The sequence below is a fragment of the Clostridium sp. M62/1 genome (assembly GCF_020736365.1).
GTDB classification, from domain to species: Bacteria; Bacillota; Clostridia; order Lachnospirales; family Lachnospiraceae; genus Otoolea; species Otoolea saccharolyticum_A.
This window is the reverse complement of sequence record NZ_CP085988.1, coordinates 1-53183: the sequence shown is the minus strand read 5'-3', so window position 1 is coordinate 53183 and position 53183 is coordinate 1. Positions and strand designations below refer to the sequence as shown.

Annotated in this window: 74 protein-coding genes and 1 pseudogene; 1 reads left to right on the top strand and 74 read right to left on the bottom strand. The window is 55.8% G+C overall.

Going from position 1 to position 53183, the window contains the following annotated elements:
* Positions 1–35: 35 nt before the first annotated feature.
* The 45 genes from LK436_RS00365 to LK436_RS00150 form a co-directional block, all read right to left on the bottom strand.
* Complete coding sequence (locus tag LK436_RS00365) at positions 36–443, bottom strand: hypothetical protein (protein WP_005933302.1); 408 nt, start codon at positions 441–443, stop codon at positions 36–38.
* Between the two features lie 77 nt (positions 444–520).
* Positions 521–1030, bottom strand: a complete 510-nt coding sequence (locus LK436_RS00360) for a phage major tail tube protein (protein WP_008398618.1) — start codon at positions 1028–1030, stop codon at positions 521–523.
* A gap of 14 nt (positions 1031–1044) precedes the next feature.
* Complete coding sequence (locus LK436_RS00355; protein ID WP_008398620.1) at positions 1045–2514, bottom strand: phage tail sheath family protein; 1470 nt, start codon at positions 2512–2514, stop codon at positions 1045–1047.
* A gap of 13 nt (positions 2515–2527) precedes the next feature.
* Positions 2528–3157, bottom strand: coding sequence for a hypothetical protein (locus LK436_RS00350; protein WP_004220658.1), 630 nt, complete (start codon positions 3155–3157; stop codon positions 2528–2530).
* Positions 3158–3172: 15 nt separating this feature from the next.
* On the bottom strand, positions 3173–3499 hold the full coding sequence (locus LK436_RS00345; protein ID WP_008398621.1) for a hypothetical protein: 327 nt from the start codon (positions 3497–3499) through the stop codon (positions 3173–3175).
* Positions 3500–3503: 4 nt separating this feature from the next.
* A complete protein-coding gene (locus LK436_RS00340) occupies positions 3504–3830 on the bottom strand; it encodes a hypothetical protein (RefSeq protein WP_008398622.1) in 327 nt (108 codons plus the stop codon).
* 13 nt (positions 3831–3843) lie between these two features.
* On the bottom strand, positions 3844–4248 hold the full coding sequence (locus LK436_RS00335; protein WP_004220650.1) for a hypothetical protein: 405 nt from the start codon (positions 4246–4248) through the stop codon (positions 3844–3846).
* 27 nt (positions 4249–4275) lie between these two features.
* Positions 4276–5352: a major capsid protein gene (locus tag LK436_RS00330; protein WP_008398624.1), complete on the bottom strand. Its 1077-nt coding sequence runs from the start codon at positions 5350–5352 to the stop codon at positions 4276–4278.
* A gap of 20 nt (positions 5353–5372) precedes the next feature.
* On the bottom strand, positions 5373–5780 hold the full coding sequence (locus tag LK436_RS00325; RefSeq protein WP_008398626.1) for a head decoration protein: 408 nt from the start codon (positions 5778–5780) through the stop codon (positions 5373–5375).
* Positions 5780–7030: a head maturation protease, ClpP-related gene (locus tag LK436_RS00320; protein ID WP_005933278.1), complete on the bottom strand. Its 1251-nt coding sequence runs from the start codon at positions 7028–7030 to the stop codon at positions 5780–5782. Before LK436_RS00320 ends, LK436_RS00325 begins: the two co-directional genes overlap by 1 nt.
* Before the next feature lie 4 nt (positions 7031–7034).
* Entirely contained in the window at positions 7035–8729 is a 1695-nt protein-coding gene (locus tag LK436_RS00315) for a phage portal protein (RefSeq protein WP_008398629.1), read from the bottom strand.
* Positions 8730–8837: 108 nt separating this feature from the next.
* Positions 8838–9104 carry a hypothetical protein gene (locus LK436_RS00310; protein WP_004220635.1) on the bottom strand — a complete coding sequence of 89 codons (267 nt, stop codon included), beginning with the start codon at positions 9102–9104 and terminating at the stop codon, positions 8838–8840.
* A gap of 12 nt (positions 9105–9116) precedes the next feature.
* Positions 9117–11039: a phage terminase large subunit family protein gene (locus LK436_RS00305; protein WP_008398630.1), complete on the bottom strand. Its 1923-nt coding sequence runs from the start codon at positions 11037–11039 to the stop codon at positions 9117–9119.
* Positions 11023–11601: a protoporphyrinogen oxidase gene (locus LK436_RS00300; RefSeq protein WP_005933262.1), complete on the bottom strand. Its 579-nt coding sequence runs from the start codon at positions 11599–11601 to the stop codon at positions 11023–11025. The genes LK436_RS00305 and LK436_RS00300 overlap by 17 nt, the downstream gene beginning before the upstream one ends.
* Positions 11602–11924: 323 nt before the next feature.
* The gene (locus LK436_RS00295; RefSeq protein WP_227910137.1) at positions 11925–12617 is read right to left on the bottom strand and encodes a hypothetical protein; all 693 of its coding nucleotides are present in this window, start codon (positions 12615–12617) and stop codon (positions 11925–11927) included.
* Positions 12618–12900: 283 nt separating this feature from the next.
* On the bottom strand, positions 12901–13404 hold the full coding sequence (locus LK436_RS00290) for a DUF1492 domain-containing protein (protein WP_004220615.1): 504 nt from the start codon (positions 13402–13404) through the stop codon (positions 12901–12903).
* Between the two features lie 23 nt (positions 13405–13427).
* The gene (locus tag LK436_RS00285; protein ID WP_008398632.1) at positions 13428–14765 is read right to left on the bottom strand and encodes a site-specific DNA-methyltransferase; all 1338 of its coding nucleotides are present in this window, start codon (positions 14763–14765) and stop codon (positions 13428–13430) included.
* 180 nt (positions 14766–14945) lie between these two features.
* Positions 14946–15530 (bottom strand): hypothetical protein, encoded by a 585-nt coding sequence (locus LK436_RS00280; RefSeq protein WP_008398633.1) that lies wholly within the window; start codon positions 15528–15530, stop codon positions 14946–14948.
* Entirely contained in the window at positions 15520–15882 is a 363-nt protein-coding gene (locus LK436_RS00275; RefSeq protein WP_008398634.1) for a hypothetical protein, read from the bottom strand. Before LK436_RS00275 ends, LK436_RS00280 begins: the two co-directional genes overlap by 11 nt.
* Positions 15866–16507: a hypothetical protein gene (locus LK436_RS00270; RefSeq protein ID WP_008398635.1), complete on the bottom strand. Its 642-nt coding sequence runs from the start codon at positions 16505–16507 to the stop codon at positions 15866–15868. Before LK436_RS00270 ends, LK436_RS00275 begins: the two co-directional genes overlap by 17 nt.
* Before the next feature lie 14 nt (positions 16508–16521).
* Positions 16522–16671: a hypothetical protein gene (locus LK436_RS00265; protein ID WP_227910121.1), complete on the bottom strand. Its 150-nt coding sequence runs from the start codon at positions 16669–16671 to the stop codon at positions 16522–16524.
* Positions 16672–16744: 73 nt separating this feature from the next.
* A complete protein-coding gene (locus LK436_RS00260) occupies positions 16745–17488 on the bottom strand; it encodes a hypothetical protein (protein WP_004220600.1) in 744 nt (247 codons plus the stop codon).
* 13 nt (positions 17489–17501) lie between these two features.
* On the bottom strand, positions 17502–18104 hold the full coding sequence (locus LK436_RS00255; RefSeq protein WP_004220598.1) for a hypothetical protein: 603 nt from the start codon (positions 18102–18104) through the stop codon (positions 17502–17504).
* Positions 18105–18108: 4 nt separating this feature from the next.
* The gene (locus LK436_RS00250) at positions 18109–18396 is read right to left on the bottom strand and encodes a hypothetical protein (RefSeq protein WP_004220597.1); all 288 of its coding nucleotides are present in this window, start codon (positions 18394–18396) and stop codon (positions 18109–18111) included.
* 54 nt (positions 18397–18450) lie between these two features.
* The gene (locus LK436_RS00245) at positions 18451–18927 is read right to left on the bottom strand and encodes a DNA N-6-adenine-methyltransferase (protein ID WP_005933228.1); all 477 of its coding nucleotides are present in this window, start codon (positions 18925–18927) and stop codon (positions 18451–18453) included.
* Complete coding sequence (locus LK436_RS00240) at positions 18902–19129, bottom strand: hypothetical protein (protein WP_004220593.1); 228 nt, start codon at positions 19127–19129, stop codon at positions 18902–18904. The genes LK436_RS00245 and LK436_RS00240 overlap by 26 nt, the downstream gene beginning before the upstream one ends.
* The gene (locus LK436_RS00235) at positions 19126–19734 is read right to left on the bottom strand and encodes a Holliday junction resolvase RecU (RefSeq protein ID WP_004220590.1); all 609 of its coding nucleotides are present in this window, start codon (positions 19732–19734) and stop codon (positions 19126–19128) included. Before LK436_RS00235 ends, LK436_RS00240 begins: the two co-directional genes overlap by 4 nt.
* A complete protein-coding gene (locus LK436_RS00230; protein WP_004220587.1) occupies positions 19731–20270 on the bottom strand; it encodes a DUF4406 domain-containing protein in 540 nt (179 codons plus the stop codon). The genes LK436_RS00235 and LK436_RS00230 overlap by 4 nt, the downstream gene beginning before the upstream one ends.
* Entirely contained in the window at positions 20267–20776 is a 510-nt protein-coding gene (locus LK436_RS00225) for a type II toxin-antitoxin system PemK/MazF family toxin (RefSeq protein ID WP_008398640.1), read from the bottom strand. Before LK436_RS00225 ends, LK436_RS00230 begins: the two co-directional genes overlap by 4 nt.
* Complete coding sequence (locus LK436_RS00220) at positions 20773–21663, bottom strand: DNA-methyltransferase (protein ID WP_004220574.1); 891 nt, start codon at positions 21661–21663, stop codon at positions 20773–20775. Before LK436_RS00220 ends, LK436_RS00225 begins: the two co-directional genes overlap by 4 nt.
* Complete coding sequence (locus LK436_RS00215) at positions 21660–22343, bottom strand: replicative helicase loader/inhibitor (protein WP_008398642.1); 684 nt, start codon at positions 22341–22343, stop codon at positions 21660–21662. Before LK436_RS00215 ends, LK436_RS00220 begins: the two co-directional genes overlap by 4 nt.
* Complete coding sequence (locus LK436_RS00210) at positions 22340–23206, bottom strand: hypothetical protein (protein WP_008398644.1); 867 nt, start codon at positions 23204–23206, stop codon at positions 22340–22342. Before LK436_RS00210 ends, LK436_RS00215 begins: the two co-directional genes overlap by 4 nt.
* Positions 23207–23292: 86 nt before the next feature.
* Positions 23293–23694, bottom strand: coding sequence for a single-stranded DNA-binding protein (locus tag LK436_RS00205; RefSeq protein ID WP_004220570.1), 402 nt, complete (start codon positions 23692–23694; stop codon positions 23293–23295).
* Complete coding sequence (locus tag LK436_RS00200; RefSeq protein ID WP_008398645.1) at positions 23687–24517, bottom strand: ERF family protein; 831 nt, start codon at positions 24515–24517, stop codon at positions 23687–23689. The genes LK436_RS00205 and LK436_RS00200 overlap by 8 nt, the downstream gene beginning before the upstream one ends.
* A gap of 11 nt (positions 24518–24528) precedes the next feature.
* On the bottom strand, positions 24529–25185 hold the full coding sequence (locus LK436_RS00195) for a host-nuclease inhibitor Gam family protein (RefSeq protein ID WP_008398647.1): 657 nt from the start codon (positions 25183–25185) through the stop codon (positions 24529–24531).
* The gene (locus LK436_RS00190; RefSeq protein ID WP_004220566.1) at positions 25157–25408 is read right to left on the bottom strand and encodes a hypothetical protein; all 252 of its coding nucleotides are present in this window, start codon (positions 25406–25408) and stop codon (positions 25157–25159) included. Before LK436_RS00190 ends, LK436_RS00195 begins: the two co-directional genes overlap by 29 nt.
* Entirely contained in the window at positions 25405–26160 is a 756-nt protein-coding gene (locus tag LK436_RS00185) for a spore cortex-lytic protein (RefSeq protein ID WP_008398649.1), read from the bottom strand. Before LK436_RS00185 ends, LK436_RS00190 begins: the two co-directional genes overlap by 4 nt.
* A gap of 5 nt (positions 26161–26165) precedes the next feature.
* Positions 26166–26900: a PolC-type DNA polymerase III gene (locus LK436_RS00180; RefSeq protein WP_008398652.1), complete on the bottom strand. Its 735-nt coding sequence runs from the start codon at positions 26898–26900 to the stop codon at positions 26166–26168.
* Complete coding sequence (locus LK436_RS00175) at positions 26893–28155, bottom strand: SUMF1/EgtB/PvdO family nonheme iron enzyme (RefSeq protein ID WP_227910118.1); 1263 nt, start codon at positions 28153–28155, stop codon at positions 26893–26895. Before LK436_RS00175 ends, LK436_RS00180 begins: the two co-directional genes overlap by 8 nt.
* 186 nt (positions 28156–28341) lie before the next feature.
* Positions 28342–29157 (bottom strand): hypothetical protein, encoded by an 816-nt coding sequence (locus tag LK436_RS00170; protein WP_008398655.1) that lies wholly within the window; start codon positions 29155–29157, stop codon positions 28342–28344.
* Between the two features lie 19 nt (positions 29158–29176).
* On the bottom strand, positions 29177–29497 hold the full coding sequence (locus tag LK436_RS00165) for a helix-turn-helix domain-containing protein (RefSeq protein WP_005933190.1): 321 nt from the start codon (positions 29495–29497) through the stop codon (positions 29177–29179).
* A 64-nt stretch (positions 29498–29561) separates the two neighbouring features.
* Positions 29562–30605 (bottom strand): IS30 family transposase, encoded by a 1044-nt coding sequence (locus LK436_RS00160; RefSeq protein WP_044931628.1) that lies wholly within the window; start codon positions 30603–30605, stop codon positions 29562–29564.
* A 64-nt stretch (positions 30606–30669) separates the two neighbouring features.
* On the bottom strand, positions 30670–30930 hold the full coding sequence (locus tag LK436_RS00155; RefSeq protein WP_004220730.1) for a helix-turn-helix domain-containing protein: 261 nt from the start codon (positions 30928–30930) through the stop codon (positions 30670–30672).
* An 80-nt stretch (positions 30931–31010) separates the two neighbouring features.
* The gene (locus LK436_RS18335; protein WP_004220727.1) at positions 31011–31136 is read right to left on the bottom strand and encodes a hypothetical protein; all 126 of its coding nucleotides are present in this window, start codon (positions 31134–31136) and stop codon (positions 31011–31013) included.
* A gap of 159 nt (positions 31137–31295) precedes the next feature.
* Positions 31296–31544 carry a helix-turn-helix transcriptional regulator gene (locus LK436_RS00150; protein ID WP_330368535.1) on the bottom strand — a complete coding sequence of 83 codons (249 nt, stop codon included), beginning with the start codon at positions 31542–31544 and terminating at the stop codon, positions 31296–31298.
* Between the two features lie 126 nt (positions 31545–31670).
* Here LK436_RS00150 and LK436_RS00145 point away from each other — a divergent pair, with 126 nt between their 5' ends.
* Positions 31671–32309, top strand: coding sequence for a hypothetical protein (locus tag LK436_RS00145; protein ID WP_008398587.1), 639 nt, complete (start codon positions 31671–31673; stop codon positions 32307–32309).
* A 65-nt stretch (positions 32310–32374) separates the two neighbouring features.
* On the opposite strand, the gene LK436_RS00140 is transcribed toward LK436_RS00145, so the two are convergent.
* From LK436_RS00140 to LK436_RS00005, 29 genes and pseudogenes are all read right to left on the bottom strand, one after another.
* Positions 32375–32902 (bottom strand): hypothetical protein, encoded by a 528-nt coding sequence (locus LK436_RS00140; RefSeq protein WP_005933351.1) that lies wholly within the window; start codon positions 32900–32902, stop codon positions 32375–32377.
* A 156-nt stretch (positions 32903–33058) separates the two neighbouring features.
* Positions 33059–34093, bottom strand: a complete 1035-nt coding sequence (locus LK436_RS00135) for an SPOR domain-containing protein (protein ID WP_347476094.1) — start codon at positions 34091–34093, stop codon at positions 33059–33061.
* Positions 34094–34144: 51 nt separating this feature from the next.
* Positions 34145–34642 (bottom strand): annotated as a pseudogene (locus LK436_RS18470) (phage tail tip lysozyme); the annotation flags it as partial.
* A gap of 11 nt (positions 34643–34653) precedes the next feature.
* Positions 34654–35034 carry a hypothetical protein gene (locus LK436_RS00130; protein ID WP_008398591.1) on the bottom strand — a complete coding sequence of 127 codons (381 nt, stop codon included), beginning with the start codon at positions 35032–35034 and terminating at the stop codon, positions 34654–34656.
* Positions 35035–35046: 12 nt separating this feature from the next.
* The gene (locus tag LK436_RS00125) at positions 35047–35403 is read right to left on the bottom strand and encodes a hypothetical protein (RefSeq protein ID WP_008398592.1); all 357 of its coding nucleotides are present in this window, start codon (positions 35401–35403) and stop codon (positions 35047–35049) included.
* Positions 35382–36527, bottom strand: coding sequence for a reverse transcriptase domain-containing protein (locus LK436_RS00120; RefSeq protein WP_227910136.1), 1146 nt, complete (start codon positions 36525–36527; stop codon positions 35382–35384). The genes LK436_RS00125 and LK436_RS00120 overlap by 22 nt, the downstream gene beginning before the upstream one ends.
* Before the next feature lie 427 nt (positions 36528–36954).
* Positions 36955–37299, bottom strand: a complete 345-nt coding sequence (gene avd / locus LK436_RS00115; protein ID WP_004220709.1) for a diversity-generating retroelement protein Avd — start codon at positions 37297–37299, stop codon at positions 36955–36957.
* A 238-nt stretch (positions 37300–37537) separates the two neighbouring features.
* A complete protein-coding gene (gene avd / locus LK436_RS00110; RefSeq protein WP_004220709.1) occupies positions 37538–37882 on the bottom strand; it encodes a diversity-generating retroelement protein Avd in 345 nt (114 codons plus the stop codon).
* A gap of 71 nt (positions 37883–37953) precedes the next feature.
* Positions 37954–39051, bottom strand: a complete 1098-nt coding sequence (locus LK436_RS00105; RefSeq protein WP_008398603.1) for an SUMF1/EgtB/PvdO family nonheme iron enzyme — start codon at positions 39049–39051, stop codon at positions 37954–37956.
* Positions 39052–39071: 20 nt separating this feature from the next.
* The gene (locus LK436_RS00100; RefSeq protein ID WP_008398604.1) at positions 39072–39440 is read right to left on the bottom strand and encodes a hypothetical protein; all 369 of its coding nucleotides are present in this window, start codon (positions 39438–39440) and stop codon (positions 39072–39074) included.
* 3 nt (positions 39441–39443) lie between these two features.
* Positions 39444–39869 carry a hypothetical protein gene (locus LK436_RS00095; RefSeq protein WP_008398605.1) on the bottom strand — a complete coding sequence of 142 codons (426 nt, stop codon included), beginning with the start codon at positions 39867–39869 and terminating at the stop codon, positions 39444–39446.
* Between the two features lie 20 nt (positions 39870–39889).
* Positions 39890–40201 carry a hypothetical protein gene (locus LK436_RS00090; protein WP_004220698.1) on the bottom strand — a complete coding sequence of 104 codons (312 nt, stop codon included), beginning with the start codon at positions 40199–40201 and terminating at the stop codon, positions 39890–39892.
* Positions 40202–40220: 19 nt separating this feature from the next.
* Complete coding sequence (locus LK436_RS00085; RefSeq protein ID WP_004220696.1) at positions 40221–41126, bottom strand: phage tail protein; 906 nt, start codon at positions 41124–41126, stop codon at positions 40221–40223.
* 14 nt (positions 41127–41140) lie between these two features.
* The gene (locus LK436_RS00080; protein WP_008398607.1) at positions 41141–42487 is read right to left on the bottom strand and encodes a baseplate J/gp47 family protein; all 1347 of its coding nucleotides are present in this window, start codon (positions 42485–42487) and stop codon (positions 41141–41143) included.
* Entirely contained in the window at positions 42484–42765 is a 282-nt protein-coding gene (locus tag LK436_RS00075) for a hypothetical protein (RefSeq protein WP_008398609.1), read from the bottom strand. Before LK436_RS00075 ends, LK436_RS00080 begins: the two co-directional genes overlap by 4 nt.
* 12 nt (positions 42766–42777) lie before the next feature.
* Positions 42778–43464 (bottom strand): hypothetical protein, encoded by a 687-nt coding sequence (locus LK436_RS00070; protein WP_227910134.1) that lies wholly within the window; start codon positions 43462–43464, stop codon positions 42778–42780.
* Positions 43465–43476: 12 nt separating this feature from the next.
* Positions 43477–43827, bottom strand: a complete 351-nt coding sequence (locus tag LK436_RS00065) for a hypothetical protein (RefSeq protein WP_008398612.1) — start codon at positions 43825–43827, stop codon at positions 43477–43479.
* The gene (locus LK436_RS00060) at positions 43827–44744 is read right to left on the bottom strand and encodes a phage late control D family protein (RefSeq protein ID WP_008398613.1); all 918 of its coding nucleotides are present in this window, start codon (positions 44742–44744) and stop codon (positions 43827–43829) included. The genes LK436_RS00065 and LK436_RS00060 overlap by 1 nt, the downstream gene beginning before the upstream one ends.
* Positions 44741–44989: a tail protein X gene (locus LK436_RS00055; protein ID WP_005933311.1), complete on the bottom strand. Its 249-nt coding sequence runs from the start codon at positions 44987–44989 to the stop codon at positions 44741–44743. Before LK436_RS00055 ends, LK436_RS00060 begins: the two co-directional genes overlap by 4 nt.
* On the bottom strand, positions 44982–48773 hold the full coding sequence (locus LK436_RS00050) for a phage tail tape measure protein (protein ID WP_008398616.1): 3792 nt from the start codon (positions 48771–48773) through the stop codon (positions 44982–44984). Before LK436_RS00050 ends, LK436_RS00055 begins: the two co-directional genes overlap by 8 nt.
* A 117-nt stretch (positions 48774–48890) precedes the next feature.
* Positions 48891–49298 (bottom strand): hypothetical protein, encoded by a 408-nt coding sequence (locus LK436_RS00045; RefSeq protein WP_005933302.1) that lies wholly within the window; start codon positions 49296–49298, stop codon positions 48891–48893.
* Positions 49299–49442: 144 nt separating this feature from the next.
* Positions 49443–49886: a phage major tail tube protein gene (locus tag LK436_RS00040; protein WP_227910133.1), complete on the bottom strand. Its 444-nt coding sequence runs from the start codon at positions 49884–49886 to the stop codon at positions 49443–49445.
* Between the two features lie 14 nt (positions 49887–49900).
* A complete protein-coding gene (locus tag LK436_RS00035; RefSeq protein ID WP_227910132.1) occupies positions 49901–50125 on the bottom strand; it encodes a hypothetical protein in 225 nt (74 codons plus the stop codon).
* Complete coding sequence (locus LK436_RS00030) at positions 50112–50690, bottom strand: hypothetical protein (protein ID WP_227910130.1); 579 nt, start codon at positions 50688–50690, stop codon at positions 50112–50114. The genes LK436_RS00035 and LK436_RS00030 overlap by 14 nt, the downstream gene beginning before the upstream one ends.
* Positions 50684–51229, bottom strand: coding sequence for a hypothetical protein (locus tag LK436_RS00025; protein WP_227910128.1), 546 nt, complete (start codon positions 51227–51229; stop codon positions 50684–50686). The genes LK436_RS00030 and LK436_RS00025 overlap by 7 nt, the downstream gene beginning before the upstream one ends.
* Positions 51230–51383: 154 nt before the next feature.
* Entirely contained in the window at positions 51384–51617 is a 234-nt protein-coding gene (locus tag LK436_RS00020) for a hypothetical protein (RefSeq protein WP_227910126.1), read from the bottom strand.
* Between the two features lie 413 nt (positions 51618–52030).
* Positions 52031–52252 (bottom strand): hypothetical protein, encoded by a 222-nt coding sequence (locus tag LK436_RS00015; RefSeq protein WP_227910125.1) that lies wholly within the window; start codon positions 52250–52252, stop codon positions 52031–52033.
* Between the two features lie 109 nt (positions 52253–52361).
* Positions 52362–52688 carry a hypothetical protein gene (locus LK436_RS00010; protein WP_008398622.1) on the bottom strand — a complete coding sequence of 109 codons (327 nt, stop codon included), beginning with the start codon at positions 52686–52688 and terminating at the stop codon, positions 52362–52364.
* A 13-nt stretch (positions 52689–52701) separates the two neighbouring features.
* The gene (locus LK436_RS00005) at positions 52702–53040 is read right to left on the bottom strand and encodes a Rho termination factor N-terminal domain-containing protein (protein WP_227910123.1); all 339 of its coding nucleotides are present in this window, start codon (positions 53038–53040) and stop codon (positions 52702–52704) included.
* Positions 53041–53183 lie beyond the last annotated feature (143 nt).

The window sequence follows — 53183 nt, the reverse complement described above, 5'->3', positions numbered from 1 at the left end:
CTCGGCCGCTTCTGCATACTCTATGATGAAGTCAGTTACTCGCTTTTTTTCGAGCTCTGTCGTGCTGGTGTGGTAGACTCTGGCGTAGTCGCGGTAGGCTCTGCGGAGTCGTTTTCCTGTGGTTCCGGCTCCGATTTCAGCATAAAATTTCGGCCGAGGGCCATTACCTCCACAACGTCCGCGCCCTTCATGCGCTCCAGATCGGAAAAGTCATAAGTCGGATTCACGGCCACGATCGCAGCATAGCCGAGGTAGAGGTGGAGGCCGAAGTCGAACTCTGCCGCTGCGGACACGGACAGATTCTTCATACCTGCGGCCGCTTTTCTCTTTGCCTCAGCAGTTGCGAAAAGCACGCCGTCGATCTCGTTCGTGTCGTACTTCATTTCTGTGATTTTGTCCCCGTTGATCATTACGGGATTTTTCAGAGTGAGGGTTCCGTTCATTTTGTTCTCCTTTCAAACAAAAAAAGAGCCCGCCAGTGACTTGACCGGCGGGCCGTGGTTATTTTTTGATTACTGCATTAAAGCAGGTTGTTGATCTGGCTCATGTAGTCCTCGCCGTTGATACGGAGGATCTGAGCCAAACGGTCAACGCAGCAGATCTCGACGCCATTTGCGTAGATCTGGAGCCTTGTCACGTTGTAAGTGTTCTCGGCTTCGGTTGCGCTGCCGACTTCGACGCCCAGCTCAGGGAATGAGCCCGGCATAGTACGCACAAAAGCCTTGCAGCCTTCGGTTGCGGTGGATCCGTCGGATTTTACGACATTCTGAACCCAGCGGAACTCGAAGCTCTGCTTTTTGAGGCGGTTCATGCGGCGCAGGCCGTTGTCTACGCCGATCTTTGTAATGGAGAGCTCCATGTTCTCCAGAAGTCCGATCAGTGGCACGGTCATGTTACCCATGGCCTGCACGTCAGCGGTTAAAAATTCAATACCGGGCAGAGTGAAGGCGACGTCCTTCGCCACCAGAGTGCTGTCCGCGTATACAGTGTCGGCCACTACCGGGCCTTTAATATCGAGCCATTTTGCCATTGTTCTGCACCTCCTTATTCAGTAGCAAAAAAGGACTGGAAGCCTTCGTCTGTGTAGCATACGCGAGCGGTGCCAGACTTGAACGGAGGCGTGTTAGTTACGGAGAAGTCCCAAACGAAGTCGCCGTTCAGCATGTTGCTGGTAGGGTTCGCGCTCTCCACAAATTCCACGGACGGGGTACCGATCAGGGCACCGATTCCCAGAAGGGTGTCGAGCTTTTCCTTTTCAAAATTCAGCACGCTGTCCTTGTCCTGCGGAGTCATAGGGCTGTCGATCTCAGTTCCGTGATCCTTCTGGAAGCTGTTCGTGATATGCTCCAGCATACGGATATTTACGTCGAAGATCGCGCGGGCGTCCATGCTGCCGTTGTACTTGTACGCAGCAGTATGAGGGCCCCACAATACCCAGCGGCCACCCCAGAAGCAGGCTGTTGTGATTCCTTTTTCGTTGAGCTTGTTCGCGGTTTCCTGATCGAAGCCGCGGTTCTTGGAGTCCTCACCGAAATACTGGCTCGTGGCCATGATTTCCTTGTTGGACGGAGATTCAAACGGAACGCCGTCGTGGCTCAGGTCTACGCGCTGCATAGTGGCGGCGCCTACTGTGGACAGCCAGAAGATCCGGCCGTTGCCGTCCTTAATCTTCGGCCAGTATACCTTCGAGAACTCGCTGGTGTAGCCGTTGTCAATGGCCCATTTCTGAGCCTTTGCGAGCGTGTCGATCTTGGTTCCTTTGTCCTCCAGAGGAACGTCGGCGTGAACGAAGCTGTCCCAGTGGCCGTTGAGTTTCTGGATAGTGCTCACCATGGCCTTGTATACGGCCGGGATATGACTCCAGCCCGGAGCTGCCAGAATATTGAGCACGGCGTTGTGGTACTGATAGAGTAGAGCCATGGAAGCCAGTCCGGTATATTCTCCGGTTTCGGTTTTCTCACCGATAATGTCGGCCGCCTGCACCTTGGAAGTATCCACGGTGTCGAAGGTTGCGGAGAGTTCGGCCCCGTCAGTCTCTTTGAGCAGTGTCACGGTTACTGTGTGCTTTGCCATGCTATAAGAGAGAGCATAGTCCACGCCCTCGGCCTTGTCAGCGATCGCGAAGGTGTCGAGAATGATCTTGTCGCTCTCAAACTCTGCCTTGCCGTCTGTGAAGGTCAGGGCCTTTGTGGTTTTCTGTGCGGATTTATGCACCGCAGGATCGAGCACGTTCACGATATAGATCGGGCCCACATTTCCGACGGTGTTGTCGAAGTGCTCAGCGAACGCAGAACCGAGGGTGAATGTTTCCCAGTCGTCGGAGTAGCCGACGAGGCTCTGGACTTCGCTCATATTGGTTACTTTTACCGGCATATTAACGAGATCTTTGTCAGCGTAACCCCTGATCAGGTTCACCGGTGCGGTGCCGATATACGCGGCCACCACGTCGGCCTGAGTGACGGAAGCCACTTTGCTTTCGCCGATTTCGCCATATGCGCCATGCAAATATGCCATGTTTTAGTCCTCCTTATAAAAATTCTTCGTATTCTTTCGGGATCGCCGGAGTCGTTCCGATTTCCAGCGCGAAGCTGATCCAGCTATGCCAGTACGGGTAGTAGTCCCAGACATTGCCGTCCTCTGTGAACGGGCCGAACTTGATCCCTTGCTCTTTTACGAGCCTATGGCCTGCGATATATTCCGCAGTTTCGATCTCGCGGAGTACGAGGTCGGCCAGATTGTAGCAATCGCGCCAGCCGTCCATGTTTCGCGAGTATGTTTTGGCAGCTTCTCCGGTATTGACGTAGTAGGAGTAGCCGCCGGTTGCCTTCGCGTTTTCGCGAGGGTTGAAAATCTCCCCGCCGTGTTGGCCGGGATTCCAGCAGGCGAGGCAGAGCCGGATCTGGAGCTGCCTCTTTTTCTGAATAAGCTCGTCGCTTCCTTCCATGAGCTGCACGCAGACGGAAGGGATCGGAGCGGCCACGTTTGGCGGCAGCCGATCCTTTCCCGGAACGTATAAAGGGAACGCCGCGGGGTTTACCATAACGACGTCGTAGCCGGTGTCGTTCCGGTAGTCGTCCGGCAGTTTGAGGGTGATCTTGCTGCATACGTTTTCAGTGAGCCAGCTCACTATTTTGTCGATACTGTTTACCAGTGTCATGCTGCCGTCACCTCCTTAGCTCATGCGATTCTGGCGAACCGCGATCTGTACGAGTCCCATTTCCGACGTGGTAGTGACAACGATCACCTCACGGCCGTCCAGATTGAGAAGGCGGCCGGGATCCAGATTTTCTGGAAGGTCGGAGGCTTTTCCCATGATCACCATGTCGGCCTCGTCCATTCCATGAATACGGTTGTCGCCGATTTTGCTCAGCTTGGCCATTATGTCACTGTCAATTACCACCGGGACTTCCTTCCCTTCGATCCGGTGAAGGTCTGCGAACTCGTCCAGATTCAGGAAAATGTCCGAGAGATCCTGCTTTATTTGGTCTTTGAAGCTCACGAGCTTACGCCTCGGAAGGTTCCGCCTCGATTTTTGCGGAGCTGTCGGCTTTGACCTTGGCTGCCTCGATCAGGGCGATCACTTCCTTTTTGCTGCGGACTGCGCTCGCGTCTACGCCATACGCTGCTGCAGCTTCTCTGAGCTCTGTCATGTTCAGACCGTTGTATTCTGAGAAAGTGCTTTCCGGCTCCGCCTCATACACGGCCACGCCAGCCTCCACCAGCTCAGCCTCGCGGGCTGCGTTGATAGAGAAGGCAGGAGAGTGTTTCGTCATAGGTTCCACGGTTCCGTTTTTAACGAGCCCGTAGGTGCCTTTGATCATTCGGATCATGTGCTCACCTCCATTATTCCGGATCTGCTGCGTTCAGATCCGGGAGATCGTCGCCGTCTGTGTCCTCGTCGTCAACCATGCCGCCAGCGTTTACTTCTGCGGCTGCGATCGCGTCCACATAATCGGCTTTCTTTTTGCAGCCGGTAACGTCAACGCCGAGATCCCCGGCGAGGTTCTGGAGCTGCTGGATCGTCATTTCTTCGAGCTGGCTCTTTGCAAGGTGGCCGGTCACTTCCTGCTCGTCCGCCTCGTCTACTTCGATTGCGCCGCCGACGTATTCAGCGACACCAGCAGAGACGAAGTGCTCCGCCTGAGTGTCCTCGCACTCAAACGGGCCGTCCGCTGCTGTCATTCTTTTGTGGGCGTGCTTGGCGTCATAATAGCCGACGGTTCCCACTGTTACCCTGATTTTTCTCATGGTTTTGCTCCTTTCTACTCGGTACGCTTAGTTGATAACTTTCGCCACGCTGAACGGGCACTCGTTGTTAGGCATAGGCAGCGGTGCAGAGCTGAGAGTGAGCTCGCGGATGTTGTGAGCAGCGTCGCTGATATACTTCGGCACGTTCACGCCGGTGTAAGTATGGAACTCGCCGTCGGTCTGCTCCACCTGAGTGATCGCGCCGTAAACAGTACGGCCAGCAGCCGGAGCGCCTACCGCGATCATGCCCTGCGGGATATACTGCTTTACAGTTCCGTCCAGCTCGGTGTATGTGTCCTCATAAGTGAGGAAGTCGATCATTCGGCCCTTGATATTCAGGCGGGCGATCTTGGAAGCACCGGCAGGCAGAGTCTCAGGATCTACGCCTCCGATATTGTAGTTGCGGTTGTCGAGCAGTTTCAGGATCCACGGATTGCGGAGGAAAAGATCCGCAACGTCTGGAGCCATGAGGCACTCGGTCGCAGGGAGCCCTCTTTTACTCAACATGGAGATCATGGCGGCCACGTCGTCGATCATCTGCTTGCCGCCTGCCTCAGTGTCGGCCCAGTCTGCGGAAGGGGTATATTTTGCCGGGTTGCTGGTGCCGTCATAGTAACGGACTTCCTTTTCCTCGTAAGTGCCGAGGTCGTCCGTGTACTCGTGCATAATGCAGCCGTTGGTGAAGATTACCTCGGCAGCCATGGCCTCTTTTCTGCGGGTGTTCATGTCGCGGAGTTCGTCGAGATCTCCGAGCATGATCACGCCCTGCCTCTGGGCCGGAGTCAGGTTAGTATAAAGAGCCTCCCCGAAGCCTCTCTTTTTCAGGTCGTCAATGGAGAGTGGGCGCTTCGGTGCCATATGCGCCGGAGTGAAGCGCTTCATGGTGTAGCCTTCGCGCAGGATCGTGATCCCGCCCTTGCGAGGTGCTACAAAAGGTGCCGCTTTCTTGGATCCCTTGCGGTATTCCACCAGCACGTCGTCAGTGGCGAACACGTCAGAGGCGGCGTTAGTAGGGAAATAGCGATCCAAAAGGAAAGAGTGAAGCGGCGGGAGCTGCTGCACGGAGGCGAGCAGTGTGTGGGTATCATAAAAATTAAAAGCCATTTGTCTGTCCTCCTTGTTTTTTAGTATGCTACGGCGTCAGAGAGCAGGATTCCGGCAGAGCGGAGCGCTTCCTTGTCCGTTTCGCTGATCGCATGGCTGTTGTCAGTGATCAGGCTGTTCTCGTTAAAATGGCCGGTACGGTATGCAGTCGCCACCGCGTCGGAAGCCGTTCCGACTTCCACGTCGTCAGCCAGCACGCAGTTGGCCGTCAGCGTCTCGTTGCTTTTCGCAGTGGTACCGAGAATTACACGCAAGCCGTCGCCTGCTGTACCGGCGGAGAGTGCCAGAACAGTGCCGCGCTTGTAGATTTTGGCTTCTGTGGCTTCCTTGCGGATCTTCACAGTGAAAACCTCTGCGGGCGGGTACTGGCCATTGATCAGGTTGTCGAAGCCTACGGCCCCGATCGTCTCGTCGAGTCTTTTACTCATTACTTCATACCTCCTTTGGTCTGGTTATAGGCGGAAACTACCGCCTGAATGTCTGCTGCGTCCTGTTCCTGAGCGCTTGCAGGCGTGCCGCCGTTAGGTGCTGCGCCTACGTCTGCGGCTCCGGATTTTGCTCCCTCTGCCTGATATGCTGCGAGGAAATTCTGGCCTGACGCTGCGCTGGCCTGCATAACACGGAAGCAAAGCTCCTGAGCTGTGCAAGGGTTGTCGCCGTACTTGGCGTCGTGTACGAGCTGCTGATCCGGGATAGAGGCGGCGATCGAGTCGATCTGCTCGATTCTCTGGCGCTCTGCCGCCACAGCCTCGCTGGAAGTGTTCTGCGCTTCGGTTCTTGCGTTGGCCTCAATCTGGGCCACGATCTCCGGGTATGCTGCTCTCAGTTCCTTCTCGTCCATAGGTTTGTTACCTCCTTCTTTTTTTGCCGCCTTTGTGGTCGGCTTCTTTTTATTTGCTCCGGGCTTTGCAGCCGGTGGAGTCGCGATTGCTTTCACCGGGATAGTGCCCGGCACATGCTGGAGCCCGTCAACATTGTGGCGTACTCCATTAACAAAAAGCACCTTTCTGTCGGCGCTCATGCTCATTTCTGGATCGTCCTCGTCCTCTTTGATCGCGTCAGCGAATCCCTTCTCCAGAGCTTCGCGGCCGGTGAACCACGTCTCCTTGGTCATCATGCTGCGGAGAGTATCGACTTCGATCCCTGTCTTGCTGTTGTAAATCTCGGCCACGGCCCGCTCGCTGGCGTCCATGCCTTTCATAAGCTGCTTCATGTCCTGCATGTTCATGTAGTCCCAGAGCATAACGCTTACGCCGTGGATCATAATTAGGGAACCGGGGTACACGGTCACGGTATCACCCGCGCACATGATAACGCTCGCAGCGCTGGCCGCGATTCCCTCGACAATGACGTTCACCTCACCGCTGAGAGCTTTCAGCGCGTTGTGGATTGCGATCCCGGTGTAGAGATCGCCGCCGCAGCTATTGAGCTTGACGGTGATGTGCCCCTTGTCTTTGACTGCTGCCAGATCCTCCATGAAGCCCTCCGGTGTGATGAAAAGGCCGGGCTCCGGTTCGCCTGTCCACCAGTCAACGGGCTGCTGGCTCATAACGTCGCCGTAGAGAGTGATTTCTCCCTCGTCGTCGCCGGTGCTGGCCATATTCCAGAACTTTGTCGCCGTGGGAGCTTGTGGAGCAGCAGCCGGGCCCATGATTAGGCCGCTATGTTTGGTTTTCATTGGCTTATCCTCCTTGTATGGTTTGCTTTATCTGCTCGCCGATCACGAGGCTGCGGAGAGCCACCGTGCCCCTCTCGCGAGCTGTTTCAGGGTTGTGCGGATTGTCGTCGCCTTCTGGCGGATCCTGTTCACCGTCCGGTGCTGCTGTTCCGGTGCCGCTCTGGTGCGGATCTGGCGGATTGCCTCCGAGCTTTTCGTTTTCACGTCTGAGCTGTTCCACGTTGCTGTCCCATTGGCCACCGTTGAGGCGGATCGTGCTCTGCTCGTGAGTGGAGAAGCCTTCACTGCACGCGAGGATCTCGGCCGTGATTTCCTTCACCGGATCGAGCTGTCCCTGAGACGGGCCGAGCCATTCGCTGCCGAGATACGCGGCGCGGATCGCTGGATTCTGGAAAAAGCCCGGCGCATATATGCGGCCACGGGCCACGGCTTCACTCATCCACACTTCATAGCACGGGCGGCAGAAGTCGTCCGCTAGCCATTCGCGGCGCATTTTGAACGCCTTCCACGCTTCCAGCAGAGCAGCACGGCTCGCACTGTATGAGGCGTTGAAGGATTTCAGGAGCAGATCGCTGGGAATTTCCAGCGCGGCGCCTACTTGTGCACTGATCGCTACGGCGAACTTGTCGAAGCTGCCGTTCGGGTGCGTCGGGTTTGCAAATTCTACGCTTTCACCCGGCCCCATGACATTGATCTGGCCCGGCCCCATGCTGTACTCGTTCGGGTTCCGCATTTCTCCGGGTGGTACCGGATCCACCTCATTGAATGGCATTTCATCAGTCGGGGCTTCTGTCTTAATGAAGGCAGTGTAAAAGCTCTCGACGACTGCGGCCATGAGTTCGGACTCGGTATACCTACGAAGCTGCAGCAGTGGCTCGATCACCTGCGCGAGATAACTCACGCCGCGGTACTGATCCGGGCGCTCTGTGTCAATGACGTGGAGCACATTCGGAAGGCCGGTGCTTTGCTGGTATGCCAGAACGCGGGCCCATTCAGTAACCGGAGCGCCGAGCTCATACGGGTAGTTGCTGCGTATGTGATACGCTACCACCATGCCGTTCTTGTCTACTTCCACGCCGTCGTATATGGTGTTGCCCGTTTCTGGGTTCTTACCGGTTGTGTAGTAGAGCGTAGTCCCGGCCCCGTAGTTGTTCGGTGTTGCGATTCTGTCGGACTCGATCAGGTGGACGCGGAGAGAGTAGGGGAGCAGCCGAGTGGTTTCGTACTGCTTGATTAACCCTATGCAGTCGCCGGAGAGCAGCCACGAGATCAGCGCGAGCTGCTGGAGCCCGTAGAAGTTATTCATGCCGGTGGCGTCGCAGGCTCTCTTGTTGCTGGCCCAGAGGGAAAACTCTCGCTCTGTTTCTTTCTGCCACCGTTCTGCCTGATCCGGTGAGAGTCCGAGCACTTCGCGGTCGATCCGGCTTTTAAGCCTGAGCCCGACGCCTACCACGTTTGTGCGGTTGGTTTTGATCGCCGAGGTAGCGATCGGCGCGGCCATGTATAACATGCGGGCACGCTGTCGCATGGTGTAGTTGTTGAAGTCTATGTCCTCGTGAGCGGATCCGCTGGGAGCATTAAAACCTTTAACGGCTTTTTTTCTCCAGCTTGCGCCCGCCTCTCCGTAGCCCTTATTCTGAGGGCGTACGTTATCCGGGAGATATAGCCCCCTCGTTTGGTCGTACTTCGTTTTTCTCACCTCCTTGCAAGTAATTAAAAACGGCAGCGGCCGCGGTATCTAAAGGAGCGAAAATGTCCCGCAGTCGTCGCCGTAGTAAAGCCAGCCGATCGGCCAGCGTTTACCCATTTACCAGTCGCGGGGGACTACCCCCACGGCGCGGCGAGCAGATCCGCCCGCCAGTTCGGCCTCCAGCTCGCGGACTCGCTTTTGCAGCTTCGCGATCATGTCCTGAACGGAAGCGAGCGAAGTCTGGTACCGTTGCAGGTTTCTGGAGCCGATTGTGTAGAGCTGCACCCCGTCCTTGCTGAGCATGTCAGCCTCACGGGCCAGATACGCACTGAGTCGCGTCCTCGTTTCTGTGAGCTCTTGCTGTATGGTTTCTTTTGATCTCATGGGTTCACCTCCTTACCACTCGTCGAAGTAGTTCCGGGCTGCCGGTTTCGGTTTTCGGCGCTGCGCCGGTTTGGCCTGCGGTGTTTCTTGGACATTTTTCAGACGTCGCTCCACCGCGAACATGTCCGGATCTATGATTTTTAGCCCGGCGTTCGCATAGTTTCGGCAGTCGAGGGCCTCGTTCCGGTTGTGTCCGGGGATTTTTACCCAGTGCCACTGGTTGCCGCGCTTTGTTTGCGTGAGCTCCAGACGCTCGGAGAGCAGGCCGTTGAAATAGTAGGTGTCGTAGCCGCAGGACTCGTGGATCGGAAAATGGCAATATTTTGGGCCAGCCTCCTGAACTTTCAGGCTCGACATGATCGTTTCCTTTCCGGCGTCAACGCCGAGTGTGTAGAGCCAGCAGGTGATCCGCTTGTTGTCCTTGATCGGAACCTTTGACGGAGGCGTCACGAACGGGATCCCGTCGCCGCCCTTGCCCTTGATAGCAAAAACGCGCTTGTTCTTACGCTCACGGCAGCGAGTGTATACCTCTTGGGTGTAATGGCCGCCGGAGTCCACGCAGGTGATTGAGATCCGCAGCCCTTTTCCGTCCTTGAAGCGGTAAACGTGGTCGATCACGTCGTCGAGCTGCTGCCATACCTCGTCGGTGTCGGGTTTTCCCATGATGTAGCCCTTTTTTATACCCCACGTTTCACCGTAGAAGCCATGGCCCACGACTTCGTACTCCAAACGGTTGTCCTGAGTATCTACGCCGCAGGTGAGAACGAGAACGCCCTCCGGAACTTCGACGGGAGAGCCGTCGGCATTGGTACCGTAGTCCTCGCGCCGGGCCAGCATGGTGTCCTCGTCTGCTATGTCGCCGCGATCCTCCCAGAGCTCACCCAGCAGCGTGTTATAAACTACTTTGAGCTTCTGAGGATCGTCCTTGGCTTGCAGGAATTTGAGCGCGATCTTTTCCCATGGAGTCCATGGAGAAGAAAAAGCGTTCAGCCAGAAGGAGCGGACGCCCTCGTCGTAGGCCGCCGGGTTCTCGGCGATCCACTTTGCAGGCTGCTTCCGCATTTTCTCCTCCGGTACTATGCAGCCGCAGGAGGGGCAGCACCATGTAATCGGGCCCACGATCTTGTACGCCTTTTTCCCGCGGACTTTGGCCACTGTATGATCGAAGTGTACGCGGTCGAAGGTGATCTCGCCGTACTCTCCACACTCAGGGCACTGGTGGCACCAGCGTTCCTGTGTTCCGAGGTAGTAGCTGCTTTCGATATTTGAAGCGCCTTTTATGGTCGGAGTTGATACCTCGACGGCCTTCGCATTGTAGAACGTGGCCTGTCTGGCTTCGGCCAGAGCCCACGGATCACCCTCAGCACCGGCAGACACGGCCCAGCGGTCGCGCTCGTCGCCGAGAATGTAGCGGGCGGGAGTGGAAGCCAGAGCGGAGGCGCTGTTGGATCCTGTGATCGTGAGCATACCGCCGGGGAATGACTTCTGGAGGATTGTGTTCCCGGAGTCTTTGCTTTTGACGTCGGAAACTTTCGCCCTCAGCACCTTGCTGTCTCGTATCATTGGAGCGATACGGAGGCGTGAGAACTTTCGGGCGTCGTCGAGGGAAGGCTGGACGAACAGGATCGAGCCGGGATCTTGGTCAATAATGTAGCCGATTATGTTCAGCTCCAGCTCAGATTTTCCCACCTGAGACGCTGCCACCATTACGATCTTACGGATCTTCGGATCCGTGAACGCTTCCATAGGTTCCCGCAGGTACGGCGTGCGCGAAGTGCGCCACGGGCCAGACTCCGCGGAGTTCTCCGGGGATAGGCGGCGGTGTCTATCGGCCCATTCGGCCACCGTCAGATCTTCGGGTGGCTTAAAGTTGCGAATGGCCGGTGCTATGGCTGCGTTGAGTTTCGCGGTGGATTTTTTAGTCGTCGGCTTCATCAGCGGCCACTATAACGTCGCTCCAGCCTTCACGATCCCGCACCCGCCGCTGATATACCGCCGGATCGTAGTTGTAGTTTGCGAGCTCGTTCAGAATTTTGTAGCACTCCGCCCGGATCAGTGCCGAGGCTTCGTTGGCGCTTGCCACCTGCACAACGTCCATGGCCAAACGTCCGGGGAGTGCCATTATCATGCTGCGGACAGTGTAAACGAGGTCATTCGTCACGGCCTCCACGTCCTCGCTGCGGTGCATTTTGCCTTCGAGCTCTTTCAGTTGCATGGCTGCCATGTCTGCCTTACTGCGTTTCATGTCAGCCTCAGCCCGCAGCTTCTCCATTTCAACCTGAGCGGTGTCGGCGCTTTTGGCCTCTCGGCCGTTGGCTTTGTCACTCAGGTAACGGATGTAAGATTGCACCGTCGGAAGCAGGTCGAACATATACGGCCGCTTCTGGGCGGCTGGAATAATTCCATCTTTTGCGAGCTGCTGGATCCGGCGGTCGGTGACGCCGAACAGCTTCGCAATAATGGCAGCGTTTTGGAGATTCTGCTTGCCCTCCGCCATGGCGCCACCTCCTTTCTTTGAGACAAACGAAACGAAACGGCCTGAAAAAATTTTTCTGAGTCTGCGCGTGTTTTGGGCTCGCCAGCACCGCAGGCGTTTGGCGGCCCGGACAGTACCTTCGGGCTGCGGAAAAATTTCGGCGCGGTTGCTCGGTCGAGTTGCTTTGCCTTTTGCTTCTTTGCTTTGGTCGCTTTGTTTCGCTGTTCTTTGTTGCTGTTGCTTTTGGTTTCGCTTTGGCTTTGCTGTTCGATTGCTTCGCGCTTGGCTTGCTGCTTGGCGCGTGTTCGTTGGCTTGGCTTTGGCTCGTAGCTCGGAGCGTTTGGCTATTTCATTACTTGATCTATGTAATGGTTGAAACGTTCGCCGAGCTTCTCGGAGATTGTTGTCTCAATGGTTTGGCGTGCTTTGCCGTCGATCATCTGAGGCACGGACAGAGTACGCACGGCCTCGATCGGGGAGCGCCCCCTCCCAGTCTTTTGAAACGGAAGCATGGAGCCGCCGTTTCCGCCAGTGAGGAACACGTTCGAGCCGAGGCTCACACGGGATCCCTTAATGATCGTCGCCTTGACTTGGTACGGCCGCGGTGGTCGAACCATTGCAACGTCACCAGCTCCGGCGATCAGTTGGCCGGGGATTCTGATCGGCTTCTTTTGCTGAGCGCTTGGTCTGGACTTCGGGCTCATTTTGAAATGCGTCGGCGTCAGTGTCCGCCCCTTATAAATGAGGGAGGCACTATCAACTTGAACCCCCGCCACTTGGATTGAGCTCTGCCCCCTCCGAGGTTGTTGTTTGGCCTCGTTGATTGCGGCAGTGTCTACCCCGTAGTGTTCGCGGATCCCCTTCGATACCCACGCAGGCGCACGGCTCATAAAGTCGTTGACGGTTTTCTTGATTGCCGTCTGCCCGCCGTTCTCCAGTTTGTTGAGTCGCTTCACAATATCCTTAGCTCCGGAGCATGTCACGGTGAAGCTGCCAGAGGTTCGGCGGCTTTGGCCGGTATAGAATAGACCGCCCATGTGTTTGCTCCTTCCTGTGGAAAATTTGCACCCCTCCCAGTTCTTTTCTGAGGGTAGGCACATAGGAAAAACCGCCCGGATCTTTATCATGTCCCCGGACGGCTTTCGCTGTTATACAGAGTAGCACGGTGGTTTATCCCCTTTTATCCCTTTTTGTCCCTTTTTATCCCCCCTGTGTGCTCGTGAGCGTTCCGTCTGCGGCTTTCTCCTGAGTGTGTGCGTATTTCTTCGGGCGCGCAAAAAAGCCCGCCGTCGGCCTTCCTGTGGCTTCTGGCGGGCGTTGTTATCCCTGTTCTTGTTTTGCTCTGTATATTTTGGCCAGCGATTGAAGCGCCGAGCCGTGTAGCTTGAATGTTCTTTTGAGGTAGCGTTGCTCGTGTTCGTCGTAGTCCTCCCGGCTACCATGAAGGGCGGCACATACTGTCCACCAGTTCGCTGCGTCGAAGTAGTGCATTTCTAACACGGTCTGCTCGTCTGGCTTTTCCATTTCGGAGATCAGGGCCTCCAGTTCGCTGCGTTCCTGATCCTCGTCTGCGATCATGCGGCGGATCGTTTCCTCCAGTGTTACCTTCTGGATCACTTGCCGTTCTTGTTTGCTTGTTCCGTCGCCACCGCCTCCGGATATTCCGTCGAAGCTCGGCGAGGATATGGAGCCCATGACGGCCTCCAGATTCTCCAGCCGTTCGATCTGGTTGTCGATCCTGCGGTGGAGTGCTGCGTAGCTTTCCAGCTTTTTCTTGATCTCGTCGGTTTCCTTCGGCTGTTTTGCCTCACTGTTCTGGTGCATGGGTTCCACCTCCTTTCGCTGGCTTATTCCGTGAACATTCTCTCGAAGTGCTCGCGGCCCAGCTCTTTGCCCTTCCTGAACAGTCGGATCCCGGTCGTCTTGCCAGTTGTCCTTATGTAGCGTTTTACGATTGTATCAACAAACTGAGGACTCAGCTCCATGAGGTACGACTTCTGGCCTATACTTTCCGCAGCGATCAGAGTCGTGCCAGATCCTCCGAAGGCGTCCATGACTCCCTCGGCCCACTGTGTATTGTCCAGCAGTTTCTCCAGTATCTCCACCGGCTTTTGCGTCGGGTGGAGCTCATTTCCGGAGCGGGTGGCTTCGATCACGTTCCCGTAGCCCTTGTGGTTGTCCCATGCTGGCTTTGTACGGTGTGCGAACATTATCAGCTCGTGCTGAGTTCTCCAGCCCATACCCATGCCCGGCGTTTTCTTATTCCAGACGATCATATTCTTGACGCCGAACCCGCTTTCCTCCATTACGTCGTAGAGATAGAGCCACATTCTCCAGTCGGTGAAGCAATAAACCACGGTACCGGTGAACTGTTTCAGGATCGAGCGCATGAGCTGCTGGTATCCGCGAGTGCTGAGGGTATCGTTCGCGATCGTCACTTTGATTTCCTTCCCGTTTGCGTCGTAGCGTTTGGTTCCGATACTTCCGGTGCTGCGTCCGGATTCCTGAAAACCTCCGGAGCAGTACGGCGGATCCATGAGAAGGATCTGAGGCTCGGCTCCGTCGAGTAGGAGAGCGCGATCGGCTTCGTTTGTACTGTCTCCGCACACGAGGCGGTGGTTTCCGAGAATCCAGAGATCGCCGCGTTGCGTGATTGTCTGATCTTCCTCCGGAAGCTCTGGGATCTCGTCCGGCTCTGTGAGGTCATTGTGCAGGGCTTCGGCCAGTCCAGTGACGAGGCTTTCCACTTCCTTGTCGGTGTAGCCGGTCAGCTCCATGGGGATCTCGCCAGTGTCAATGTCGGCGAAAATGTCAGCCAGCAGCTTGTTGTCGATCTCTGCCAGCTCTGCGATCCGGTTGTCGGCCACCAGATCGGCGTATTCCTCGGCCTCGTTCGTGTAGTTCTGGTAGTCCACCGGCACTTCGTTGAGTCCTTCGAGCTTGGCAGCAGCGAGACGGCCGTGGCCCTTTACTATGAAGCCGGAGCGCTTCGACACTGTGATCGGCGCCCTCCACCCGGTCTGGCGGATAATGCGGCCGAGTGCTTGGATCTGTGCGTCCGGGTGTGTGTTCGGGTTCTTCGGGTTGGGGATCAGCTTCTCAATGGCCACGATCGCGTCATGGGCGCAGAATACCGGTACCCCTCCAGCGGTTGCTTTTGGCTGTGCTTCTGTTTTATAGTCCATGTTTTCGTTCCTCCTTTATTTTGATAGGCCGGTGGCAATACGGGCACGTCCCGGCTTTGATATTCTTCTTTGTGACCGCGCTCGCGATCTCGTAGTACATGTGGCAGCTCGTTGAGTACCACTCTTTAAAGCCGAGCCCCGGCACCCATGAGCAGGCGCCGGTCTCTTTGCTTGGCCAGCTCACTTTTTGCCCTCTGTCCGGCGGTTGTCCGGTGCGCACTTGCCGGTTGGTAGCTGTACGGTATCAATAGTTTGGGCTGCTTTCAGGATTCTGCGGCGGTAGTGCTTCCAGCTTTCGTCCTGTTTCTTTACGACGCCATAGATCGGGCCCACATTGGAGAGGGTGAGCTGTTCCATGGTTTCGTATTTCGGCAGACTGCGCGGGAAAACCCCCAGCTTTTCGCGGATCCTTTTCTCGTAGTCGGTGTTGTTTTCGCCTTTATTTCTTCTAATACCATAAATGGGGCCGACGCCGTTTAGCGTGAGCCCTTTCATGGATTCGTCCAGAGTGCGGGAGATCTTTCTCCTGCGATTGTATTCCCTGATCTTTTTCCCGGTTCGCCCGATCCAGATCAGGAGAGTGGCCACCCAGAGAGTGATCAGCAGCAGCGCGGTGGGTACCCACACGAGCCCGGCGATCACCACCGGCCAGCTCATTGATATAATGCCGCAGGCTTTCAGGATTGCCAGCATGGCCACGCCTGCGAGTGTTGCCAGTGTGTAGAGTAACGGCCAGCCCATAGGCTTGTTCTTGTTATCGTCCATTTCGTCCTCCTTTTCTTTTAGCTGCTCGTCTGGCTGCACGGTTCGGCCGCACCGGTTCTTGTCTGATAGGCCAGAGGGAGAGTGGGGCCGGTTTTTCCTGCTTGTTCCGCAGCATATCTCCGCCGATCTTGTGGAGCGCTTCCGAGTAGCTCAGCGCGGTGCTTTCCGCGAGTCTGCGAGCTTGTTTTTCTATGTCGTCGAGGTCACACTCCAGATAGAAGGCCAGCACTTCGGCGTATTGCCTGCACCTGAGCGCCTCCAGCACGTCCCTTGCTATTTTTCCGTCGGGGAAGTAGTGCCTCGCGTCTATTTTGAGGTAGTAGAGCCCATCTGTGTTATTTTCTTCTTTCACGCTTTGCCCTCCTTCGCTGCGCGCGGTTTGGGCCTTCCTTTCGGAACGGTGACAGAAGCCCGGCTTTGATCGCGCACTCAGTACAGAGCATTTTCGCGTCCTGTTCTTTGGCGAGGCGGTCAGCTTCCGGGTGTTTCCAGCATTTCCGGCCGCATGTCGGGCACTCGACTGGCTTCCAGTCCGGGTGCTTGGCCTGCACGTCGCCGTTCAGGTTCTTGTCCAGTGGTAGGCAGATGATCCCGCCCCTGTCAGTCTGCTTTCTCGGTGTCAGATCGAAGCCGTGGGCCCGGAGCTGTTCGCGGGTGTTGTTGGTGCTTTCTTCCTGCTTTACCTCCAGCACTTCCACCTTGTCCAATGGCAGGCAGAACAAGCCCTGCGGCTCCCATTTCTTTGCCTTCCAATTCTCTGCGAACTTCTCCAGCGTATCGAACAGGCAGAGGCCAGCCTCGGTTTCGGTCTGGAATACGGTCTGCATGACTGCCTCGTCCTCTGAGTCCTCCCAGCCGTAGAGGTGCCAGCTCTCGCGGTTGTCGTAGTCCCACTGTGAGAACCAGAGCACATGGCCGTCGATCGGCCAGCCGGTGCCGGTCACTTTTCCGGTGATAACTTTCGGTTTATATTCCATGGTTTTGTCCTCCCTTAGAAAAATCTATTTAATGCGATAATGAGCACGATCACGGCCACGAAGGCGATCGTGATGTTCTGCTGTCTGAGCCCGTCCTTTTCTCCAATAACTCCAAAAAGCAGGAGAGCAGCCACGAGGGCCAGCACTATGTTTATGATCAGCATGTTCTTGTCCTCCTTTGGTTTGCCGGGAGAGCTTGGCCCTCCCGGTATGTTCCCGACATTTATGTCGGCCACATTATGCAATGATCGTGATCCTTTCACGTTCCGGAACGTCTGCCAGTGCTTTGACGAGGTAGTTCTTCACGTTGTCCACCGCCTGAGACTTCCAGAGGCCACCGTCAGCAGCCACCAGCTTGAAGGCAGGGGCTCCGCCGCGTCCCTCGCTGATTCTGAACACGAAGTCACTCGCGGGCTGCGGAACTTCCAAAAATGTGCGGTACGGGATCAGGCTCACCGGATTAGGAACGAAGGCGGCGTCCTTCGTGGTTACTCCGGTTTTGATGATTGCCTGTTGACTTACGCCGTCGTCTGAGAAGGTTCCCTGCTGTGTGTTCACGATATTGCTCGCCATAATGGTGACGGCTTCGCGGTCGTCTGTTTTCTGGAAGCATGACTGCATGGCCACGAGGAAGCTCTCCTGATCATATTCGCGGCCGTATTCAAACTGCGGCAGCAGGGCGTTGACCTCGAACAGAGTCTCACGGTCACGCTCGGCCAGCAGCCCGGAGTAGAGCAGCACCTTTGTGGCGCTTACCACCTGAATGATCATTCTGTCGCGGAGTTCCTCGCGGCTTTCCTTGATATAGTCCACCAGAGAGGTGAGAGTGGTCGCTTTGATCGGCTCGGCCTTGTCGGCTGCGTCGTAGCGTCTGAGATCCTTCGTGCAGTATGTCCGGCCGTTGATCTCGATTGTTTCTGGCTTCTCAGCCTTTACGGCCAGCCCTGTGATATATGCGATTGCTTCTTTGATTCCTTCCATTTTATTGACCTCCTTATGCTTCTTTTGCTGGTGCGATTTTTACCACCTTCATGTTATTGCGTCCGCCGGTTGTCTGGCGGTCGTCCGTAGGCTGTCCGGCGGTTTCGTATACCTCGCCGGTGTCCGGATCGTAGTCACGGCCCGGAACTAATTCAGTAGCGGCAGCAGGTGCCTGTTTTCCCCTGTTTTTAAGATCCAGAGGCTTGCCGGTCGGATTCTGTCCCGGTGTAGGAGCTGCAGCTTGTGTTTCCTCTGATTCCTGATCCTGATCGGCGTCCGTGAAGTCGGAGAGATCCATCTGTCCACGGATCTGCCCGTCGTATTCGGCGATCTCGATCTGGCCGGTTCTCATATTGACGCCCATCACCATTTGCGTGTCGATTGCTTCGGTAGCTGCGAGCTTGGTCGTGACAGCAATCTGGGTTCCTACCATTTGGCGGGTTTTGTTCGGCGTAAATTTAATATTTACCGTGATCTGGCGCTTAGTGGTTGCTTCTGTGTTCGGATTCTGAATATTTTCAGCCACCTGCATGAGCGCCTCGTTGAGTTTCTCGGCGAAGGCTCCGCCTGCGAGAGCTTCGAGGTTGATCTTTGCCTGTACTTTCTGCTTTTTCATGTGCTTACCTCCTTACCGCAGCCCATACGGCTGTATTTTTTCCGGTTCTTTTGCTCGGTTTCTTTCCGACGACTTCCAGAACTCCGGCGCCTTTCAGCTCTGTGAGTCTCGGCGCCACGAAGTTGCGGTCGTAGTATTTCAGGTGGCCAGCAGCCACCAGCTCGTCGGTGATTTCTTCCACGGTCATTGACCGATTTCCGAGGGTTTCCAGTATTAGCTTGCAACGCTCGCCGCTGCGTGTTCGTATGCCGTCGTAACTTTGGCGGCGTGTCTGTTTAGTAATCCCGTTCATGGTTTCCTCCTTATCTGAACCGGCGGAGCAGTGGCCCCGCTGGCTCTGGTGCTTTTATATGTGCCATGTGGCAAACTCGCGCCCGGTGCTTTCCGGACTCCGCCACACTATGACGGCAGAAGGAAACGGAGCTGCGTCCTCGCCGTTTCCGTCCTCGTCGGTGAATTTCAGGCGGCCGCGGAGGAATCTCACCTCGCTGGCCTTGCCGAAGATCCAGTCGTGAAAATATGCCGTGTCAGTCCGCGAAGGAATGAGCATAACCACGGTGGTGCCGGGCTTCCGGCTTTCTTCGTAGCCTTTGCGTACCCAGTCGGCGATTGCTCGGCCGTATGGCGGATTGCAAAACACGCAATACCCCCCCCAGTCTTGCTTTAGGCCGTCGTCGTCCGGCGTGAAGTGTTTCGCGCACTTGGCGCTTTTGTCGGTGCTGGCCGGATCCAGTTCAAAATGAAACTCGCGATCCAGTTCCGCGAAAAAATCCGGCGGAGTGCACCAGCACATGTTTTTACTGCTCAGCAGTGCGTCGTTCATTGGCTTGATCTCCTTTCTGTGATTTGTAGAGCCCGCAGCCGTTCCCGTTGTTCATACACGGATCCGGGGAGGCCATGTGGTGCATACAAATTTTTAACGGTTCGCCCGTCTGTTTGTTTATGAGCTTTCCGCTCAGCATGGCGCAGGCTTTTGAAATTACAAAAGGCCCGACTCTGCGGAGCTCGCAGTATTCGCATTTCATGGCGTGCCTCCTTCCTCGGTGTAGTCGATCTCCACACCTTCCAGCAGTTTGAGGATCCCGGCGATATATTGCACGCGGTACGGTTCCAGATCTTCGAGCTTCATGTGTTTGCGCCCGTAGATCTGCTTCATGTCTCGCCATACTTCCCACGGTACCCGGTAGAAGTTTTCCAGCCCCACGCTCACCATGATGAAGGCAGCAGCTCCGAGCTTGTGGTGCAGTGTCAGACTTTCCACCTGCTCAGGAGTGAGGCGGCTCTGGTCGATCTTGTCGCTGTCGGTGTGTTTCGCCTCAAATACCACGGCCCGGCCACCGGTGAGCGTTCCCTTGAAGTCCGGCTGTCCGGCTTTGGTGTAGCAAGCAAGGAAACGGCCCTGTCGGTCTGGCTTCCTGAGTGGCTTCATGGGCTCCGGAGTCTTTTCAACGAAGGCCACGCCCTTGTCGCAGTACCAGTTCAGGCTTGCGGTGATCATATTCTCGAAGTGTTCACCGGCTCGCTTGCTCTGGAGTCCTTTCTGGCTATGCTGCACCCGTGCAAGGGCGGTGCTTGCTGTTGGATCCGGGTAGCCTTCGCCATTTCTTCCCGGAACCGTGTCCCAGCTCATTGATCTACCTCCGAGTCTGCGCCTTTGTCGGCCTCCAGCGTGATGTCGTGGCCGGGGTGTCGTCTGAGCTCGATCGCAAGGTCTAAGATCATTTCGCCATTGATCCGCACGGTGGTGGATTCAATCGCGGCGACGCCGTTCAGGTGCCCGACGTGAGAAGGGAGAACGATCAGTGCGTCACCGATCGGAAGTGTTTCGGCTTCGCGGTTTCTGTAAAGCTCGGCAGCGTCCCGGATCGGGATCTGGTGCTGCTTTGCGTATTCGATCTCGCTCCTCATGCCCTCACTCGGATTCTCGATACCGTAAACCCAGAGCTCGTCACACATGGCCAGAAGTGAGAGGCCCATGTCCATGCCCGCGGCGCGTTCCTCCTGCTTGGTGTCGTCAAGAAACTGGGTAAAATATACATGAGGCGCGATCGGGATCACGTCGTCCCAGAGCTCGACGGCTTCGCGACAGTAGCGCTGGGCTTTTTCTATGTTCTTTTCAACGTCCCCGCGGCACGGGGAGCAGATGTAAACCAGTTTTTTTCTCATGCACTTGCTCCTTTCATGGTTTTGCTCAGCAGCTCATTGTATAAATTCCGGTAGAGATCGCGCTCAGTTTCGAGCTTGATCTTTTCAACGTCTGGATCCTGCTGGACGATCCGGAGTGGCTGCTTGCTTATTTCTTCCAGTAAATGCTCCGCTTCTTTGGCTGCGGGCTTCGGATCCATGAAGTCGATCCCCAGAGAGATTGCCAGAGCAGAGTCCACGGCTGTGAGCTCGCTCTTTGTCAATTTTCCGATCAGCGTCCCGATCCTTTTCACGCTTACGCTGTTTACCTGTTCGCATAAGACGGTAGAAGGGGAGAGTGCGCTCCGGATAAATACATGAGTTGGGAGGTCGTTTTTTGGTTTGGTGGTCATGTATACCACTTCCACAACCTCGCTGTTTTCGTTGTTCTTGTCATTGGAGACGATCACCGCAGGACGGCCGCCTCTCTGCTCGCTTCCGGTTTCCCGGTATGTGCTTTCGATATAATAAATTTCACCGCGTTTCATGGTTTGGCTCCTTCCTGAGCAGCCTCAGCGAGTCGCTGCTCTTGTATTTTGCAGGTGTCGGGGTTAATCTCTATCCCGATATAGTTCCGCCCTTCTTTGAGGGCTGCGGCTCCTGTGGTTCCACTTCCTGAGAATGGATCCAGAACCGTGTCGCCCGGTTTGCTCCCGGCCAGTATGCAGATCTTGGCCAGTTCCTCCGGGAACGTGGAGAGGTGGGCGCCCTTATATGGCCGTGTGGCGATCGTCCAGACGTCCCGGCGGTTTCGTTTGCCGGTTTCATTTCTCTGGAGCCCGTGGCTGCCTCGATCCACCTCGGCGCTGTTGGCTTTGGCCTGATCGTGAGTGTAGGCAGTGCCGCCGCGGAAGGTTTTCGCGTTGCCGCGCTTCCGGCCGGGCTTTTTCGGATCGTACCCGACGGCCAGCTCCTTGACGGCCTCGGCGTCGTAGTAATAGGCGGCCGCTTTGCTGAGTAAAAAAACATACTCGTGAGATCTTGCCGGTCTGTCTTTGGCGCTTTCTGGCATGGCGTTGGGCTTGTTCCAGATAATGTCCGCCCGGAGGTACCAGCCGTCACTTCTGAGAGCCAGAGCCAGCAGCCACGGGATCCCGATCAGATCCTTGCGCTTGATCCCTCCGTCCTCGATATGCCTCGCGTAGCTGTCGCCGATATTCAGCCAGAGGGTGCCGTCGTCTTTCAGGACTCTGGCGACTTCCCGGAAGGCTTCCACCAGCTTGCGGGTGTATTCCTCCGGAGAGCTTTCGGTTCCGAGCTGATCGGCAGCTCCGTAGTCTCTGGCGTTGTAGTAGGGTGGTGAAGTTACGCAGACGCTGCAGCATTTGTCCGGCAGCTTTCTGAGTTCCTCCAGTGCGTCACCTTGTAGGATCATCCTAGCACCTCCCCTCTGAGTTCGAGCTTCGTTTGTTCGACGATCTGGCTCTCCAGTCGGAGGGCACCGCGGGTGATAGCCTCCATTTCCTGCTCTTTCCTGCGGCGTTCGCTTTCCCTGTACTCTATCAGGCGTTGGCCTTTGTCCGGAAGGGATCCGGCCGCGTTGTCGATCTTCTCGGTTAATTGTGCCGGTGTCATGCTGCGAGACTTTTCCCGTTCGTACATTGGCGTGTACTGTTGCATGAAGGCTACCCGATCCATGCCGGGCTTGCCGCCTATGTATGCGCTGCGGTGCATTTCCCAGAGGGAAGTCCAGCCGATTGACTCAACGGCCCGCGCCACCAGAGGCGGGAGCTGGCGGGAGAGATCTCCGTGGTTGAATTGTCCGGCGCTGTACATGAGGTCGCTCACGGCCAGCCATGCCTTGTCCGGCTCTATGAGTTCCGGGTGCTGGATCTCCAGCATGATCTCCCGGACTTCGGCCACACTCGGCGGCCATTTGTTTGTTGCAATGTGTTTTTTTACTGCCAGCGCTACGATCCCGGATTCGTCTTGCTCAAACATCATGGCCCAGAGATTCACCGTGGCCTCGATTGCTTTCGCGTCCTTGAACTTGTCAAAATTCGGGTAGGCGGTGACGACGATCGCCACCAGTCGAGCCGCGTCTGCTTTTGTCATATCTCGAAGCCTCCTTCCTCGTTTGCGATTATCCCCGCGAGCACGTCCATGGTGTCAGGTTTTCCACAATTTCCACCCGGTCGCTGTTGATAGCTTCCGGATCCGGCAGGTGGGAGAGGTTCGTCGTCCCAGCGTCCCTGATTGATCCATGTTGACGGGTTGGGAATGAAGCGGCCACCTTCTCGCAGCCATTGTTCCGAGGTTTTAGCTGTTGCCACTGCCTGCATGATCTTCTCGAACAGTTCAGCGTCGGGCTTTGCCTTTTCCCATGCCTTCTGTGCTGCTTTCTTGCCGACTTTCTTCGGGTATGCAGTCCAGAACTCTGCGAAACGTCGTTCCTGAGCGCTTGGCTGCTTCTCGGCTGCGGGGGTTATGGGGGTATCCCCCTTATTTTCTGGTCTACTCTGGTCTACTCTGGTCTGGTCTACTCTACCTGCGGTCTTTTTCTGGTCGCTCTTGCTTGCGTCCGCAGACTGTCCGGCGGTCGTCCTCCGGTCGTTTGACTTAGCAGCAGCGCGGCGGGCTCTCGAACGGTTTTTCTCATTTTCTCGTTGTTCGATCAGCTTTCCGGTGTACTCGCTCCAGTCGTGGATCTCCAGAACGCCGTCCTCCGTTACGTCCAGCAGAGACGCAGAGGTCAGGGCGGCCACAAATTCCTCCGGATCTTTGTCCCACTGGGCCGCTCTTGCGATCATTCTGTCGGATATTCCAGCGAGGGATCCGTCCGGTGCGTTATCAATGGCCCAGAGCCAGAACGAGATCAGCAGGCCGAGCATGTGAGCCGGTTCAATGTCGAGCTCGTCAGCAGCAGCCAGCACCTTGCGGTGGTCTTTCAGTTGTTGGTGAATTTGGATCCATGCCACTGTCGGCACCTCCTTTCGTGGTTTGTTTCTGGTTTGGCCGTAGAGTTCCGCCGGTCTGTCCGGCGGTCGTCCTTCGGTCGGTGTTATTAGTTAAAAGGAAGCTGTCCGTCGTCCGGTATGTCCATGAATCCGTCGTTGTTGGCGGGCTGAGGATTGCCATTTGCGTTGCCTCCGTTGCTGTCTGCGAAGTAAATGTTTGAGGCCACAACTTCCACGGCCTTGCGGTTCTGCCCGGTTTTCTCGTCCTTCCATTTACGGGTGGAGATCCGGCCCTCAACTACGATCTGGCGGCCTTTGGAGAGGTAGCGGCCGCAAAACTCGGCGCGTTCTCTCCAGCACACGATCGGGATATAGTCCGGAGCGGCGTCTTTGTTCTTACTCGGTACCTGCACGGCGAGGTCGAAGCTCGCCACTGGTGTGCCGCTCTGTGTGTATCTGATTTCAGGCTCCTGAGCCAGACGGCCCAGAAGCTCCACATGATTAAGCATTGTTTTGTCCTCCTTGCTGCTTTGCGTTGTCCATAGCGGCGCAGGCTTCGTCGTACTGGGCCCGCGTCAGGTTATGTGGATCCTGCTGTCCGTATTTTTTCAGGATCCATTCGTTGATCGACTGCTGAGAGTACCCGGCGTCCTCGCCTTTACGGTAGAGGTGGGAGAGCTGAGCGTCTGAGAGTGGTCGTGCGGCGCCTGAGCGCCCCGTCTGGCCATTTTGTGCCTGCGGCTGGGTGTTTCCCTGCCGGTTCCCGTTCTGAGCTCCTGTGTGCTGTTTCTGGCTCTGCTGAGGGGGTTCGCTGCTGTGGTCGCTCATGTCTGGATCGTCGTCGCCCTGATCAATGCCGAACTTCTCAAACAGGTAGTATTTGAGGCAGTACGTCCACGCGGAGCCTTTGGCCTTGTCCGGGCCTCCGTCGTTCGTTCCGATTGCGTGGAGAGTAACTTCCAGAGTCTCGTCCGGGTTGTCTGCGTTTGTCCAGCGGATCGTGAGGTCGGCCTCGTACACCCAGACAATGCGGTCGCCGTTTCTGGTGTGCTGCGTGAAGTTGGAGTAGTAGATCGGATCCCCGTTTTCACTGTGCCGGGTGGCCTGCTCGCCTACAATGTCAAAATTGACGCCGAACTCATTCATGGCTGGAGTGAGAAGCTGGTACACGTCGAAGATCTTCGCGAACTTGTACTTTACGCCGTCGCTGTGGGCCTTCTGGGTGATAGAGGGAACGGCTTCGCGCAACTTGATGAACTTCTGCTGCAGCGTCAGCGGTACCGGTGGGGTGGTGGCCGCCTTTGCGGCCGCCGTTTCCTTGGTTGTTGCCATGTGCTACCTCCTTACACGTCCACCGTGAAGGTGTCCGGTTTCTCAATGATCTGCACGCCCTCCACCAGCTCGCCGGTGGTTTTGTCTACGATCTGGCCGCCTACAATTTCGAGGCGTTTCTTGAACTCGCCCCACTTCGGCTTTTCAGTGTTCTGGATCATATCCTCATTGCCGGAGGCTTTCAGATAGGCCAGCAGTGTGTCGTCGTCCTGTTTCATGGTGCTGCCGCCGAGTTTCTTCACCAGAGTGCCGGAGAGAAGGCGGTAGCTGTGTTTTGTCTTGGTTGTCTTGTGTGGGACTGTCTCGAAGTATTCCGCGAGCTTTCCGGTGAGAAAACGGGTGCCGTTTTCATATCTGCGCTGAGCAGCGTCGATTCTCTGCTGGATCTTCTCGATCTGGCTTTCGCCCAGTGCGGTGATTCGGTCGAGCTCGGTCTTTTCTTCTGCGATTTTTCGGCAGGCCCAGTCGGCGCAGCCGTCGTCAGTGATACGCCATGCCGGGCGCGGAGCGCTTTCGGTTTCCTCTGCGTCGAACATGTTCATGTCCATGTTTTCCAGCTCGTCCAGTGTTACGGCCGGAGTTTCCGGCTCTGTGGTGGGTGCTGCGATTGCTTCTTTGATTTCTGCGGCCTGCTCAGCCTCAGCTATTGCTTTCTTTGTCGTTGCCATGGTTCTGTTCTCCTTCCTTTGCTTCCAGAGCCTTGCGGGCTTTCTGGAGTTCTGCCTGCGTGTCTCTCAGTTCCTTGTCCTTGCTGGTGAAAAACTGGTACCACTCGCCTGAGCTTTTCTTGTACTGCTCGGCTTCGGCCTCAGCAGCGGCGGCGCGTTCCGCCATGCTGGCAAGTGCAGCCGTGAGCTCTGCGATCACGCTTGGCTTGTTTTCGTTATTCATTCGGTTGCCTCCTTAAAAAATCGGTGTCCGTTAATGGTCATTACATAGATCTGGGACTCGTGCCACTCGCTGTCCGTGAGAGCGGGAGCGTAAAAGTATTTGATCGGCTCGGTCGTTGCCACGATCCCGAAGTCGAACACGTCCTGCACGGCTTCGAGGGCTTCCTGAGTCGGTTCCGGGCGGCGCTTGCTATATGCGTACACGCGCAGCACTTCGTCCGGTCGGATCCCTTCGTCCTCGCAGGTCTGGAGAATACACTGAGCTACTGCGATCTTTCCGGCGAAGGGTTCGCCTCCAGCTTCGGCCGTGAGCACCTGAGCGATCTCCAGTCGCTCGGCGTCAGTGAGAGCGTAGCGCTTCTGGATCCCTGCCTCTTCGGCCCATGCGTCTGTGACGTCCTCCCAGCTTACGGCTTGCCCGTCCTTGTAGTAAAAAACGTAGGGCTGAGATTCCTCGGCCGCCGGGCTGCTGGTTGTGATCGGGGCTGTTTTTGTCTGGGTGTGTTCTGAGAACATACCCACGACGCCGCGCACTGCGAACACGATCACCACTGTGGTGACTGCCAGCCCGCCGATCCCTTTCCAGTTCAGGCGCTTGCAAAAACGGCGCAGCCGGTATAAAATAGGCTTAGGCTTTCGCGTGGTTTTTCGATTGCCTGTGCGGCTTCCCGGTTCCGACGGGTGGCCGCTTCTTTTTTCTTTGTACCCGGTGTATTCCACCGGGCTGTATACTTTCAGCGAGCTGCTTCGCATTTCTGTTACCTCCTTCTTTGTCTGAGTTTGGCCGGGAGCGTATAGCTCGGAGCCTGCATGTATTTGTTGAAATTCTGTGGCCAGTAGGCCACCTTTTCGATCCGTTTCCCACTTACTCCATACTTCGGGTTATATCCGAACACGTTCACATAGCTGAGAAGATCGGAGCGTTCCGCGTCCATGGCCTTGCACACCTCAAACAGTGCCGCCACGTCGTCGATCGCTCTGTGGGAGTTCTGAACCTTGTCCTCCAGCTTATAGGTGAGGATCGCGTTCGCCAGCTTGTGAGGATATGCCCGGCGGTCTTTGTAAACGGTTAGGCTGTCCAGATAGTCGGCAGCTTTCAGGACTTCCGGGCCACCGTTTCCGTGTCTCCGGAGCATTTCAGCAGTAAACAGGAGATCAAACTGTGCATTGTGGGCTACCAGAAGGACGCGGCCGCCGCCGATCAACTCAGTGAAGCGAGCGGCAGCCTCAGTCTCGGTAATTCCTTCGTTTTCGAGCTGCTCGTCTGTGATCCCTGTTAGCTCGACGATCTTCTGAGGGATCCGCTCACCTTCCGGCAGTTTCACGAACACGTCGGCGCTGTCGGCCATGCGGAGGGTGCCCCGTTCGGTTTTCTCGACTCTGATTGCTGCCAGTTCAATGATCTGGCAGCTTTCAGCTTCGAGCCCGGTTGTCTCAGTGTCAAAAAATACGACTGCTTTGTATTTCGCGAATATGTCCCGGAGCTCATTCATGGTCGTTCACCTCCGTTTTGATTGTGATCGAGGTTGTGGCTGCGAGCTTTAACTGCTTAGCGGTCAGCTCGTACATGTCCACGGCTGCGTTCACCTGAGCCAGTGTGGCGCTGAGTTTTGCAGCCTTGGCAAGTTCTTCGTCTGTTGCCTTCTCGGCCAGTTCAGTGAAGCCTTCCGGATCCTCGCCGTGCGCGGCTTCGTAGAGCTTCTGAAACTGCCGGGCGAGTGCCTGCTTGATCCGTCCGATAAAGTCCGGAGCTAAAATGCTACGCTTTTTCGGTTCTGGCTGCTTCTTATCAGAGTCCAGATCGTCCAGAGTGTCAGAGTCGCAGATAAACCGAACGCAAGCGGCACGGAAGCCGAGGCCCGTGCCCACAAGGCCGCGGGAGCCGTTGCCGTAGAGGGAGAACACACCAGCGTTCGCACCGTCGCTCCAGTCGCCCCCGCGAAAAATAACCCGCTCGCCGTTAGAGTCGAGCCAGAAGTATTCGTCGCTTTCGTAGCCGTCGGCAGGATAGAGGCCGAGATCTTTCAGCTTGTCCGGCACGTCCATGTCGCTGCGAGCTTCCAGATCCGTGAACTTTACGCCGTCGTAGTCGGTGCCGTCCGGGTGTACCGGCTGGAGGGTGATCTCTCCGTCGTGTACGTTGTAGTAAACCGGATCGCCGTCCTCGGTGTAGATTGCCTCCCACTCCGGCGAGTCTTTGGACTGATCCGCGCCATAGGCTGCGCCGTTGTTCGGGATCACCTGCGGCATACCGTCCATAAATCGAACGCCGCCGACGTGTTCCCAGATGTTACCGCACATGTCAGCTACACCGTAGGCCGTGCCGTCATGGTTCCACTGAACCGGGCCGGATCCGGTCAAGGTCTTGCCGCAGCCTCCTTCGTATGTAGTGCCGGTCTGCTCCGGGTGGCTGTGACTCTTGCCGCTTGCGGTGTTTCCGGTCGGCATGGTGTCGTTGTCCCAGCTCCAGAAGCCGAGAGCCACCCACTCGTCGTTAGTGATCAGGTGCCAGCCTTCACCCTTGCTCTCGCAGAGGCGGATTGCTTCGTCGTGGCTGATATTCACAGCCGGTTTCATAAATGGGAGAGAGTACGGAACGCCGTCGATCAATGTGTTCTGGTACTTGCTGATCGCGTATTCCTTAACCTTGCGGCCTCTCAGGGTGTCAGGGAGTCCCAGCTCGGACGGGGTAAAAACCACCATAATGTCCGGGCGCCCGTTTTTGTCGTAAATTACTTCGTTTCTCATGGTTTTGCTCCTTTTCTGTATTTGCTGCGGCAGATCGGGCACTTGTAGCCGTACCACGGGATCACCGCCTGCTTGCTTACATTCCAGTCCAGCCCGCACTCTTGGCATACTTCATAGCGGCAGCCGTCGCGCCGGGCATGAGTACGGGCCCGCTTAGGTTTCGCGAGTCGTTCATGGGATCACCTCCTATCCAGCGGCCAGCCTGCTGCATAGCTGCCTCATAAGTAGTCGCTTGTATTTCTTCCGGGTTCTCCATTTCCGTGCGTGTTTGTATAGGTGCCACCATTTCGGGTGGGTGTTGGCTCTATATAGTAGGGAGTCCACAAAAGTGTCCACGGCTTTTCGCGCGTATTGCTGGAACTTCTGGAACCGATCCGCGAGCTCGTCCATGAGTTGTCGGACTGCGCGAGCTGCTGCCTTCATTGCGTCGGCGAGAGCGTCGAGCAGGGCAGTGGCGGCAGGTGGGCCGATCTGGATCGTGAGCTCTGTGTGCTGAGGTTCTGGTGGCGACTCGTCCGGGAGTGGATCGCTTCGCGCCTGATCCGCAGCTATGAGCTGCTGGCGTTTCTCGTAGTCCTCGACGCTCATGTAGCCGTCGAATATATATGGATCCGGTTCCTCGGTGGTTTCCTTGCCGTACCATGGCATATCTGCCGGGAGATTTTCCGGGCGTGGTATCGGCTCAGGAGGGAAGGCCGTCGAGTTTTTCAGGAGATTGCAGCCGCCTTCGTAGTGCCAGAGAATACCGGCCTCCAGTTCTGCGATCGTCATGTTCTCGCCGAAGTGCCCGCAGTAGTAGCCGTTCACCATGACAGCGTTCGGATCCTGTTCCAAAATTTCGGTGGCAGTGCTCAGATCCTCCAGCTCGAAGGTGTCAGAGTCTTGGTTGAGCCAGACGCTTTCCGCGTGCCAGCTTCGGCCAGTTTTCCATATAATCACCCACGCTATACCGTCGCGGATTTCTTCGGCGTACTGCCGAGCTATTTCGTGTAATGCTGCCATGTTGTCGCTCCTTTCTTTTTTATATAGTGGGGGATTTTCGCCCGCGGCACTTAAAGCTCTCAATGAGTCGGCGCTGGGCGAGTTCGGCGCTATACTCTCGGCGCATGTTCTTGTCGAGCTGGCCGGTGTCGCCTCTTTTCAGTTCTTTATAGATAGTCGCCACATGGACGCCGAGGTCGATCGCAATGTCGGCCGGACGTCCTCCGGCTGCGTATTCCGTCTCGATTTTCTCGCGGTCGCCGAATGTCAAATATCGGTAGTTTCGCACGTTCTCACCTCTCTTTCTGTGCTTTTCAGGTAAAAAAATAATGCGTCCGGAGGCTTTCGCTTCCTTTCGCATTTAATATTATCTTTTCCGAAGGGAAAAGTCAAGAGTAAATGCGAAAAAAATTAAATAAATTTTATCAGGCCCCCAAAAGGGCGTCCATTTGCTCTTGAAATACTGCACTGGCTGGCAAAAATCCGAGGATCTTCCGCGGGTAGTTGTTCAGCCAGTTTGTTATTGTCTGGATCACTTCGGCGCCGATCTCGTCGAAGTTCGTCCCCTTTGGCAGCCAGCGGCGGATCATCTTGTTGAGGTTCTCGTTACTTCCGCGCTCGTATGAGCTGTACGGGTGGCAGTAGTAGCACTTCGTCCGGGATCCCTCCGCCAGTATGCTGCGCTCTATGCCGGGGCAGTCCGCAAACTCGCTGCCGTTGTCTACGGTGATTGTTTGGAACACGCGAGGGAAAAGCTCACCCCATTCTTTTTCCAGATCGTCGAGGGCCTGCACCACGCTGGCCGCGCTTTTGTCCGGGAGTTTGGCCGTGATCTCATTCCGGGTGAGTCTCTCGGTCAGGACGAGGATCGCAGCCTTTCCCGGTCTGGCACTCACTACGGTGTCCATTTCCCAGTGCCCGAAGGTGGAGCGCTCGCCGATTATATCCGGGCGCTTTTCTATGCTTTCGCCCTTCGGTGCGCGTTTCTGAGTCTGTACCTTGTGGTAGCTGCGCTTCTTGTCACCCTTGACCGGGAGGTCTTTGTTTGTGAGTCTGAGGAAGATCCCCTTCTCGATATAACTGTAAATGGTGTTTTTGCTCTTGATCTCTATGTTGAACCGGAGCCCTTGCGCCTTGATTTCTCCCAGCACGGCCTCCGGGCTGTACTTTTCGTCTGCGATCTTGGTTTCTATATATTCAGCGAGGCGGCGATCGTTTCCGATTTTCAGGTCGGCGCCTTTGGCCGCAAGGTTGGCCCGGTATTTCATTTCGCTGAGGTCTGAACTGTATCGGGTTTCCTCTGTCCAGTCACTATTCCGGTGCGTGTACTGTCCACGCTGCAGCTCGCGGTATATTGTGCTAATATGCACGCCGACAACTTCCGCGATTTCTTTCGGAGTCTTGCCGTCATTGTTCAGGGTTTCGATCCGGATCCTGTCGGATTTGCTCAGGTGTTTGAATCTTCTCATGGGTTTACCTCCAATATACAAAAAATGAGGGGCAGCCGAAGCCGCCCCCTTGAATGTGTGGTGCTTATTTCTCATACTCTGCTAAAAGCTCGGACGTTTCCGCGTCTGTCACTATATCTGAGAGTTTACAACTCAGTGCTTTACAGATCCGCAGCAGCGTGGAGAGCTGCGCCTTGCTTATATCCCGGTCGCCCTGTTCATATTTCTGATACATTCGGACGTTTACCCCGGCGGCTTCCGCGAGCTGCGACTGGGAGAGGCCAGCGGCCTGTCTGAGCTTTTGCAGTTTTTCGTTTTTATAATTTACCTTTACCGTGATTTCCATGTGTCGGCCTCCTTCTTGACTTTGTTGTAGCCGGTGGATATAATAAAGGCGGTGGGTGGGAATTTCCCACCGCCGAGCCTTTAGGACTGCTTAGGTTTTTGATTTGGCTTTATTGTTATCGTGATCCGTTCCACCGCTTCACTTCTTAAAGCCTTTTCGAGAACTTCGAGCAGTTCTTTTGTTTGCTTTTCTTTCTGTTCGTCCACCGTTGTGTCCTCCTTTCGCTTGTTCTGTTTTCCTCCTTTTTTCTTACTCAGGTTTTCCCTTACCTTGTAATATTATTATACACCTACGGGTGTATATAGTCAAGCTCATTTCCTGCATTTTCGCACTTTTTCGCATAAAAAAAGAGACGGTTTCCCGCCTCATTTTTCATATTCCAGCAGTGTGCAAACTGGCACGCCGAGCACTGTCGCAAAATAGTTTAGCTCGAAGTCCGGCACCACGCGGTCGCCGGTTTCGATCCGGCTCACTGCTTTCTGATTCAGATTCAGCCCAGCCAGTTGCAACTTGGCGGCGAGCTGTTCCTGAGATATTCCCGCCCTTTCGCGGAGGGCCCGGATCGCAGGGCCGGAGGCGTTGCACGTTCCATTCGTGTGCTTGTAGAGTTTCAACCTTTCACCCTCCTTTATCCCAAACATGACTGATAGCTTCTTGACTTTACCATGGCCGGGCGCCTATAATTATCCCAAACATGACTAAAAGCGAATAAACGCAAAAAAGAATTAGGAGGGCATGGCATGGTTGGAAAGAAGGGCCCGTTCGGCGGGTTTTGTAATTATGGAATTTTTGGGATCTGGGGAAAAGATCCGGGGACAGGAAAGAAAAAGTACAAAAAGGTGGACGCCATTTCAGAAGCGGCAGCAGTAGAGAAGGCGGCAGCTCTTGGCTGTGTGGATCCGCAGAGCGTTGAGGTGATCCCGTTCCTCCCGCCGTCTGAAAAGCAGCAGCGGTACGCCGCAGATCTTGGTGTTCGTCTGCCGGAAGGCTGCACGGTTGTGGACGCCACCGCGTTGATCAGCAGGGCAGAGATCGGAGACGATCAGGATCCCGCTCCCGGTCTTGTAGAGTATGCTCAGAGCTGCGGCGTTTGCTTTTCTACGCTGGCCGGAGAGGGTGGCTTGCTTGACTGTATGGTTTGCCAACTTCCGATCAGGGAGAAGGCGATCCTTTTCGCCCATGCAGTTGCTGCCAGTGTGGCCAGTTCCGGTCTGGCGGATCCTCGAAAAGCTCCGCAGTATTTGAAGTTTTGCCAGTTTGCCGATCAGGTGGCGGCGGATCCCGCTCTTGCGAAGTCGGTGGAGGGCCGCGATCGCTACGACTTCCAGAAGCCAAACACGAGATCGAAGGCATACAAGGCGGCGCTGGCCTGCTTATAAAAAATAGCCCGGTAGGAGATAACACTCCCGCCGGGCTTTCTTTATGTCCTGAACATGTCAGGGGCCTATTCTGTTTTAGATTCAGCGGCCGGAGCTTCGGCTGCGAGCTGCTGCACCGCAGTGGTGGCGATCGTTGCCGCTACGCTTGCCGCGGTTGTTGCTGCGTCGGCCGTTGCTGCCTTGATCTGGGACTCGCTGGCGGCCTTGGTTTCTCTGCATACCTGCTCGATCTTGGTTTCGAGCCATGCGTCGAAGTCGCCGTAAATCTCACGGAGGGCGGCCACGGTTGTGTCGCCGAGGATCTCCAGTGTCTTGTTTTTGGACTTCTCGAAGGCTTCGAGCTGCTTCTCTTTGGTGAATTTGCCCTCGGCTTTCAGTGAGTCCGCGAACGTCTGGGCCGTGTAGGCCACGGCCTGAGCTACGGCGTCCACTGCCATGTTCATGTATTTGGTGGCTGTCTCATTGTCCAGATCTTTCTCGATCTGGGCTGTCTGGCGTTTGAGCAGCGCCACGAGGTAGGCGCCACCGGCAGTAATGAGCAGGCAGAGGATCGGCGTCGCTGCGTTGAGGATCTGAGTCATAGCTTCGTTCATGGTGTTGGTTCTCCTTTCTGTTTTCTCCCGGATAGTACGGGCAGTTTTTACAGTCTGCTGCGTCGCACGGTGAGCCGTCCCACTCCACGAGGGAGCGGATCCAGATCGCATGGACGGCCACGGCCACGATCAGCAGCAGGACACTGGCAGCCGTGCTCATTTTGAGACGTTGGCCGCGTCCACCCAGCCGTAGACATTGGACTGGCTGTCAGTGTGTACGATATGGTACGGGTGCTTTGCGCCCTTCACAATTCTGGTGACTTTGGCCGGGCCAGCTTTCGGAGATCCGGCAGCAGTCGAAGCTGCAGTGCTTCCGTAGTGAGGGCCACCAGAGAACTGAACCACGTCGCCGACTTTGATCTCAGAGCTTGCAGATCCGGCAGCGTTTCCGCCGTCGGTCGTTACGATTGCGTCGAAGCCCTTCGCTTTCAGCTTTTTGACTTCGGCGTCGGCGTTTTCTTTCTTGGAGTAGGCGCCGGTCTGTACCTTGTAGAAGCCGCCGGACTGTTTGAGAATGGCGTCAAAACCGGCAGCCTTCACCTTTTTGAGCTGAGCGTCGGCGTTTGCTTTCTGCTTATAGGCGCCGGTCTGGACGTAGTATTTCACGCCGGAACCGCCGGACGGGGTATTATTTCCGCCGGAGTTGCCGGAGTCAGTAGAGCCGAGCAGTGCGTTGATTCTGTCGGCGAGCTCCCCATATCTGGAATAAAGCCAGTCGCCGGGGCACGATTTATTCGCGAACCAGCGGTGCGCGGTGAGGACGATCTCGTTCGCCTTCGGCTCGTATGCGAGAGCCTTCTCCTTGCTGCCGAGCCAGAGCACCTTCGTTTTTCCGTTTCTCTTGCAGATGTCAGCGCAGAGCTTGATCAATTTCTCGTAAACTGCGGATTTCATGGCGTATGGTTCGGCCTTATCGCTGGCGCACTCGATCGTGATCGCTCGCTGGTCGTTTGCGTTGCTGGAGCTGCACCAGCTCCGGTTGCACTCGTCCACGATCAGGCAGACGCGGCCGTCGTACCCGATCCCGTAGTTGCAGCTTGCGTCCCTGCCTTTAGGGAAGCAGGCGCCGATCGTTTCGGCAGATAACTGGCCGACTACGCAGTGCGGTGTCAGACGGTCGATCGAGTGGGTTCTCTTTCCGCTGTGGTTAGGGCTGTAAACTGTGCAGTCCACTAATGAACTATTGCTCATGGTTTTACCTCCTTGTGTGTCGTTGGTTGTCTTGGTTGCGTATTTGTCGAAGTAGGTCTGCCCGTAGCTGGCCCGCTTCGTCTGGACGCTGGCGCTCTGATCCTTTGGCTGTTCATATTTGAGCAGCACGGCGTCGGAAGCCTGTCTCACGCTGGTGGCTTTTTTCAGCACGGCCAGCACCGCGGTGTAGCTTTCGGCGAGTTCTTTCCAGAGGAAGCCGAGCTGAGTTTCCAGATCTCCGATCGAGGCACCGGCAGCCTTGACATAATTCAGGAGCGCCTCCTTGCGGCTCCAGAATGTCCACTGCGCGAGGCCGTAGCCTGCGGAGTCATGCACGAAGCCGGTATACTTTCCGGAGTCCACCGCGTCGGTGTAGTCGTCGTCTGTATAGCCGAGCTTTTTCTCGTAGGTGTTCTGGAGGTTGTGAGGGTTGAGCCCGCTCTCCGCGAACAGGTTTCCCATGAGTCCGGCGGCCCCGTATGAGTTCAGGCCCTTGCCGGTGAGGAAATTCCAGATCTTTTCCTCGTTGTTTTTTCCAATGAGTGACATGTTCCACCTCCTTAGAAGTCGTTGAAGTTGTCCGCCTCTGGCTGCACGCCGTTGGCGTTCATCAATTTGATTTTGTTTTCAGCCTTGGCCTTCGTGTAGTAAAAACCGGTCGCGCTCGCCATTTCAGCGAACACGGCCGGGATCAGGTAGGCGAGGGCTGAGGTGTCCATGGTGGAGTAAATAATCCAGCAGGAAAAGACGGTAATTAAGATCGTCACGATTGAAGCGCCGCAGAAAATAATTTTTGAAAATTCCACCTTTTTGCTGGTGGCTGCAGCCTCTCTCATTCGTTTGATCTGCTTCCGGAGCCGACGGTTTTCGGCTGTCAGCTCTCGGATCCGTTCCTCCGGATCTGTTTCGGTTTCTACCGGTTCCAGCGTTTCCTCAGTCATGGTGTCACCTCCTTAGCTTTCATAAATAGATTCGATCCCCTGCCTCGTCAGGAAGTCCTTCTGATCATGTTTGACCTTGGCGGCATAGTCGAGGGCCGCGTGCATATCACCGTTGCAGTTCGCGTCCGGGATCCGCTGCACGGCTCTGGCCGTGGCTTCTCCGAGGGCGATCGCGGCGTTTACTCCCTGCACTAAAAAAAGCTCCTGCTGTTCGTGGAGCTTTTCGCGCTTGTCCTGAGCTTCTCGTCGTTGTTTTTCTTCCTTCTCCAGTTTCTTGCTCTGTTTCTGGATTTTCTGCTCGATACACCAGAAGCAGAACCCAGTGATCGCCGAAGGAAGGCAGGCGATCAAAACTGATTCAATTCCCATTGTGTCACCTCCTGCGGCAGCTCTATGTCTGCCATTTCTTTGCGTTTGAAAATAATATTTTTCTCGATCCATTTCTGGAGCCCGTGAGTGGAGCAGTGGCCCATAAGTCCGAAGTAGCTCTGCATGGTCGCGTCTACCGCGTCGAAGTCGATCAGCCCGGCCTCGTACTCTTTCGCTATGTAGCGCATACGTGCCTTCATTTTCTTGACCGACTGAGCTGTCGGTTTGCGGTACCCCGGATAGATTCGGCAGCCCACGAAGGTGATCCCGTGCTTGACGAGTCCGATCGTGGTTTTGCTGTTCAATTCGAGGTGCAGGACTTCGTTCAGATACTTCTCGATCGCAACCCTCCACCGGTTCAGTGTGGCCGCGTCAGGATAGAGCAGCGCCATGTCGTCCATGTATCTGTCGTAAAAATGGGCTTTCAGCTCGTGCTTGATATACTGATCCAGCTCATTGAGGCAGACGTTCGCGAGTAGCTGGCTCGTGAGGTTTCCGATCGGCATACCTACCTCGAACAGTCTTTCAGACGGTGGGATCTCGTCGGCGGACTTTCCCGGAGGCAGTCCAAAGGGTGTATGGTCGCAATTTATAATTGTTTCCATAAGCCAGAGGTAGCCGTCCTCGTTCGGGAACTTCCGGCGGAGTATGTCGAGCAGTACCCGGTGATCCACCCGGTAAAAATACTTTGATACGTCCAGTTTCAGGTAGTACCATTTGCCCGGCTTCCGATCCACGAGTGTGCACCAGTATTGAAGCCGGTCGGCTGCTCTGGTGGTTCCTTTTCCCACCCTGCACCCGTAGCTGTGGTATATCATGCCATTGTCGAGGTGTTGGTTTGTCTGGAGGTAGATCGCCCACTGCACGACACGATCCCGGAAGCCCAGAGCCATGACGAGCCGTTTCTTCGGTTCATGGACGTAGAACTGCCGGTACCGGCCCACTTTGTAGGTGTGCCAGATCAGGTCGTTTTGTATACTGATCAGGTTTTCCTCCAGATTCGCCGCGAAGGCGGTCACGTCGTTGCGGTACCACTTCTCGCTTGCTGCCTCGTGGTATGCGTCCAGAAGATTCTCCCACGAGTATATTCTCTCCAGAAGGGAGGGCTGGTTTCTTGGATCCATGTCCTCGTTCCTCCTTGTGTTGTCATAATTATGGCCCGCGTTGTGACATTCCTCGGCGAGATCTTTCCTCTGCGGTCGCCACGCCGCAGGATCCGGATCCCCCTTCTGCCCGCATAGCAGACAACGGCCAGCCTGCGCGGTTTGCTCGGTGTCCCCGGCGGCCTCCACCGGCAGAGCAGCACGAGCGTGTATCTTTGGCCTTGTCGGCCGGGAAATGCATCCCTTTTGCCTTGGTGTTTCTGCTGGGCCTTGGCCCTCAGAAAATAAACAAATAAGGCAAGAGCGGCACGGAAGCCGATGTTCGTGTTCACATTGCTGCGGGAGTTGTTGCCGTTGAGGTAGAACACACCAGCGTTCGCACCGTTGTTCCAGTTGCCCCCGCGATACACGCAGCGCCTCCTTTATCTCGACACATTCCCCACGGGCTTTACTCGTTCGACTTTTTCCAGCCGCCGAGCATACGCCCGATTTCGTTCAGCTCCTTGCTCCATATTTCGTGGAGCCCCGGAGAGATCAGGCGATCCTCCGGAGAAACTGCCGTGTCTACGAGAGAGCGCAGCACGTCCAGCTTGGTGTCCATTTTGTTCTGGAGTTCTACCCGGCGCGAGCCTCTGGCCCGGTTGGCCTCAATGCAGAGCTCCAGCATATCCATGAACGCCGCCGTCATGTGCTTGCGATACTCGAATTTTTCGGGTTTTCTCATATTTGCGGTGCGTTCGCTCACCCGGATCATGCTCCGAACGATACGCTGCCGCAGTTGTAAGTTGTCCATGTTGTTACTCCTTAAAAGGGTAGAGGGTGGCTTGGTGGGCCACCCTCATGCCAGATTTTCAGATTGCCAGATTACCGGATTTCCGGGATATAAGCGGCACGGAAGCCGAGGTACGTGCCCACACAGCTGCGGGAGTCGATGCCGCTGAGGCAGAACACACCAGCGGACGCACCGTTGGGCCAGAGGCCCCCGCGAAACACGCAGCGCCTCCTTTATCTCGACACATTCCCCACGGGCTTTACTCGTTCGACTTTTTCCAGCCGCCGAGCATACGCCCGATTTCGTTCAGCTCCTTGCTCCATATTTCGTGGAGCCCCGGAGAGATCAGGCGATCCTCCGGAGAAACTGCCGTGTCTACGAGAGAGCGCAGCACGTCCAGCTTGGTGTCCATTTTGTTCTGGAGTTCTACCCGGCGCGAGCCTCTGGCCCGGTTGGCCTCAATGCAGAGCTCCAGCATATCCATGAACGCCGCCGTCATGTGCTTGCGATACTCGAATTTTTCGGGTTTTCTCATATTTGCGGTGCGTTCGCTCACCCGGATCATGCTCCGAACGATACGCTGCCGCAGTTGTAAGTTGTCCATGTTGTTACTCCTTAAAAGGGTAGAGGGTGGCTTGGTGGGCCACCCTCATGCCAGATTTTCAGATTGCCAGATTACCGGATTTCCGGGATATAAGCGGCACGGAAGCCGAGGCCCGTGCCCACACCGCCGCGGGAGTTGTGGCCGCCGAGGTAGAACACACCAGCGCTCGCACCGGAGTACCAGCGGCCCCCGCGAAACACGCAGCGCTCGGCTACGCCGTTATTCCACCACATGTAGTCGCCCTCGTATACGTCAGTAGTGACGTCAGAGTCCGGGAGAAGGGCGAGAGCGCGCAGCATAACCTTGGCAGCGTCTCCGATCGAGCTGTCGGCAGCAACCTGATAAAAGGCGCAGCTTCGGCTTTCATCTTTGGCGTTGGTGATCGAAGTAGAGTACGTCCACTTGTTGTTCACATAGTCCAGTTTTACGGTTTTACCGGAAACATGGGCGGAGCTGTCGGTCGTCTTGCTCTCAGGATCCACGAGGGCGCCGTCTGCGGCGTTGATAGCCTTCCAGCATGTGCTCGTTGCGTTCTGAGGGTTGTCCGGATCGGCTGCGTCGTTGTTTGCGAGGATCTGAAGCTCACCCCAAACAAGGCGGATTCCTCCCTGCCATTCCCACACGTTGCCGTTCAGATCCCAGATACCAGCCATGGTCTTGTCGTGGCTCCATGAGATCGGGCCGGTACCAGTTGCAACTCTCGCGATCTTGCCGCTTTCGTAGTAGCTCGGCGCGGCTTTGTAATTACTTTCGCGGCTGTCTTTGCCGTAGTTGTTGTTACCATACGGGAGGAAGCCGTTTTTCTTGCACCAGAGAGCGATCGCGGCCCATTCTGCGTTAGTGCTCAGGTGCCAGCCTGCGCCCTTGGCCTCGCAGCGTGCGCGTGCGGTGTCGAAGTTGATACTTGCGGTCGGATCTTCGCCCGGCAGGCTGTACGCTACGGAGTTGTAAACCTTGGCCTGATACTTGCCGTAGTAAAAGCCGGGGATTTCCACGCCGTTGACGATAAAGGCCGGGTGGGTGCTGTCATTTCCGCCGGTGAGTACGTCCGAGTTCTTAAACTTCGGGATATACACCAGAACGGAAGGGAGATCGGTGTCGTCTGTCTTGACGACGTTGTTCGGGCAGATCATTTTTACTGCCAGATTGGTGAGGTCAAAATTTGCCATTTTCTTGTGCTCCTTTCTGCTTATTCAATGCTCCAGAGGATCAGCTTCACCTCTGCCATGTCGAGCGGGTTCTTTGTGTGCTCTACGGTCTGGCGGTTGGTATCGCCGGACTCGTCGGCGCCTTCCTGCGGTTCGATCGGTGTCTCGGTATAGGTTGCGGCCGGGATCTCGATCTGGGCCACATAGCGGCCGCCGGGCTGGGTGCCGAGCATGAGATCACCGCCGCGATCCATGCACACGTCGAGGGTGCGGGCCTCGTCGCCCTGATACTTGGTAACCTTGACGCTGAGCGCGTCGTCGTCGAAGCTGAGACGGTAGCCGTCCTGCTCCCACTGGATCTTTTCGCCGGTGTTCTTCTCGATCACCTGCACGTCGTTGATTTTTGCCATGGTTTATTTACCTCCTTTGATTCTTAAAATAAGGGTGGCGCTCTCGGCGCTTCCGTCGTACTTGACCTTGAAGCCGTTGAGCTGCTTGTCGTAGATCTGGATCTCGCCGACATTTCCGGTGTGGGCCTGAATATCCGCGTCCACGGTGTAGTCTGTGTTGTCGCGAGTGATCGCAAGGCTCACGGTCTTAGTGGAGTTGTTGAACGGATAGCTCGCCGTGTTTTTCAGTTCTACGACGTGGCGCTCGATCTCTGTCTGAGACTGGAGCTCTCCGGCTGCGATCAGGAGCATGGCAGCGGCCACGCTGGCGTCTGTGATCCCGCTCTCCATGTTGTTGAAGTGGGCGGCGCTCTGATCGGTTCCGGCCTGAATGACCTCGCCGCTATCGACGTCTACCACTTTGTCGAGCCATTTTGTTGCGTTATACATGTGTCTGCTTCCTCCTTCCTTTATGCTGTGACTTCATATATCGGGATCGTGATCTTGATCATGGTTCCCTGTCCGGCCACTTTGTTGATAGTTCTCTGCTGGTATGCTGCCTGCTCCCCGTAGGTGTCGATCAGACGGGAGGCGTTGATCGTGCAGGCGATAGAGTCCAGCGTCGGGAACGTCGCCATAACTACCACGTTTTCGCCTTCGATCTTTTTCTGGTTGATCGTTCCGCGGTGCCATGTGCCGTTTGTCTGAGCCTCGACATAGGCGAGAGAGCGGAGCCACTGCTGCCGCCTTCGTCCCATGTAGGCTTCGCCGAAGTATGCCATTTTGTGCCCTCCTTTCGGTTTATTCCCCGCAGCGCTTAGTTCCGCATTTTACGAACGGATAGCAGAACAGGGCCGCCTTTTCGTTCGTGGCTGCTGCGCGTTTTATAACTGAGCCCAACGTCCCCGGCCGTGGAGTTATTCCACATTCAGGGTAGTTGTAACGGAACGCCTCGGTGTCAGGCTCGGCTGCAGCCGCTTGCTTTACGACGGCGCCGAGTGTTCCGGGCTGCGGATATGTTCCGCAGGTTGTAGTTCCGGCGTGAGTGTAGTCGTATAGGTACGGCTTCACTTCCGGATCTGTTTCAATGCTCGGCTTTATCACGAAGCCGATCGTGGCCGTTCGCGGGTTGGTACCGCATTTTACAAAATCATAACGGTGCAGCTCCGTGTTCAGCGCACACTCAATACCGGGATCCGGCCCCTGCTGCCAGTAATAGAAAACGCCCGCGATATGCGAGCGCACATTTTTGGCAGCCTGAACGGCGTCAACAAATTTATTAAAATTTTCGCCGTCGGTGTTCGCGTTTGTGGTTAGAGCCGCGAAGGTGTACGGGGAGTCGTCCATCTCGAACCACTCCATGACATAGCCCTCGCCGAAGTATGCGCCGATCAGACGCTCAACGGCCCACTTGGTACCGCGTTTTCTTTTGATCTGCTGCGCGAGCTTGATTGTGTTCCGCTTCTCTGTCAGGCTCATGCCTTCGGAGTCGTACCAGTCAATGTCCAGCTCCCACGCCATTTCGTTGCACTCCGCCTCTGTGAGCTCGTCTACCTTGTCCCATGTGCGGATTGTGGCCAGACGTTTGCCCGGCTCACCTATGAGCTTGTTCACGGCCTTGCTGAGTGCGATCGCTGCCTCGTCGTCCTGCATGAAGGCGGGCAGCAGTTTTATAAAATCCATGTTTGACACTTTCATGCCGCCCATGCTGTCCACCTCCTTTATCCTCTGACGATATGCTTCACGATCTTTTTACCGGAGAACTTGGCCACGGTCGTGCTGTTGAGCTCGGTGTATTCCGGTTTGATGATCTGCACACGGGTGGCTCCGATCAGATCGTCGGCCCAGTCAGGGCAGAGGATCCGCTTCCGGAGCTCGTCTGGGTTTATGTCCTGATTCAGTGTGGAGCCCTGCCAGTTGATATACTGATCAATAGCCCCGCCGGATCCTTCCACGTTCTGCACTACTTCTGACTCGTTGGCTTTAGTGGTGTAATAGGTGAGCTCTATGTCATACTCGTGAGTTTCCGGAGCTTCCACCGTTACCATGTCAGTGAGAGGGCGAACGTCGTCCGCAGAGCAGGCAGCCAGCACGTCGGCCAGCACTTCCTCGCTCGGAATCTGTCCTCCGGCGCAGATCGGCACGATCTTGACGCGGCCGTACATATTGCGGCCGATCTGGATCTTTACCGCCTCGGCTCCAGCGAGAGATCCGGAGAGTGAGAGAGTCAGAAGCTCGTCTGCATACTCGGCCGTATAGTCGGCCCCTGCTGTGGCTTCGGATCCGTCACTCAGGAAAACCACCAGAGTGTCCGGCAGGAGATTGGCGCCACCTTGGAAGGCGTGCCCGGCGTATGTTTTCAGTGTTCTGGTGATCGTTTCCTTTTCGGATTCCACCACTGCGTCCGTGACGAGAGAGTTCGCGGACAGCGCCCAGTATTTGTAGGCTTTGGCCGGGCCTGCGGTGCTGAGTTTGTTCTCAGCCTCTCGGATTCTCTCACGGTACGGTTCGTCCTCCTCACGGTCGCCTCCGCCTTCTGTTATGGTCAGGTTTGTTACTCCGTCGAGCAGTGGAACGTCGGAGACGTCCACGATCTCGGAGATCTCGCCCTCGTCTATGTTGTTGTAGTCCGTGCCGCCTTCCTCGGCGGTTGCTGCCACGTCCACATAGAGGCTACCTGCATAAAGCACGGCTGTGGTGTCTGTCAGGAAATAGTGAACGAAGTCACCTGTTACTCGAAGTCCGGCCGGTATAATGATATTAGAGCCCACCGCTTCGGTAACTGTGAACCGTAGGGTGGTAGTGGCATAGGTAGGATCGAGACGGATCACGTCTCTGTTTTCTCCCAGAGCGTCCAGAACAGTGCCCCTTGCATATCGGAGCATTTTCTGGCGGCAGGCGTCGTTTACTGTGTTGTAAACAGTGACGATCACCTTCGCCATGGTGTCGCCGAAGATTCGGCGCTCGTCACCGGGGTAGAGAGGCTCGCCGACGCCGTTCTCTAATTCTTCCAGTATGTCGGTGTAGATTGTTTCGTCGGTTGTCTCTATGAATTTGAGCTCGCTCATGCATCCTCGTCCTCCTTTCTTTGGATAATGTTCACGATCATGCCGAAGTCGCCAGAGAAGGCAGCCGCCGGATCTGAGGCGATACTGTCAGACTCCACGCGGGGCTCGAAGGTTTCCAGAACCCACTCCGCGTCAGCCACGGCCTCGTTGGTCGCGTTCGGTTTGTCGATCAGAGTCCCGTCAACGCCGCGCACGCGATCGTATGCGACTTCACCGCGGACGATCCTCAGCAGATTGGCGGCGCACACTTCCGGGCTCCCGTTTCCGCTTGCTATCATGGCGTCACCTCCTTATGCGAGAGTTACTTCGGACAGATACACCCAGCTATTGATCCCGTTAGGGTGGCCCAGTAGCACCTTGTTTTGGCTGCTCTTGATCTGGCTCACCCTATGCTTTCGTTGTTTTACCCAGTTTGGTATCTTCTGGCCGGTTGCGTACCTGCTGCCGGTCGGCTTCACATAGTCGCCGACTTTGATCGTTTTCTTTGCGGCCTTTTTGGCCGCTGTGTTGGTTGTTTTCTTGACGGACTTCGAGGCGGTGCTCGCTTTCACATTCAGCGCGGTGGTGCTTACCTTCACGCTGGTGGTGGCCGGATCGTATTCCTTGAATGTGAAGGAAAGAGTGGCCAGAAGTAGCCGCCCCTTGCCGTCCACCTTTGTGTTGCTTACCGCGACTTTTCGGAGCTGGAGCTTCGGCCCCAGCTTCTTGCCGCCGAGATAGAAATAATTCACTTTTGTGACGAGAGCCTTCCAGCTCTGGATCTCCGCCCATACGTCAACGCCTGCGCCTGAGTGTAGCACGGTGGTGAATGAGAGGGGGAAAAGCTCGGTGCCTCGTTCGTTAGTCGTCTTTTTGTCCTCGGTGCTGGTGTTTTCGTCGGCCACCTGCTCGTAGGAAAAGGCCAGCCCCTCCAGCGCGACGACTTGCTTTGATGATACGGCCCATTTTTTTGAGCCCCACTGTGCCATTGTTGGCATGGCTGTACCTCCTTAGTTTGGTTTTTTAGTGGATCCGCTGCCCGTTTCGACGCCTCCGTGGGTGTGCCCGCTCAGGCTTATGCCGCGAGCTGTGACGTCGCCCTTCGGTACGTTGATATTACCGGCCGAGAGGCTCGGCAGGTAGCACCCCCATTCACCGTCCGCCCGGCCCAGCAGCAGCCCGGTGGAGTCGTCAAACTCCACATAAACCACCGCCGTGCCTTTTGAGAGGTTTCCGGTGGATCCGCGGAGGTGCCACGGGATCGTGATCTTTGCGGTTGGCTTAGCCCCGGCGTCAGACGGTACAACGCGGGCCGTGTTTCCTGATATGCTGGCGATCGTGCCTTTATTGATGTTTCCCATTAGTAGCCCTCCAGAATGTGTCGGAAGTAGATCGTGGATTTATTTCCGACAAAATCATGCCGGACTTTATACACAAAAACGGTACCGTCCCACATGGTTGCCCTTGGTGTTGATAGTGTCAAAATGCTGGCGGCTGCATATCCGGTCATAAGTGACTTGGAAAAGTATCCGGATCGGGCGAACTTGTTCGCGTTCCGCAGCAGCCCCTTGGCGAAGCGTGCCGCCTCTGCATTGCTGGTTACCTGAATAGGCACCGCAGGGCGGAGCACTGAGCTGTTGGAGCTGTTGGCTATAAATTTTCCGGAGTAGCTTCCGCTTGCAATTTCGCAGGATCCGTACATTCCGCCCCGGTTGTCCTCATAGGAGAAAACGCCGTTTTCATCTACGGAGAGACTACCGGCTGGAGTCTGCCCCTCTATGTACTGCTCGTTATACGCCAGCAGCTTGCCGTCAAATATAAGCATTTGGCAGCCTTCCAGAGTGCAGAGCCGGTGGAATAGGGCGAAGTCTGTCTCGCTGTCCTGTTTGATATACGGGTAAACCTGATCCGTGCAGCCGTAGTTCTGGAATGTTAGCCCGTGATTTCCTGCGAACTCATTCGCCAGTTGTAGGAACCGGACGCCCTCCCAGCTTTTACTCTTTTTTGTCTTGCCGCTTTTCGGCATGGACATGGCTCGGATCGTAAAAAGCCCGTTTTCTGGTTTCATGGAGTGCACGAACATTTTCCCGGTATCACTCGCGCCTTCTTTGAATTGCACGGTGTCACCTTCGGCCGGTTGCCACTTGCTCCATGTTCCCTTGGTGTCATTGAAGCGGATCACGAGGGTGTCGGCTTGCTTTTCTGCGAACATTTCGTGCACGCAGTAGTTCACCGACACGTCCCCGTATATATCCACCCCGTTGTAGTAGAGGTTCACGCGCTGTCGTCCTCGTCCTCAGAGTCCCGACGCCACGGCGGCAGAGTTTCCGGCGTCTCTGCACCTTCGACGATCGGCAGCCGGAGGGCCACGTTCGCGTCGAAGATCAGCACGTCCGCATAGTCGGGGTTAAATTCTGCGATATAGTGCGCCAGCATTTCCTCCCCGTACATTTCGAGGGCCAGCGCGTCGAAGGTGTCCCCTTCGCGTGTCGTGTAGTCTTTGTAGCCTGTTACTCTACGCATATTGAGCCACCTCCCGCATTTTTATAAATTCTTCCAGCCAGTCGAAGAACTCGGCCTCGTGGGCTTTGAGCTTCGCCATGAAGTCGTCCGCGTCGTCGCCGGTTCCTTCTGTCTGGATCTGTGGGCTCCATGTGAAGCCGGAGAAGTCGTAGTAAACTACCACGCCGCCACTGTCTGCCAGACTTCCGAGAGAGAAGTCGTCCAGAGTCAGAAGCCTTCCGGCCGTGCTTGTGAGTCCTTCGCCAGAAGATCCGCCGGTTGTGCTTGCAGTGTTGAACACTGAGGTGATCATGGTTTCCAACTTATCCCAGAGGGTTGCAAGAGGAACCACCGCCTCGGCGCCAGCTTCACCACCAGCCAGAAGATTGTTACCTGCTGCGCCGAAAATAGTCGGGCGCGTCAGAATACCGCCGTCCTTGTACCATGAAATACCGAAGTGTGGTACGCTTGGCGGGTTGATCGAGAAGCTGCCGCTGATACTCACATGAGGGAGTTTCAGGTGTGGCAGGCTCCACGAGAAATTAAACTTTGATTTTAGGGCGCTGATCGCGTTTCCTACGGCGTCCCTTGCTGCCGACATTTTGCTGCTGATCGTCGAGTAAATACTGGAGAACTTACCCGACACTGTGCTGAGTGCGGAGCTGAGTCCCGAACTCATGGTGGAAGTGATTCCACTCATTAAGCTGGAAACGGTAGACTGCGCGCTGCTCAGCTTGCTGCTGATCGTACTCCGGACGCTTTCCCATTTGGAGGAAGCGGCAGAGCTTACGCTTGACCATGCGGAACTTGCCACGCTGGTGATCGTACTCGTTGCCGAGCTTACGGCGGAACTGGCCGCCGAGATCTTGCTGCTCACTGTGGAGCTGATTGTGCTCCAGAGAGAGGAAGCCGTGGAGCTTACGCTTGACCATGCGGAACTCGCCACGCTGGTGATCGTGCTCGTCGCGGTGCTTACTTTCTCCTTGGCTGCGTCGATTTTGGAACCGATCGTGCCTTTGATTCCTTCCCAGAGGGAGGAAGCCGTGGAGCTGATCGCGTTCCATGCTGCACTTGCTACGTTGGAGATCGCAGTCGTCACCGTGGTGATCTTTTCTTTTACGGCGTCGATTTTTTCGCCGATCACGCTCTTGATAGTCTCCCAGATAGAGAGCACCGTGTCCTTGCAGTTTTCCCAGATAAACCGAAACGGCAGCGTGATGATCTGGAAGGCTGCGCTGATAATTTCCTTCACGGCCATGATCCCGACGGTCACAATGTTTTTAATTGTTTCCCATGCTCCGGACAAAAATCCGGTGATTGAGTCCCAGATATTCGTGAAGGTGTCGTGGATCTCGGTCATGGTTCCGGTAACGCTCGAATAAATTCCGGATAAAATTCCGGAGAAAAACGAGACGATCGCGTTCCATGTGTCCGTGAAAAATGTTTTGATTCCCGTCAGGATTCCGGAGAAAAACGACGAGATCGCGTTCCATGTGTCTGAGAAAAATGTTTTAACATTCGTCCAGACGGTTTCCCAGTCGGTGCCGAACCAGCCCAGAACGGTGTCCGCCAGAGAGGTGAACGTGCTGATCCAGTTCTCGAAGGTTGCCACAACGAAGTCCCAGACTGCGCCGAAAACTTCTTGGACGCCCTGCCATACCATGTCCCAGTCACCGGTAAAAATTCCGGCGAAGATGTCAAACAGGCCGGTCAGAATGTCGAGGGCCTCGTTCAGAATATTGCTGATCTGCTGGAATACGCCCTCGAAAATCGGAGCGAGCACCTCGCAGAAGCCGTCCCAGACTGCCTTCATTACTTCGGTTATGTCCTCGAACTCGAACCCCAGCGCGTTGAGCCTGTCCACAATTCCTTGCCCGAACTCGTCGAACTTGGCCTTGATTCCGTCCCAGATCGCTGTGATCTTGTTCCTAAATTCTTCGTTGTTTTTCCATAAATTCGTAAAGGCGAGAGCCACGGCCGTGATCACTGCGATAATAGCAATAGCCGGAAGCGATACGCCTCCCAGTGCTGCAGCGAGTTTTACCAGTGCGCCCTTCACCATTGCGATCTTGCTCGATATGGTTCCCCAGTTCATAGCCGCGATAACGGCACCGAGGCCGCTCACCGCTATGGTCACTTCTGGGATATGTCCGCCGAGCCATTCGATCGCCGGGATCACGCCGTTAGTGATAAACTGCACACCTGCTCGTAGCTTACTTTCCAGCGCGTCGTAAATTTTGAGCCCCAGTTCCTCGAAGGCGCTGTTCATTGCCGCCACGTCGCCGCTGAGGTTGTCGTTCATAATATTGGCCATTTCCTCAGCGGATCCAGAAGCTCCGCGGAGTTCTTCCTCGTACCCGGCGATATTGTCCATGCCTTCGTTGAGGATCAGGTTCAGGCCCTTGGTGGAGTCTGCGGTAAAAGTGGAAGATAGCGCGACGGCTCGTTCTGCGTCGCCCATTCCATTTGTGGCGGCTTCCACTTCTGTGAGAATGTCGGTGAGATCTCGGAAGTTGCCCTGTGCGTCCATTACGGCCACGGAGGTTTCTCCGATCTTGATCGCGCCGTCCTTCATTCCGTTGGTTATGTCTCGCATAATCGCGGCCATGGCGGTTCCGGCTTCGGATCCTTTGTAACCTTGGTTTGCCATTCCTTCGAGCAGCGAGGTGACGGTTTCGACGTCCTGCCCGGCTGCATTTAAGTTGGCTGCGCAGTTCTTGTAGGCTTCGCCCAGTGCTTCGGCCGTGGTGTTGCTGTGGCTTTGCGCGTAGGAGAGCAGATCTGCGAAGTATGCGGCGTCTCCGGCCTCCATGGCGAAGGCGCTCAGGTAGTCCGTTACCATATCGGAAGCCGCTCCCAGTTCCATGCCGGAAGCGGCGGCCAGATTCAGAACGCCACCCAGCGCACTTGTGGACTGATCGGCGTCCCACCCGGCGAGGCTCATGTATTTGAGGGCCTCGGCTGCATTGCTGGCCGAGAAAACCGTGGTGGCGCCGTATTCTCTGGCGCAGGCTTCCAGTTTCTCGAAGTCCTCACCGGTTGCGCCACTGATTGCCGATACCTCGGACATGGTGCTGGTGAAGTTTTGGCCCAACTCTATGACGTTTCCAACCAGATTTTTGATACCATCCACCGCTCGCATGATCGCGTCGGCTGCGAGATTTGCCAACGTAGCCTTAAACATGGTGAAGCCGTCGTCTGCCTTTTTGGCCGAGCTTTCGACTTCCTCCAGAGAATTGTCCAACTTGTCCGCTGCGTACTCTGCGTCCGAGAGCTTGGTTTTGTTCTCGTGCAGTTCGCTGGATAGGTCTTGGATCTGTCGAGCGAGTTCCCGCGCTTCGTCGCTGGTTTCCCCTTGTTCGGTTGCAACGTCAACGTATCGCTGTTTTAACTGTTGGAGGGTGTCCTCCTGTTTGGAGATTGTAGAGCGCAGCGTTTCAGCTTCTCCGCCTGCGTCGTCCATGGTTTCGGACAGGGCACGGGCGGCTTTCTCTGCCGCGTCCAACGTGCCGCGATTTTCCGTCAGTTCACCGGACAGTTCTTGGATTGTACTCGCGAGCTGTTCGGCTTCCTCGGTTCCTTCTTGGCCGGTCACAATGTAGTCGGCGTAGCCTTGTTCCAGATTTTTGAGGACTGTCTCCTGCGTGCTGATCTTTGCCGCTAACTGTGCGGAGGCACCGGCGGCTTCGAGCGTTTCTTTGCTCATTTCCTCCAGACGAGAGACGGCCGCGTTTATGGCCGATTGAAGGGAGGGGCTGAGGGATCCGGCGATCTCTATCGTAGATTGTAGAGTATGGTCTGCCACGTCCTCACCTCCTTGTGTGCTTTGGCCTCCTTATGTTTAGCGGCCGATTTTTCTCAGCGCGTTTTTTTTCGGCTGCGAGATCCTCGGCCGCTTCTGCATACTCTATGATGAAGTCAGTTACTCGCTTTTTTTCGAGCTCTGTCGTGCTGGTGTGGTAGACTCTGGCGTAGTCGCGGTAGGCTCTGCGGAGTCGTTTTCCTGTGGTTCCGGCTCCGATTTCAGCATAAAATTTCGGCCGAGGGCCATTACCTCCACAACGTCCGCGCCCTTCATGCGCTCCAGATCGGAAAAGTCATAAGTCGGATTCACGGCCACGATCGCAGCATAGCCGAGGTAGAGGTGGAGGCCGAAGTCGAACTCTGCCGCTGCGGACACGGACAGATTCTTCATACCTGCGGCCGCTTTTCTCTTTGCCTCAGCAGTTGCGAAAAGCACGCCGTCGATCTCGTTCGTGTCGTACTTCATTTCTGTGATTTTGTCCCCGTTGATCATTACGGGATTTTTCAGAGTGAGGGTTCCGTTCATTTTGTTCTCCTTTCAAACAAAAAAAGAGCCCGCCAGTGACTTGACCGGCGGGCCGTGGTTATTTTTTGATTACTGCATTAAAGCAGGTTGTTGATCTGGCTCATGTAGTCCTCGCCGTTGATACGGAGGATCTGAGCCAAACGGTCAGACGCAGCAGATCTCGACGCCATTTGCGTAGATCTGGAGCCTTGTCACGTTGTAAGTGTTCTCGGCTTCGGTTGCGCTGCCGACTTCGACGCCCAGCTCAGGGAATGAGCCCGGCATAGTACGCACAAAAGCCTTGCAGCCTTCGGTTGCGGTGGATCCGTCGGATTTTACGACATTCTGAACCCAGCGGAACTCGAAGCTCTGCTTTTTGAGGCGGTTCATGCGGCGCAGGCCGTTGTCTACGCCGATCTTTGTAATGGAGAGCTCCATGTTCTCCAGAAGTCCGATCAGTGGCACGGTCATGTTACCCATGGCCTGCACGTCAGCGGTTAAAAATTCAATACCGGGCAGAGTGAAGGCGACGTCCTTCGCCACCAGAGTGCTGTCCGCGTATACAGTGTCGGCCACTACCGGGCCTTTAATATCGAGCCATTTTGCCATTGTTCTGCACCTCCTTATTCAGTAGCAAAAAAGGACTGGAAGCCTTCGTCTGTGTAGCATACGCGAGCGGTGCCAGACTTGAACGGAGGCGTGTTAGTTACGGAGAAGTCCCAAACGAAGTCGCCGTTCAGCATGTTGCTGGTAGGGTTCGCGCTCTCCACAAATTCCACGGACGGGGTACCGATCAGGGCACCGATTCCCAGAAGGGTGTCGAGCTTTTCCTTTTCAAAATTCAGCACGCTGTCCTTGTCCTGCGGAGTCATAGGGGCTGTCGATCTCAGTTCCGTGATCCTTCTGGAAGCTGTTCGTGATATGCTCCAGCATACGGATATTTACGTCGAAGATCGCGCGGGCGTCCATGCTGCCGTTGTACTTGTACGCAGCAGTATGAGGGCCCCACAATACCCAGCGGCCACCCCAGAAGCAGGCTGTTGTGATTCCTTTTTCGTTGAGCTTGTTCGCGGTTTCCTGATCGAAGCCGCGGTTCTTGGAGTCCTCACCGAAATACTGGCTCGTGGCCATGATTTCCTTGTTGGACGGAGATTCAAACGGAACGCCGTCGTGGCTCAGGTCTACGCGCTGCATAGTGGCGGCGCCTACTGTGGACAGCCAGAAGATCCGGCCGTTGCCGTCCTTAATCTTCGGCCAGTATACCTTCGAGAACTCGCTGGTGTAGCCGTTGTCAATGGCCCATTTCTGAGCCTTTGCGAGCGTGTCGATCTTGGTTCCTTTGTCCTCCAGAGGAACGTCGGCGTGAACGAAGCTGTCCCAGTGGCCGTTGAGTTTCTGGATAGTGCTCACCATGGCCTTGTATACGCCGGGATATGACTCCAGCCCGGAGCTGCCAGAATATTGAGCACGGCGTTGTGGTACTGATAGAGTAGAGCCATGGAAGCCAGTCCGGTATATTCTCCGGTTTCGGTTTTCTCACCGATAATGTCGGCCGCCTGCACCTTGGAAGTATCCACGGTGTCGAAGGTTGCGGAGAGTTCGGCCCCGTCAGTCTCTTTGAGCAGTGTCACGGTTACTGTGTGCTTTGCCATGCTATAAGAGAGAGCATAGTCCACGCCCTCGGCCTTGTCAGCGATCGCGAAGGTGTCGAGAATGATCTTGTCGCTCTCAAACTCTGCCTTGCCGTCTGTGAAGGTCAGGGCCTTTGTGGTTTTCTGTGCGGATTTATGCACCGCAGGATCGAGCACGTTCACGATATAGATCGGGCCCACATTTCCGACGGTGTTGTCGAAGTGCTCAGCGAACGCAGAACCGAGGGTGAATGTTTCCCAGTCGTCGGAGTAGCCGACGAGGCTCTGGACTTCGCTCATATTGGTTACTTTTACCGGCATATTAACGAGATCTTTGTCAGCGTAACCCCTGATCAGGTTCACCGGTGCGGTGCCGATATACGCGGCCACCACGTCGGCCTGAGTGACGGAAGCCACTTTGCTTTCGCCGATTTCGCCATATGCGCCATGCAAATATGCCATGTTTTAGTCCTCCTTATAAAAATTCTTCGTATTCTTTCGGGATCGCCGGAGTCGTTCCGATTTCCAGCGCGAAGCTGATCCAGCTATGCCAGTACGGGTAGTAGTCCCAGACATTGCCGTCCTCTGTGAACGGGCCGAACTTGATCCCTTGCTCTTTTACGAGCCTATGGCCTGCGATATATTCCGCAGTTTCGATCTCGCGGAGTACGAGGTCGGCCAGATTGTAGCAATCGCGCCAGCCGTCCATGTTTCGCGAGTATGTTTTGGCAGCTTCTCCGGTATTGACGTAGTAGGAGTAGCCGCCGGTTGCCTTCGCGTTTTCGCGAGGGTTTGAAAATCTCCCCGCCGTGTTGGCCGGGATTCCAGCAGGCGAGGCAGAGCCGGATCTGGAGCTGCCTCTTTTTCTGAATAAGCTCGTCGCTTCCTTCCATGAGCTGCACGCAGACGGAAGGGATCGGAGCGGCCACGTTTGGCGGCAGCCGATCCTTTCCCGGAACGTATAAAGGGAACGCCGCGGGGTTTACCATAACGACGTCGTAGCCGGTGTCGTTCCGGTAGTCGTCCGGCAGTTTGAGGGTGATCTTGCTGCATACGTTTTCAGTGAGCCAGCTCACTATTTTGGTCGATACTGTTTACCAGTGTCATGCTGCCGTCACCTCCTTAGCTCATGCGATTCTGGCGAACCGCGATCTGTACGAGTCCCATTTCCGACGTGGTAGTGACAACGATCACCTCACGGCCGTCCAGATTGAGAAGGCGGCCGGGATCCAGATTTTCTGGAAGGTCGGAGGCTTTTCCCATGATCACCATGTCGGCCTCGTCCATTCCATGAATACGGTTGTCGCCGATTTTGCTCAGCTTGGCCATTATGTCACTGGACAATTACCACCGGGACTTCCTTCCTTCGATCCGGTGAAGGTCTGCGAACTCGTCCAGATTCAGGAAAATGTCCGAGAGATCCTGCTTTATTTGGTCTTTGAAGCTCACGAGCTTACGCCTCGGAAGGTTCCGCCTCGATTTTTGCGGAGCTGTCGGCTTTGACCTTGGCTGCCTCGATCAGGGCGATCACTTCCTTTTTGCTGCGGACTGCGCTCGCGTCTACGCCATACGCTGCTGCAGCTTCTCTGAGCTCTGTCATGTTCAGACCGTTGTATTCTGAGAAAGTGCTTTCCGGCTCCGCCTCATACACGGCCACGCCAGCCTCCACCAGCTCAGCCTCGCGGGCTGCGTTGATAGAGAAGGCAGGAGAGTGTTTCGTCATAGGTTCCACGGTTCCGTTTTTAACGAGCCCGTAGGTGCCTTTGATCATTCGGATCATGTGCTCACCTCCATTATTCCGGATCTGCTGCGTTCAGATCCGGGAGATCGTCGCCGTCTGTGTCCTCGTCGTCAACCATGCCGCCAGCGTTTACTTCTGCGGCTGCGATCGCGTCCACATAATCGGCTTTCTTTTTGCAGCCGGTAACGTCAACGCCGAGATCCCGCGCGAGGTTCTGGAGCTGCTGGATCGTCATTTCTTCGAGCTGGCTCTTTGCAAGGTGGCCGGTCACTTCCTGCTCGTCCGCCTCGTCTACTTCGATTGCGCCGCCGACGTATTCAGCGACACCAGCAGAGACGAAGTGCTCCGCCTGAGTGTCCTCGCACTCAAACGGGCCGTCCGCTGCTGTCATTCTTTTGTGGGCGTGCTTGGCGTCATAATAGCCGACGGTTCCCACTGTTACCCTGATTTTTTCTCATGGTTTTGCTCCTTTCTACTCGGTACGCTTAGTTGATAACTTTCGCCACGCTGAACGGGCACTCGTTGTTAGGCATA

Coding starts and splice junctions, on each gene's coding strand:
- LK436_RS00195 (WP_008398647.1), bottom strand. CDS start 25,185: ATGGCAACGACAAAGAAAGCAATAGCTGAGGCTGAGCAGGCCGCAGAA.
- LK436_RS00105 (WP_008398603.1), bottom strand. CDS start 39,051: ATGGCAAATTTTGACCTCACCAATCTGGCAGTAAAAATGATCTGCCCG.
- LK436_RS00025 (WP_227910128.1), bottom strand. CDS start 51,229: ATGCCGGTAAAAGTAACCAATATGAGCGAAGTCCAGAGCCTCGTCGGC.
- LK436_RS00240 (WP_004220593.1), bottom strand. CDS start 19,129: ATGAAATGCGAATACTGCGAGCTCCGCAGAGTCGGGCCTTTTGTAATT.
- avd (WP_004220709.1), bottom strand. CDS start 37,882: ATGGACAACTTACAACTGCGGCAGCGTATCGTTCGGAGCATGATCCGG.
- LK436_RS00285 (WP_008398632.1), bottom strand. CDS start 14,765: ATGGACTATAAAACAGAAGCACAGCCAAAAGCAACCGCTGGAGGGGTA.
- LK436_RS00070 (WP_227910134.1), bottom strand. CDS start 43,464: ATGCCAACAATGGCACAGTGGGGCTCAAAAAAATGGGCCGTATCATCA.
- LK436_RS00245 (WP_005933228.1), bottom strand. CDS start 18,927: ATGAACGACGCACTGCTGAGCAGTAAAAACATGTGCTGGTGCACTCCG.
- LK436_RS00030 (WP_227910130.1), bottom strand. CDS start 50,690: ATGGTGAGCACTATCCAGAAACTCAACGGCCACTGGGACAGCTTCGTT.
- LK436_RS00065 (WP_008398612.1), bottom strand. CDS start 43,827: ATGGGAAACATCAATAAAGGCACGATCGCCAGCATATCAGGAAACACG.
- LK436_RS00100 (WP_008398604.1), bottom strand. CDS start 39,440: ATGGCAAAAATCAACGACGTGCAGGTGATCGAGAAGAACACCGGCGAA.
- LK436_RS00140 (WP_005933351.1), bottom strand. CDS start 32,902: ATGAACGAAGCTATGACTCAGATCCTCAACGCAGCGACGCCGATCCTC.
- LK436_RS00075 (WP_008398609.1), bottom strand. CDS start 42,765: ATGATAGCAAGCGGAAACGGGAGCCCGGAAGTGTGCGCCGCCAATCTG.
- LK436_RS00335 (WP_004220650.1), bottom strand. CDS start 4,248: ATGAGAAAAATCAGGGTAACAGTGGGAACCGTCGGCTATTATGACGCC.
- LK436_RS00225 (WP_008398640.1), bottom strand. CDS start 20,776: ATGAAACGCGGTGAAATTTATTATATCGAAAGCACATACCGGGAAACC.
- LK436_RS00215 (WP_008398642.1), bottom strand. CDS start 22,343: ATGACAAAAGCAGACGCGGCTCGACTGGTGGCGATCGTCGTCACCGCC.
- LK436_RS00260 (WP_004220600.1), bottom strand. CDS start 17,488: ATGGAAGGAATCAAAGAAGCAATCGCATATATCACAGGGCTGGCCGTA.
- LK436_RS00295 (WP_227910137.1), bottom strand. CDS start 12,617: ATGGGCGGTCTATTCTATACCGGCCAAAGCCGCCGAACCTCTGGCAGC.
- LK436_RS00055 (WP_005933311.1), bottom strand. CDS start 44,989: ATGCGTAGAGTAACAGGCTACAAAGACTACACGACACGCGAAGGGGAC.
- LK436_RS00320 (WP_005933278.1), bottom strand. CDS start 7,030: ATGAAAACCAAACATAGCGGCCTAATCATGGGCCCGGCTGCTGCTCCA.
- LK436_RS00085 (WP_004220696.1), bottom strand. CDS start 41,126: ATGGGCGGCATGAAAGTGTCAAACATGGATTTTATAAAACTGCTGCCC.
- LK436_RS00250 (WP_004220597.1), bottom strand. CDS start 18,396: ATGAACGGGATTACTAAACAGACACGCCGCCAAAGTTACGACGGCATA.
- LK436_RS00160 (WP_044931628.1), bottom strand. CDS start 30,605: ATGAGAAGATTCAAACACCTGAGCAAATCCGACAGGATCCGGATCGAA.
- LK436_RS00200 (WP_008398645.1), bottom strand. CDS start 24,517: ATGGCAACAACCAAGGAAACGGCGGCCGCAAAGGCGGCCACCACCCCA.
- LK436_RS00330 (WP_008398624.1), bottom strand. CDS start 5,352: ATGGCTTTTAATTTTTATGATACCCACACACTGCTCGCCTCCGTGCAG.
- LK436_RS00130 (WP_008398591.1), bottom strand. CDS start 35,034: ATGACTGAGGAAACGCTGGAACCGGTAGAAACCGAAACAGATCCGGAG.
- LK436_RS00125 (WP_008398592.1), bottom strand. CDS start 35,403: ATGGGAATTGAATCAGTTTTGATCGCCTGCCTTCCTTCGGCGATCACT.
- LK436_RS00010 (WP_008398622.1), bottom strand. CDS start 52,688: ATGATCCGAATGATCAAAGGCACCTACGGGCTCGTTAAAAACGGAACC.
- LK436_RS00090 (WP_004220698.1), bottom strand. CDS start 40,201: ATGGCATACTTCGGCGAAGCCTACATGGGACGAAGGCGGCAGCAGTGG.
- LK436_RS00360 (WP_008398618.1), bottom strand. CDS start 1,030: ATGGCAAAATGGCTCGATATTAAAGGCCCGGTAGTGGCCGACACTGTA.
- LK436_RS00220 (WP_004220574.1), bottom strand. CDS start 21,663: ATGATCCTACAAGGTGACGCACTGGAGGAACTCAGAAAGCTGCCGGAC.
- LK436_RS00175 (WP_227910118.1), bottom strand. CDS start 28,155: ATGAGAAACGAAGTAATTTACGACAAAAACGGGCGCCCGGACATTATG.
- LK436_RS00280 (WP_008398633.1), bottom strand. CDS start 15,530: ATGGACGATAACAAGAACAAGCCTATGGGCTGGCCGTTACTCTACACA.
- LK436_RS00235 (WP_004220590.1), bottom strand. CDS start 19,734: ATGAGCTGGGACACGGTTCCGGGAAGAAATGGCGAAGGCTACCCGGAT.
- LK436_RS00180 (WP_008398652.1), bottom strand. CDS start 26,900: ATGAATGAGCTCCGGGACATATTCGCGAAATACAAAGCAGTCGTATTT.
- LK436_RS00305 (WP_008398630.1), bottom strand. CDS start 11,039: ATGAAGCCGACGACTAAAAAATCCACCGCGAAACTCAACGCAGCCATA.
- LK436_RS00310 (WP_004220635.1), bottom strand. CDS start 9,104: ATGAGATCAAAAGAAACCATACAGCAAGAGCTCACAGAAACGAGGACG.
- LK436_RS00355 (WP_008398620.1), bottom strand. CDS start 2,514: ATGGCATATTTGCATGGCGCATATGGCGAAATCGGCGAAAGCAAAGTG.
- LK436_RS00325 (WP_008398626.1), bottom strand. CDS start 5,780: ATGAGTAAAAGACTCGACGAGACGATCGGGGCCGTAGGCTTCGACAAC.
- LK436_RS00040 (WP_227910133.1), bottom strand. CDS start 49,886: ATGGCAAAATGGCTCGATATTAAAGGCCCGGTAGTGGCCGACACTGTA.
- LK436_RS00270 (WP_008398635.1), bottom strand. CDS start 16,507: ATGGAATATAAACCGAAAGTTATCACCGGAAAAGTGACCGGCACCGGC.
- LK436_RS00020 (WP_227910126.1), bottom strand. CDS start 51,617: ATGGACGGCTGGCGCGATTGCTACAATCTGGCCGACCTCGTACTCCGC.
- LK436_RS00365 (WP_005933302.1), bottom strand. CDS start 443: ATGAACGGAACCCTCACTCTGAAAAATCCCGTAATGATCAACGGGGAC.
- LK436_RS00340 (WP_008398622.1), bottom strand. CDS start 3,830: ATGATCCGAATGATCAAAGGCACCTACGGGCTCGTTAAAAACGGAACC.
- LK436_RS00145 (WP_008398587.1), top strand. CDS start 31,671: ATGGTTGGAAAGAAGGGCCCGTTCGGCGGGTTTTGTAATTATGGAATT.
- LK436_RS00045 (WP_005933302.1), bottom strand. CDS start 49,298: ATGAACGGAACCCTCACTCTGAAAAATCCCGTAATGATCAACGGGGAC.
- LK436_RS00290 (WP_004220615.1), bottom strand. CDS start 13,404: ATGCACCAGAACAGTGAGGCAAAACAGCCGAAGGAAACCGACGAGATC.
- LK436_RS00135 (WP_347476094.1), bottom strand. CDS start 34,093: ATGAGCAATAGTTCATTAGTGGACTGCACAGTTTACAGCCCTAACCAC.
- LK436_RS00230 (WP_004220587.1), bottom strand. CDS start 20,270: ATGAGAAAAAAACTGGTTTACATCTGCTCCCCGTGCCGCGGGGACGTT.
- LK436_RS00155 (WP_004220730.1), bottom strand. CDS start 30,930: ATGGAAATCACGGTAAAGGTAAATTATAAAAACGAAAAACTGCAAAAG.
- LK436_RS00120 (WP_227910136.1), bottom strand. CDS start 36,527: ATGGATCCAAGAAACCAGCCCTCCCTTCTGGAGAGAATATACTCGTGG.
- LK436_RS00205 (WP_004220570.1), bottom strand. CDS start 23,694: ATGCTTAATCATGTGGAGCTTCTGGGCCGTCTGGCTCAGGAGCCTGAA.
- LK436_RS00255 (WP_004220598.1), bottom strand. CDS start 18,104: ATGAAAAAGCAGAAAGTACAGGCAAAGATCAACCTCGAAGCTCTCGCA.
- LK436_RS00265 (WP_227910121.1), bottom strand. CDS start 16,671: ATGCTGATCATAAACATAGTGCTGGCCCTCGTGGCTGCTCTCCTGCTT.
- LK436_RS00095 (WP_008398605.1), bottom strand. CDS start 39,869: ATGTATAACGCAACAAAATGGCTCGACAAAGTGGTAGACGTCGATAGC.
- LK436_RS00080 (WP_008398607.1), bottom strand. CDS start 42,487: ATGAGCGAGCTCAAATTCATAGAGACAACCGACGAAACAATCTACACC.
- LK436_RS00300 (WP_005933262.1), bottom strand. CDS start 11,601: ATGGCGGAGGGCAAGCAGAATCTCCAAAACGCTGCCATTATTGCGAAG.
- avd (WP_004220709.1), bottom strand. CDS start 37,299: ATGGACAACTTACAACTGCGGCAGCGTATCGTTCGGAGCATGATCCGG.
- LK436_RS00005 (WP_227910123.1), bottom strand. CDS start 53,040: ATGACAGCAGCGGACGGCCCGTTTGAGTGCGAGGACACTCAGGCGGAG.
- LK436_RS00350 (WP_004220658.1), bottom strand. CDS start 3,157: ATGACACTGGTAAACAGTATCGACAAAATAGTGAGCTGGCTCACTGAA.
- LK436_RS00185 (WP_008398649.1), bottom strand. CDS start 26,160: ATGCGAAGCAGCTCGCTGAAAGTATACAGCCCGGTGGAATACACCGGG.
- LK436_RS00190 (WP_004220566.1), bottom strand. CDS start 25,408: ATGAATAACGAAAACAAGCCAAGCGTGATCGCAGAGCTCACGGCTGCA.
- LK436_RS00165 (WP_005933190.1), bottom strand. CDS start 29,497: ATGCGAAAGGAAGCGAAAGCCTCCGGACGCATTATTTTTTTACCTGAA.
- LK436_RS00170 (WP_008398655.1), bottom strand. CDS start 29,157: ATGGCAGCATTACACGAAATAGCTCGGCAGTACGCCGAAGAAATCCGC.